The sequence below is a fragment of the Plantactinospora sp. B6F1 genome (genome assembly GCF_040120695.1).
Taxonomy (GTDB): Bacteria; Actinomycetota; Actinomycetes; order Mycobacteriales; family Micromonosporaceae; genus Plantactinospora.
Window position 1 is genome coordinate 1 of sequence record NZ_JBEEAC010000042.1, and the last position, 52763, is coordinate 52763.

At 72.9% G+C, this 52763-nt stretch carries 48 protein-coding genes; 21 read left to right on the forward strand and 27 right to left on the reverse strand.

Annotated features, from left to right (window positions below):
• Window positions 1-188: 188 nt before the first annotated feature.
• The 3 genes from ABNF97_RS30630 to msrB all read right to left on the reverse strand — a co-directional run bounded on the left by ABNF97_RS30630 (window position 189) and on the right by msrB (window position 1493).
• Complete coding sequence (locus tag ABNF97_RS30630) at window positions 189-671, reverse strand: GNAT family N-acetyltransferase (RefSeq protein ID WP_349340648.1); 483 nt, start codon at window positions 669-671, stop codon at window positions 189-191.
• A 93-nt stretch (window positions 672-764) separates the two neighbouring features.
• Window positions 765-1028, reverse strand: coding sequence for a metallothionein (locus ABNF97_RS30635; protein WP_130464118.1), 264 nt, complete (start codon window positions 1026-1028; stop codon window positions 765-767).
• Window positions 1029-1064: 36 nt separating this feature from the next.
• A complete protein-coding gene (gene msrB / locus ABNF97_RS30640; protein WP_349340649.1) occupies window positions 1065-1493 on the reverse strand; it encodes a peptide-methionine (R)-S-oxide reductase MsrB in 429 nt (142 codons plus the stop codon).
• Window positions 1494-1624: 131 nt separating this feature from the next.
• Here msrB and ABNF97_RS30645 point away from each other — a divergent pair, with 131 nt between their 5' ends.
• Both ABNF97_RS30645 and ligD read left to right on the forward strand, forming a co-directional pair.
• Entirely contained in the window at window positions 1625-2158 is a 534-nt protein-coding gene (locus ABNF97_RS30645) for a hypothetical protein (RefSeq protein ID WP_349340650.1), read from the forward strand.
• A gap of 68 nt (window positions 2159-2226) precedes the next feature.
• Complete coding sequence (gene ligD, locus ABNF97_RS30650) at window positions 2227-3258, forward strand: non-homologous end-joining DNA ligase (protein ID WP_130464115.1); 1032 nt, start codon at window positions 2227-2229, stop codon at window positions 3256-3258.
• 264 nt (window positions 3259-3522) lie between these two features.
• On the opposite strand, the gene ABNF97_RS30655 is transcribed toward ligD, so the two are convergent.
• From ABNF97_RS30655 to ABNF97_RS30665, 3 genes are all read right to left on the reverse strand, one after another.
• Entirely contained in the window at window positions 3523-3990 is a 468-nt protein-coding gene (locus ABNF97_RS30655; protein WP_130464113.1) for a GNAT family N-acetyltransferase, read from the reverse strand.
• 112 nt (window positions 3991-4102) lie between these two features.
• Window positions 4103-5671: an alpha/beta hydrolase gene (locus ABNF97_RS30660; RefSeq protein ID WP_349340651.1), complete on the reverse strand. Its 1569-nt coding sequence runs from the start codon at window positions 5669-5671 to the stop codon at window positions 4103-4105.
• A gap of 31 nt (window positions 5672-5702) precedes the next feature.
• Window positions 5703-6797, reverse strand: a complete 1095-nt coding sequence (locus ABNF97_RS30665) for an ATP-dependent DNA ligase (RefSeq protein ID WP_130464112.1) — start codon at window positions 6795-6797, stop codon at window positions 5703-5705.
• Between the two features lie 140 nt (window positions 6798-6937).
• On the opposite strand from ABNF97_RS30665, the gene ABNF97_RS30670 reads away from it, so the two are divergent.
• Entirely contained in the window at window positions 6938-7162 is a 225-nt protein-coding gene (locus tag ABNF97_RS30670; RefSeq protein ID WP_130464111.1) for a hypothetical protein, read from the forward strand.
• 32 nt (window positions 7163-7194) lie between these two features.
• Here the strand turns inward: ABNF97_RS30670 and ABNF97_RS30675 are convergent, their stop codons facing one another.
• Complete coding sequence (locus tag ABNF97_RS30675; protein WP_130464110.1) at window positions 7195-7398, reverse strand: hypothetical protein; 204 nt, start codon at window positions 7396-7398, stop codon at window positions 7195-7197.
• Window positions 7399-7589: 191 nt separating this feature from the next.
• On the reverse strand, window positions 7590-8771 hold the full coding sequence (locus ABNF97_RS30680) for an FAD-dependent oxidoreductase (RefSeq protein ID WP_349340652.1): 1182 nt from the start codon (window positions 8769-8771) through the stop codon (window positions 7590-7592).
• A gap of 81 nt (window positions 8772-8852) precedes the next feature.
• Here ABNF97_RS30680 and ABNF97_RS30685 point away from each other — a divergent pair, with 81 nt between their 5' ends.
• Window positions 8853-9539 (forward strand): TetR/AcrR family transcriptional regulator, encoded by a 687-nt coding sequence (locus ABNF97_RS30685; RefSeq protein ID WP_130464109.1) that lies wholly within the window; start codon window positions 8853-8855, stop codon window positions 9537-9539.
• 136 nt (window positions 9540-9675) lie between these two features.
• Here ABNF97_RS30685 and ABNF97_RS30690 read toward each other — a convergent pair whose 3' ends face one another.
• A complete protein-coding gene (locus ABNF97_RS30690; protein ID WP_130464108.1) occupies window positions 9676-10719 on the reverse strand; it encodes a glutathione S-transferase C-terminal domain-containing protein in 1044 nt (347 codons plus the stop codon).
• A 90-nt stretch (window positions 10720-10809) separates the two neighbouring features.
• Window positions 10810-11628 carry an isocitrate lyase/phosphoenolpyruvate mutase family protein gene (locus ABNF97_RS30695; RefSeq protein WP_130464107.1) on the reverse strand — a complete coding sequence of 273 codons (819 nt, stop codon included), beginning with the start codon at window positions 11626-11628 and terminating at the stop codon, window positions 10810-10812.
• 69 nt (window positions 11629-11697) lie between these two features.
• Between ABNF97_RS30695 and ABNF97_RS30700 the strand changes: the two genes are divergently transcribed.
• Both ABNF97_RS30700 and ABNF97_RS30705 read left to right on the forward strand, forming a co-directional pair.
• Window positions 11698-12717 carry a winged helix-turn-helix domain-containing protein gene (locus tag ABNF97_RS30700; protein WP_349340653.1) on the forward strand — a complete coding sequence of 340 codons (1020 nt, stop codon included), beginning with the start codon at window positions 11698-11700 and terminating at the stop codon, window positions 12715-12717.
• A 208-nt stretch (window positions 12718-12925) separates the two neighbouring features.
• Window positions 12926-13426, forward strand: coding sequence for a DUF1990 domain-containing protein (locus ABNF97_RS30705; protein WP_349340654.1), 501 nt, complete (start codon window positions 12926-12928; stop codon window positions 13424-13426).
• A 40-nt stretch (window positions 13427-13466) separates the two neighbouring features.
• Here the strand turns inward: ABNF97_RS30705 and ABNF97_RS30710 are convergent, their stop codons facing one another.
• From ABNF97_RS30710 to ABNF97_RS30755, 10 genes are all read right to left on the reverse strand, one after another.
• Window positions 13467-14387, reverse strand: a complete 921-nt coding sequence (locus ABNF97_RS30710; protein ID WP_130464104.1) for a DNA glycosylase family protein — start codon at window positions 14385-14387, stop codon at window positions 13467-13469.
• Window positions 14388-14738: 351 nt separating this feature from the next.
• Window positions 14739-15725, reverse strand: a complete 987-nt coding sequence (locus tag ABNF97_RS30715) for a Pecanex-like protein 1 (RefSeq protein ID WP_349340655.1) — start codon at window positions 15723-15725, stop codon at window positions 14739-14741.
• 17 nt (window positions 15726-15742) lie between these two features.
• Complete coding sequence (locus ABNF97_RS30720; RefSeq protein ID WP_349340656.1) at window positions 15743-15982, reverse strand: hypothetical protein; 240 nt, start codon at window positions 15980-15982, stop codon at window positions 15743-15745.
• Window positions 15983-16894: 912 nt separating this feature from the next.
• The gene (locus tag ABNF97_RS30725) at window positions 16895-17647 is read right to left on the reverse strand and encodes a zf-HC2 domain-containing protein (RefSeq protein ID WP_130464102.1); all 753 of its coding nucleotides are present in this window, start codon (window positions 17645-17647) and stop codon (window positions 16895-16897) included.
• Window positions 17644-18336 (reverse strand): sigma-70 family RNA polymerase sigma factor, encoded by a 693-nt coding sequence (locus ABNF97_RS30730; RefSeq protein ID WP_130464101.1) that lies wholly within the window; start codon window positions 18334-18336, stop codon window positions 17644-17646. The genes ABNF97_RS30725 and ABNF97_RS30730 overlap by 4 nt, the downstream gene beginning before the upstream one ends.
• A gap of 187 nt (window positions 18337-18523) precedes the next feature.
• On the reverse strand, window positions 18524-19381 hold the full coding sequence (locus ABNF97_RS30735; protein WP_130464100.1) for a fused MFS/spermidine synthase: 858 nt from the start codon (window positions 19379-19381) through the stop codon (window positions 18524-18526).
• Window positions 19382-19495: 114 nt separating this feature from the next.
• Window positions 19496-20467, reverse strand: a complete 972-nt coding sequence (locus tag ABNF97_RS30740) for a hypothetical protein (protein ID WP_349340657.1) — start codon at window positions 20465-20467, stop codon at window positions 19496-19498.
• Complete coding sequence (locus ABNF97_RS30745; protein ID WP_130464098.1) at window positions 20464-22947, reverse strand: AAA family ATPase; 2484 nt, start codon at window positions 22945-22947, stop codon at window positions 20464-20466. The genes ABNF97_RS30740 and ABNF97_RS30745 overlap by 4 nt, the downstream gene beginning before the upstream one ends.
• Window positions 22947-24092: an exonuclease SbcCD subunit D C-terminal domain-containing protein gene (locus tag ABNF97_RS30750; RefSeq protein ID WP_130464097.1), complete on the reverse strand. Its 1146-nt coding sequence runs from the start codon at window positions 24090-24092 to the stop codon at window positions 22947-22949. Before ABNF97_RS30750 ends, ABNF97_RS30745 begins: the two co-directional genes overlap by 1 nt.
• A gap of 78 nt (window positions 24093-24170) precedes the next feature.
• Complete coding sequence (locus ABNF97_RS30755) at window positions 24171-25997, reverse strand: ATP-binding protein (protein ID WP_502930574.1); 1827 nt, start codon at window positions 25995-25997, stop codon at window positions 24171-24173.
• A gap of 302 nt (window positions 25998-26299) precedes the next feature.
• On the opposite strand from ABNF97_RS30755, the gene ABNF97_RS30760 reads away from it, so the two are divergent.
• Window positions 26300-27691 (forward strand): glycerophosphodiester phosphodiesterase, encoded by a 1392-nt coding sequence (locus ABNF97_RS30760; RefSeq protein ID WP_349340658.1) that lies wholly within the window; start codon window positions 26300-26302, stop codon window positions 27689-27691.
• A 47-nt stretch (window positions 27692-27738) separates the two neighbouring features.
• Here ABNF97_RS30760 and ABNF97_RS30765 read toward each other — a convergent pair whose 3' ends face one another.
• Window positions 27739-28482: a pyrimidine reductase family protein gene (locus ABNF97_RS30765; RefSeq protein ID WP_349340659.1), complete on the reverse strand. Its 744-nt coding sequence runs from the start codon at window positions 28480-28482 to the stop codon at window positions 27739-27741.
• Window positions 28483-28631: 149 nt separating this feature from the next.
• Between ABNF97_RS30765 and ABNF97_RS30770 the strand changes: the two genes are divergently transcribed.
• The 6 genes from ABNF97_RS30770 to ABNF97_RS30795 all read left to right on the forward strand — a co-directional run bounded on the left by ABNF97_RS30770 (window position 28632) and on the right by ABNF97_RS30795 (window position 35539).
• Window positions 28632-29177: an IS1096 element passenger TnpR family protein gene (locus ABNF97_RS30770; RefSeq protein WP_130464095.1), complete on the forward strand. Its 546-nt coding sequence runs from the start codon at window positions 28632-28634 to the stop codon at window positions 29175-29177.
• Between the two features lie 395 nt (window positions 29178-29572).
• Window positions 29573-30883, forward strand: a complete 1311-nt coding sequence (locus tag ABNF97_RS30775) for an extracellular solute-binding protein (protein WP_349340660.1) — start codon at window positions 29573-29575, stop codon at window positions 30881-30883.
• Between the two features lie 127 nt (window positions 30884-31010).
• Window positions 31011-31994 carry an ABC transporter permease subunit gene (locus ABNF97_RS30780; RefSeq protein WP_130464093.1) on the forward strand — a complete coding sequence of 328 codons (984 nt, stop codon included), beginning with the start codon at window positions 31011-31013 and terminating at the stop codon, window positions 31992-31994.
• A gap of 62 nt (window positions 31995-32056) precedes the next feature.
• Window positions 32057-32890 (forward strand): ABC transporter permease subunit, encoded by an 834-nt coding sequence (locus ABNF97_RS30785; protein ID WP_130466182.1) that lies wholly within the window; start codon window positions 32057-32059, stop codon window positions 32888-32890.
• On the forward strand, window positions 32887-34320 hold the full coding sequence (locus ABNF97_RS30790; protein WP_130464092.1) for a GH1 family beta-glucosidase: 1434 nt from the start codon (window positions 32887-32889) through the stop codon (window positions 34318-34320). Before ABNF97_RS30785 ends, ABNF97_RS30790 begins: the two co-directional genes overlap by 4 nt.
• Window positions 34321-34495: 175 nt before the next feature.
• A complete protein-coding gene (locus ABNF97_RS30795) occupies window positions 34496-35539 on the forward strand; it encodes a substrate-binding domain-containing protein (RefSeq protein WP_130464091.1) in 1044 nt (347 codons plus the stop codon).
• Window positions 35540-35608: 69 nt separating this feature from the next.
• On the opposite strand, the gene ABNF97_RS30800 is transcribed toward ABNF97_RS30795, so the two are convergent.
• On the reverse strand, window positions 35609-36886 hold the full coding sequence (locus ABNF97_RS30800; protein ID WP_130464090.1) for an acyl-CoA dehydrogenase family protein: 1278 nt from the start codon (window positions 36884-36886) through the stop codon (window positions 35609-35611).
• A gap of 76 nt (window positions 36887-36962) precedes the next feature.
• Entirely contained in the window at window positions 36963-38072 is a 1110-nt protein-coding gene (locus ABNF97_RS30805; protein ID WP_130464089.1) for a phosphotransferase, read from the reverse strand.
• A gap of 211 nt (window positions 38073-38283) precedes the next feature.
• Between ABNF97_RS30805 and ABNF97_RS30810 the strand changes: the two genes are divergently transcribed.
• From ABNF97_RS30810 to ABNF97_RS30820, 3 genes are all read left to right on the forward strand, one after another.
• Entirely contained in the window at window positions 38284-39084 is an 801-nt protein-coding gene (locus tag ABNF97_RS30810) for an ACT domain-containing protein (RefSeq protein ID WP_349340661.1), read from the forward strand.
• 70 nt (window positions 39085-39154) lie between these two features.
• A complete protein-coding gene (locus ABNF97_RS30815) occupies window positions 39155-40243 on the forward strand; it encodes a GNAT family N-acetyltransferase (RefSeq protein WP_349340662.1) in 1089 nt (362 codons plus the stop codon).
• Between the two features lie 522 nt (window positions 40244-40765).
• Window positions 40766-43621 carry a glycoside hydrolase family 9 protein gene (locus ABNF97_RS30820; protein WP_486484965.1) on the forward strand — a complete coding sequence of 952 codons (2856 nt, stop codon included), beginning with the start codon at window positions 40766-40768 and terminating at the stop codon, window positions 43619-43621.
• Between the two features lie 214 nt (window positions 43622-43835).
• Here ABNF97_RS30820 and ABNF97_RS30825 read toward each other — a convergent pair whose 3' ends face one another.
• Both ABNF97_RS30825 and ABNF97_RS30830 read right to left on the reverse strand, forming a co-directional pair.
• Window positions 43836-44141, reverse strand: a complete 306-nt coding sequence (locus ABNF97_RS30825; RefSeq protein WP_130464087.1) for a hypothetical protein — start codon at window positions 44139-44141, stop codon at window positions 43836-43838.
• 94 nt (window positions 44142-44235) lie between these two features.
• A complete protein-coding gene (locus ABNF97_RS30830; RefSeq protein WP_349340664.1) occupies window positions 44236-46242 on the reverse strand; it encodes a glycoside hydrolase family 3 protein in 2007 nt (668 codons plus the stop codon).
• Window positions 46243-46607: 365 nt separating this feature from the next.
• Between ABNF97_RS30830 and ABNF97_RS30835 the strand changes: the two genes are divergently transcribed.
• The 3 genes from ABNF97_RS30835 to ABNF97_RS30845 all read left to right on the forward strand — a co-directional run bounded on the left by ABNF97_RS30835 (window position 46608) and on the right by ABNF97_RS30845 (window position 49153).
• A complete protein-coding gene (locus tag ABNF97_RS30835; protein ID WP_349340665.1) occupies window positions 46608-47000 on the forward strand; it encodes an integrase in 393 nt (130 codons plus the stop codon).
• A gap of 111 nt (window positions 47001-47111) precedes the next feature.
• The gene (locus tag ABNF97_RS30840) at window positions 47112-47675 is read left to right on the forward strand and encodes a SigE family RNA polymerase sigma factor (protein WP_349340667.1); all 564 of its coding nucleotides are present in this window, start codon (window positions 47112-47114) and stop codon (window positions 47673-47675) included.
• Window positions 47672-49153 carry a WD40 repeat domain-containing protein gene (locus ABNF97_RS30845; RefSeq protein ID WP_130464084.1) on the forward strand — a complete coding sequence of 494 codons (1482 nt, stop codon included), beginning with the start codon at window positions 47672-47674 and terminating at the stop codon, window positions 49151-49153. Before ABNF97_RS30840 ends, ABNF97_RS30845 begins: the two co-directional genes overlap by 4 nt.
• Before the next feature lie 73 nt (window positions 49154-49226).
• Here ABNF97_RS30845 and bsaP read toward each other — a convergent pair whose 3' ends face one another.
• A complete protein-coding gene (gene bsaP, locus ABNF97_RS30850) occupies window positions 49227-49427 on the reverse strand; it encodes a biotin synthase auxiliary protein BsaP (protein WP_130464083.1) in 201 nt (66 codons plus the stop codon).
• A gap of 2 nt (window positions 49428-49429) precedes the next feature.
• Window positions 49430-50425, reverse strand: coding sequence for a biotin synthase BioB (gene bioB / locus ABNF97_RS30855; RefSeq protein ID WP_130464082.1), 996 nt, complete (start codon window positions 50423-50425; stop codon window positions 49430-49432).
• 298 nt (window positions 50426-50723) lie between these two features.
• Between bioB and ABNF97_RS30860 the strand changes: the two genes are divergently transcribed.
• Together ABNF97_RS30860 and bioD are read left to right on the forward strand one after the other, a co-directional pair.
• Window positions 50724-51860 (forward strand): aminotransferase class I/II-fold pyridoxal phosphate-dependent enzyme, encoded by a 1137-nt coding sequence (locus ABNF97_RS30860; RefSeq protein WP_130464081.1) that lies wholly within the window; start codon window positions 50724-50726, stop codon window positions 51858-51860.
• 46 nt (window positions 51861-51906) lie between these two features.
• Entirely contained in the window at window positions 51907-52611 is a 705-nt protein-coding gene (bioD, locus tag ABNF97_RS30865) for a dethiobiotin synthase (protein WP_349340668.1), read from the forward strand.
• The last annotated feature ends 152 nt before the right edge of the window (window positions 52612-52763 follow it).

Genomic DNA, 52763 nt, shown 5'->3' on the forward strand with positions numbered 1-52763 from the left:
GGCCACGAGGTCTCCGTGCAGATGGTTGTCTTGGTCGATAACCCATCTACCGGAGACCTCGCCACATCTCGATCACCAACACGCCCGGCCCGTCAAACCGGATCAGCCACTTATGACACACGGCCTAATGGCGGCATCGCGCGGTGGCCAGGCGTCGGGCAGAGTCCAGCAATCGGATGCCGGCGCGGCTACACCGGGTCGCGGCGCATCGGCACGTGTGCGATGCCGTCCTCGACGTACTCCGGGCCGCTCACCGTGAAGCCGTAACGGGTGTAGAAGTCGACCAGGTACGCCTGGGCGTCGAGTACGCAGGGCCGGGAGCCGACCAGGGCCAGCGCCTCGCTCATCAGCCGCCCGGCGTGTCCGCCGCCCCGGGCCCGGGGGGCCACCACCACCCGGCCGATCCGCTGCACCCCGCCCGGCTCGGCGAGCAGCCGCAGGTACGCGATCGGCACGTCATCGCTGGCCAGCCAGAGGTGCCGGGTGCCCGGCTCGACGTCCCGGCCGTCGAGTTCGGGATAGGCGCACTCCTGCTCGACCACGAACACGTCGGACCGCAGCTTCAGCAGGTCGTGCAGGGTCCGGGCGGTGAGGTCGGCGAACGACGCGATCCGGAGCTCGATCCGGTCCTGGGAGTCCGACTGGAGCGGTGGCGTCTGCGACGGGTGCATCCCGTGATGCTAGGCCGCGGCCCGTACCGCTGAGGTGTCAGGAGGGGGCGCTGCCAGAGCAGAATCCGGTGATGAGGGCCCCTTCCTTGCAGGTCAGGCTGGGCGGGCGCCGACGGCGTCGCGGATCTCCGCACCACGCTCGCCCTCGACCGCCCGGGCGCAGTGCCCGCAGCAGAAGAAGCGGCCGGAGACCTCCACGCCGTGCCCGATGATCCGGATGCCGCAGTGCTCGCAGACCGGGGCGAGCTTGTGCGCCGCGCACTCGAACGAATCGAAGGTGTGCACGTCCCCGCTCGTCGTGCGCACCTCGAACGTCAGCCAGTAGTCGTTGCCGCAGACCTCGCAGGTCGTCGCCATGTCGAATCCCCCCGTATCACCGCATCTGCGGCCATACTACGTGGTCGACGGGTCCAGGCGCATCGAGATCGAGTTGATGCAGTACCGGGCGTTCGCCGGGGTGAGGCCCTCGCCGTCGAAGCGGTGCCCGAGGTGCGAGTCGCAGTTGGCGCAGCGCACCTCGATCCGGACCATGCCGAGCGAGCGGTCCTCCAGGTAACGGATGGCGCCGGGCAGGGCCCGGTCGAAGCTCGGCCAGCCGCAGTGCGAGTCGAACTTGGTGTCGCTGGAGAAGAGTTCCGCCCCGCAGGCCCGGCAGCGGTAGGTACCCGAGGTCTTGGTGTCCACATACTCGCCGGTCCACGGGCGCTCCGTGCCCGCCTGGCGGAGCACCTTGAATTCCTCGGGCGTGAGCCGGACCCGCCACTCCTCCTCGGTGCGGGGCAGGTTGTCTCCCCGGTTGTCCCGGACACTGTTGTCAGCCATGCCCCAACGGTACGGCGGAGATCGTGCGGCGGCTAAGCGCCGGAGGTTCGCCCCAAGCGCCCGTCGATCGACTGAAAACAACGAGAAACACCTGATTAATCACCGGGCGGTCACCGGGTCGTTGACAGGACATGCGAGCGGCCACCAGGCCGGGCGGGCAGAGACGGCGACGCGAGCACCGGCTGGTGCTGGCCGAGTTCCGGCTGACCTGGCGGCAGGCGGTGGTCCGGGGACTGCGCTGGGGTGGCCTGGGCAGCGGTGCCGTGATCGTGATCGCCGGTGCGCTGCCCGGGCAGCGGGAACTGACCGGGTGGGTCTGGGTGGCCGTGCTGGCTCCGCTGCCACTCGGGGTGCTCTGCGGCGGCGTCGACCGGCTTCGGGCCCGGAGCCGGCTGGAGGAGGCGGGGCTGCGGGGCCGGGCGTACGGGGCGTACGCCTTCGTTGCCTGGCACCGGGTGGTCGACGTCCGGGCGGAGCGCCGTCGGGGCCGTACCGTCGTCGCCGTCTACCTCGGCGACGACCGGCCGATGCGGCTCTACGCCCCGTACGACGGTGGGCTGCTCGACCGGGACCCGCGGTTCGAGCAGAAGCTCGTGCTCATCTGCCAGGTCTGGGAGGCGCACCGGCACGGCAGCCGGACGCCGGAGGTGCGCTCCCGGCCGTGAGGCCGGGCCGACGGTCGGCGTCTCCGTGTCCGGCCACCGACGTCGGACCGGTGGCATAGGGTCGGCGCATGGCTGGTGGCAGCGCGAAGGCGAAGCCCGTCGAGGTCGAGGTGGCCGGGCACACGGTACGGCTGAGCAGCCCGGACCGGGTCTACTTCCCCCGTCGCGGGTTCACCAAGAAGGACATGTTCGACTACTACCTCGCGGTCGGTGACGGGATCATGCGTGCGCTGCGTAACCGCCCGACGGCGCTGCAGCGCTTCCCCGAGGGCATCGAGGGGGAGATGTTCTACCAGAAGCGGGTGCCGGCCCGGGGCGTACCGCCGTGGATCCGGACCGCGAAGATCCAGTTTCCGAGCGGCCGGAGCGCCGACGAGCTATGCCCGGCCGACCTGGCGCACGTGGCCTGGGCGGCCCAGATGGGGACCGTCGTCTTCCACCCGTGGCCGGTCCGGGGCGGCGACGTCGACCGCCCCGACGAGTTGCGCATCGACCTCGACCCGCAGCCGGGCACCGACTTCGCCGACGCGGTGGAGGCGGCCGGCGAGGTGCGCGGACTGCTGGACGAACTCGGCGCGACCGGCTGGCCGAAGACCTCCGGCGGCCGGGGCGTGCACGTCTACCTGCGGATCGAGCCGCGCTGGACCTTCACCGAGGTACGCCGGGCGGTGATCGCGTTTGCCCGCGAGGTGGAGCGGCGTCGCCCCGACCTGGTCACCACCGCCTGGTGGAAGGAGCAGCGCGGCGAGAAGGTCTTCATCGACTACAACCAGATGGCCCGGGACCGGACGATCGCCTGCGCCTACTCGCTGCGGGCCAACGCCCGGGCCACCGTCTCCACCCCGGTCACCTGGGACGAACTGCCGGACGTGGAACCGGACGACTTCGACCTCAGGACCGTGCCGGAGCGGGTGGCGAAGATCGGTGACCCGCACGCCGGCATCGACGACGCCCCGTGGGACATCAGCCCGCTACTGGAGTGGGCCGACCGGGACGACCGGGACGGCTCCGGCGACCTGCCCTATCCGCCGGACCACCCGAAGATGCCGGGCGAGCCGAAGCGGGTCCAGCCGTCCCGGGACCGCGACCGCAAGGAGTGAGCGGCCCCCGGGACGTCGGGCGCTACGGTCGGCCCCTGGAAGGCCTCTGCGGGACTGCTCCATCCGGGAGATCGTTGGCGGAACCCTCCCGGTGGTTCAGGGACTGACGACCTTCGTCACGAAGGCTCGCCACGAGTCGGGCGCGAAGGTCAGGATGGCCCCTGCCGGTGGTCGCCCATGATCGAGCAAGGCGGGGCGTTGCTATCTTCCTCACGATCCGCTATGCAATGGCGGCGATGTCGCCGTCATCGACGATGGATGGCGTCACAACGACAGTTTCATGCCTTCGTGGCTGGCCCGGAAGCCCAGTGCGGCATAGAACCGGTGTGCGTCCGTACGCTGCTTGTCGGTGGTCAGCTGGACCAGCCGGCAGCCGCGTTCCCGGGCCTGATCCACCGCCCAGTCCATCATTCGCCGACCGATTCCCTCGCCGCGCAGGTCGCGTCGGACCCGGACCGCCTCGATCTGCATCCGTTCGGCGCCGCGCCGGCTCACCCCGGGGATGAAGGTGAGCTGCATCGTGCCGACCGGTTCGCCGTCGAGTTCGACGACGATCAGCTCGTTGCGCGGGTCGGCGTCGACCGCCTCGAAGCCGGCCCAGTAGGCGGCGTCGATGTCCTCGCCGGTCGGCTCCGCCGGCTCCCGGCTCGCGGCCACCTCGTCGTCGAGCAGCATCGCGACGATCGCCGGTACGTCGTCCCGGCTGGCGGTCCGGAAGATCAGCTCACGCATGCCCTCAGCCTGGCACATCGACTCTGCTCGACGCGGTCGACTCGGCAGCCGGTCGGCCGCGACGGCCGGCCGGCCCTCCCGGCCCGAGCCCCGGTCGGAGACCGCAGGGGCGTCAGCGGGCCGGGCAGGTGGTGCCGGCGCTCGGCGGCTTCAGGTCGATCAGGTAGTCGTCGACCGCGTTGGTGATGCAGCGGGTCTGCGGGTAGGCGGTGTGCCCCTCGCCCTGCCAGGTCAGCACCACGCCGACGTCGAGCATCTCGGCCAGCTTCGGCGTCTGCTCGTAGGGCGTGGCCGGGTCGCCGGTGGTGCCGACGACGACGATCGGCGGGGCGCCGGTCGCCGGGCCGGTCGGGTACGGGTCCCGCTGGCCGGGCCAGAACTCGCAGCTCAGCATCCCCACCGCCAACGGGGCGCCGAACAGCGGGTACTTCTCGCGCCACTGCGACTGCAACGACCGGATCCGATCGACGCCGACCCGGTCCTCCTCGTCGGCGCAGTTCACCGAGAGGTTGGCGTCGAAGAGGTTCGTGTAGCTGCCGTCCTCGCTCCGTTCGGCGTACGAGTCGGCGAGTGCGAAGACCTCCTTCGGGTCGCCGTCGGCGAGCGAGTCGATCGCGGCGGCGAGCTTCTGCCAGCCGGCCTCGGTGTAGAGCGAGGAGATCACCGCGTAGAAGACCCAGCCGGCGGTGGCCTCCCGGCCGCCCTCGCCGCGTACCGGAGAGACCCGGGCCTTCTCCAGCGCGTCCGTCACCGCGCCCCGGGCGTCCGGGGCGATCGGGCACCGGCCCGGAGTGTCCCGGCACCAGTTGGTGAAGTTGGTGAAGGCCCGCTCGAAGCCCTTGGCCTGGCTCTCCGAGCCGGCCACGATGTCCTGCTCCGGGTCGACCGCGCCGTCGAGCACCAGCGCCCGGACGTTACGCGGGAAGAGCTGGGCGTACGTCGCGCCGAGCAGGGTGCCGTAGGAGTACCCGAGGTAGCTCAGCTTCTCGTCGCCGACCGCGGCCCGGATCGCGTCCATGTCGTGCGCGGCCTGCTCCGTGGAGTAGAGCCGCAGCCGCTCGCCGTACCTGGCGCCGCAGGTGTCGCCGATCCGCCGGTTCAGCGCCACCAACTCGTCGAACTCCGCCTGGCTCGCCGGGTCCGGCTCGAAGCCGAAGCTGCGGTCCAGGTCGGCGTCGGAGACGCACTTGACGGGGGAGGAGCGGGCCACGCCCCGAGGGTCGAAGCCGATGATGTCGAAGCGCCGGGTCACCTCGTCCGGCAGCCCGCCGAAGCTGGCTCCGAACGACAGGTAGACCGCCGAGTCGACGCCGGACCCACCGGGGCCGCCCGGGTTGATCAGCAGCGAACCGATCCGGTCCTGCTGCTTGGCCGACCGGATCCGCAGCAGCGAGATCTCCAGCTTGTCGGTGCCGGCACCGCCGGCCGCGTTCCAGTCCGCGGGTACGGAGATGGTGGCGCAGTCGTACCGCATGTTGGGCGCGCCCCGGCCGACGAGCTTGCGCGGCACCTCCGGACAGGATTTCCACTTCGCGGTACCGGTGCCGCTCGGCCCGGCCGCCGAGCCGGCGCGCTCCTTCTCGTCGTCGGGCCGGAACATCGGGATGGTGCAGCCGGCGACGAGCAACACGACGGCCAGGAGACCGGCCAGGGGCAGCCGGCGAGGGTACGAGCGGGCCAAGAGATCCTCCGTGATCGTTGCGACCGTCAGGCTACGCGCCTGGGGCGAGCGGGTCGCCGCGGAGCACCTGGTCGACGTCGAACCGGATCGGACGGTCGAGTTGGTCGTACCCGCAGGAGGCCGGCTCCCGGTCGGGCCGCCAGCGGACGAACTGGGCGGTGTGCCGGAACCGGTCCCCCTCCATCGCGTCGTAGCCGACCTCGGCCACCAGTTCCGGCCGGAGCGGCTCCCATTCCAGGCTCTTGGTGCCGGACCACCGACTGGGGCCGCCGGGGATGCGCTGCCCGCTGGTGTGGTCGCCGTGCACCCACGGGTGCTCCTCGACGCCCTCGCGGTACGGCGCCAGCTCGTCGAGGAGCTCGGCGCGGCGGGCGGCGCTGAACGACGCCGACACGCCGACGTGGTGCAGGGTGCCCCCCTCGTCGTGCAGGCCGAGCAGCAGGGAACCGACCACCGGGCCGGACTTGTGCCAGCGGAACCCGGCGACCACCACGTCGGCGGTACGGGTGTGCTTGACCTTGAACATCAGCCGCTTGCCCGGCTGGTAGGGGATGTCGGCAGGCTTGGCGACCAGCCCGTCCAGCCCGGCCCCCTCGAAGATCTCGAACCACCGGGCCGCCGTCTCCGGGTCGGTGGTGGTCTGGGTGACGTGCACCGGCGGTACGACCCCGCGCAGCTCCTGGACGAGCCGGCCGCGGCGCCGCTCGTAGGGCTGGTCGACCAGCGACTCGTCACCGATGGCGAGCAGGTCGAAGGCGACCAGGTCGGCCGGGGTGGTCTCGGCCAGCATGTTGACCCGGGACGCCGCCGGATGGATGCGCTGGCTGAGCAGCTCGAAGTCGAGTCTGGGAGCGCCGTCCGGGCCGTCCCGGCGGATGACGATCAGCTCGCCGTCGACCGCGCAGCGGGTCGGCAGCTGGGCCCGGGCCTGCGCCACCACCTCCGGGAAGTAGCGGGTCATCGTCTTGCCGCCCCGGCTGGCCAGCTCGACCTCGTCACCGTCGCGGAAGACGATGCACCGGAAGCCGTCCCACTTCGGCTCGTAACTCATCCCCGGGCCGGTGGGGATCTTCGGCACGCTCTTCGCCAGCATCGGCTCGACCGGCGGGTTGATCGGCAGTTCCACCCGGCCAAGTCAACCAGATGGGCGACGGGCCGGGGTCCCCCTGGCCGTACCGGTCGTCCCATCGGCACCACCGGGCGCAGGAGTTTCGCGTCGGCCACCGCGCGTGACGTGTTTACGCAGCTCAGAGCTATCTTCGCCGGATGCGGGGCTGGGTGTGCGTCTGCTGCGGCCGGTGGCAGGTGAGTGTCGAGCGGATCGCCGGGAGGTACCTCTACCGGCTGGCGTACCGCTATCACCCGGAGGTGGGCGGGGTTGACGTACTCGGGGAGGTGGGGTCGGTGGCGGCGCTGGAGCGACTGCTGCGGATCCGTACCCCGGTGACCCTGGCCGACCTCCGTGAACGTCCGGCCGGCAGGGCCTCGTAACCGAGCTGCGTGTGTCGGCTCGTCGCGCGTTACTACAGCGCCTTCGCGATCTCGGCCAGCACGTCGGCCGGGACCTCGACCGCGGTCTCGTGCGCCGGGATGTCGAGCTGGGCCAGTGCCTCCGGGTCGGAGACGCGCCAGCCCTGCACGATGAAGGTGTCACGGTCCGTGCGGTACAGCGACGGGCAGTTGTTGATCTGGGACTGCGCGGTCTTGCGAATGAAAGTGAGCTTCACGATCGGGCCTTTCACTCCTTTTATGCCGCTTCGGGCCGGATGCCCTAGCGGTCTGTGTTGCATTATGCGGCCAATCAGGACGTTCGGGCACGGATCACAGCAACGTGGTGGCGTGAATGTAGGTGAATGGCCGATTCATCTCGCGCCTGACCCGCGGGGATTTCTGGTAAGGGCCGCGCATCGGCGCAGGTTCAGGCGCGGGGCTCGGCCGGGGGGTGCCAGTCCGCGTACCGGGCCATCGAGCGGAGTGCGACCCGGGGCGGGGTCAGGCGCATCATCACGTTCCGTAATCCGACCGCCAGCGGGTTGCGCAGCTGCTGGCCGAACCGGCCAATCTGGTACGAGGCCCGGGCGACCCGCTGGCTGCGCGGGCGGCGCTCCGCGTCGTACCGGGCCAGGCCGGCCGGCACCCCGACCCCCTCGGGGAGGCACGAGCCGAGCACCACCGCGTCCTCGATTGCCTGGGCCGCGCCCTGGCCCAGATTCGGGGTCATCGCGTGCGCGGCGTCGCCGAGCAGCGCGACGGCGCCCCTGACGTAGCTGCCCAGCGGGGTGCCGAGATGGTAGAGGTCGTTTCGGAGCACCCCGGACGGGCTGGTCGCGTCCAGCAATCGCGGGATCGGCGGGTGCCACGACCCGAAGCGCTCCCGCACCGCCGCCAGCTCGTCGGCGTCGCGCTGCCCCTCCGGGGCGGTGACCGCGCCGAACCAGTAGACCCGGCCGTCGCCGAGCGGCACCATCCCGAACTCGGCGCCCGGCGCCCAGGTGATCGCCACCAGCAGTTCGCCGGTCCAGGGTCGGTCCGTCACGCCCCGCCAGGCGGTGCTGCCGACGTACGCCGGGGCCGGGGTCTCCGGCCACAACCGCCGGCGTACGACGCTGCGCAGCCCGTCGGCCCCGACCACCAGCTCGGCCCGGAGCGTCCGCCGGGCGCCCTCGCAGACGTAGCTGACCTCGGCCGGCGGGCCGGCGACCACCTCGACCACCTCCGCCCCGGTGACCACGGTCGTGCCCTCGGGCAGCGCGGCGTGCAGGATCTCGTGCAGCCTCGCCCGGTGGATGCCCAGCGACTCCGTGCCGAGCTGGTCGACCAGGTCGGCGGCGGCCATCCGGGCCAGCCAGCGGCCGTCCGCGGTACGGCTGCCACCGGCCGCCTCCACCCGACCGGCCGCCCGGATCCGCTCCCCGAGGCCGAGCGCCGCCAGCCCGGCCAGCGCGTTCGACATCAGCGTGATCCCGGCGCCGGCCGTGCCGAACGCGGGCGCCCGTTCCAGCACCGTCACCCGCCAGCCCTGCCGACGCAGCGCCAGGGCGGCGCAGAGGCCGCCGATGCCGGCGCCGACCACCACCGCGCTCCGATCCAACGTGCCCAACGTGCACCTCCGGTAAGCGGTCCTTCTACGCCTGTAGAAAGGCATACTACAGGCGTAGAAGAGCGGGTGGAGGGAGTACGGGTGACCGCTCGGCGGGACCGGTTCGCCGTCATCACCGACGCCGCGATCGAACTGGTGGCGGAGCTGGGCATGCGCGGGCTGACCCACCGGGCCGTGGACGGCCGCGCCGGCCTGCCGCTCGGCTCCACCTCGGCGTACTTCCGGACCCGGAAGGCGCTCATCGAGGCGGTCGTACGCCGCCTCGCCGACCTCGACCGTGCCGACCTCGAAGCCACCGACCTGCCCGTCGAGGCGGCCACCGGACCGGCGGTCCCGCCCGGTGGGAGCGGGCCACTCGGACCCCGGGAACTCGACCAGCTCGCCAACCGGATAGCCGGCCTGCTCGACCGCTGGCTGACCGCAGGACGTATCCGGACACTGGCCCGGTACGCCTGCCTGCTGGAGGCCACCCACCACCCCGAGCTACGGGAGATTCTGTCGTACGGCATCGCCTCCCGGACCCAGGCCCGTGCGCTACTCGGGCAGGCCGGAGCGGCAGATCCCGAGCGGAGCGGCAAGCACCTCGTCGCCTGCCTGGACGGGCTGCTCTTCGACCGTCTCGTCGGCGCCGGCTCGCTCGACGCGCCGGTTCCGGGGAGCGAACAGAGCCGGCAGGACCTCTACCAGGCCGTCCGGACCGTACTCTTCGCGATGGCCGCCACCGGCTCCCCGGCGCCCGGCGGCCCGGATACCGGCGACAACGCCTGACCGGTCGCAGGGCCGACCGGTCGCAGGGCCGCTTCCGGTCCGGCTGGCGCTCCGCAGTGGCCGCCCGCTCAGCCCGGCCACCGTCGCCCGCCGCCTCTCCGCGCTGATGACGCCGACAGCGGCCCTGCGTCGACGGTCAGCCCGCCAGCGGGATGTGCCCGGCCGGCACGGTCTCGTCGGCGCGTGGCGGTGGCGGCGGGGTGCCGTCCCCGAACGGGCGGCCGCCGAGCGCCTCCCGGCCGTGCGGCTCCAGCCAGTTCCGCAGGTCCGGTCCGAGCGGCACGATCCCGGTCGGGTTGATGTCCCGGTGCACCTCGTAGTAGTGCCGCTTGATGTGGTCGAAGTCGACGGTGTCACCGAACCCGGGCGTACCGAACAGGTCCCGGGCGTACGCCCACAGCACCGGCTGCTCGGTCAGCTTCTGCCGGTTGCACTTGAAGTGCCCGTGGTAGACCGCGTCGAACCGGACCAGGGTGGTGAAGAGCCGCACGTCGGCCTCGGTGATGCTCTCCCCGACCAGGTAGCGTCGCCCCTCCAGCCGGGCCGACAGCCAGTCCAGTCGGTCGAAGAGCCGCCGGTACGCCTTCTCGTACGCCTCCTGGCTGCCGGCGAACCCGCACCGGTACACCCCGTTGTTGACATCGGCGAAGACGACCGCGTTCACCTCGTCGATCTCGTCCCGCAGCGGCTCCGGATAGAGGTCGGGCGCACCGGATCGGTGGTACGCCCGCCACTGCGTCGACAGGTCGATGGTCATCTGGGCGAAGTCGTTCGTCACCACCTGCCCGGTCGGGACGTCCACGATCGCCGGCACCGTGATCCCGCGCTCGTATCCCGGGAACCGGGCGAAGAACGCCTCCTGGAGCCGCTCGATGCCGAGCACCGGGTCCCGGCCGCCGGGGTCGAGGTCGAACGTCCAGCTCCGGGCGTCGTGGGTCGGCCCGGCGACCCCCATCGACAGCACGTCCTCCAGCCCGAGCAGCCGGCGGACGATGATCACCCGGTTGGCCCACGGACAGGCCCGGCTCACCACCAGCCGGTACCGGCCCGGCTCCACCGGATAGCCGTCCCGCCCGTCGGCGGTGATCCGGGTGGCGATGTAGCGCTGGTCCCGGGTGAACTCCTCGCCCGGGTTGACGTAGCTGCCCTCGGTGCTGTTGCCCTCTGTGGTGTTCGCCATTGCGCTATCGTTCCCCAAACTTCCGCCGGAACCACCGCCGGGCGGTCCGAATCCGGGTCGGGCCCGGCACACCGGGCGTCGGCGCGGCAGTCAGCGACGCATCAGCTCGTTGACCGCCCCGTAGTCCAGGGCGCCGGCGAGGGCGTCGTAACCGCCCGACCCGTACACCTCCTCGGCGGCCCGCCGGACCACCGCGTACGCCGCCGTGGCCACCGACGAGCCGAGGCTGACCCGGGCCACCCCGAGCCGGGCCAGCTCGGGTACGGCCGGCGCGCCGGGACCGGCGAGGATGTTCAGCGGTGCCGGGATGCCGGCGACCAGTGCCGCCACCGTCTCCGGGTCGACCACCCCGGGCACGAAGATCCCGTCGGCGCCGGCCAGGAGATAGTGGGCCGCCCGGTCGAGGGTCTCCGGCACCCCGCCGGTACCCCGCAGGAAGGTGTCGATCCGCGCGTTGACGTACAGCGGAATCCCGACCGCGTCCGCGACGGCCCGGGTGGCGGCCAGCCGGGCCGACTGGTCGGCGACGTCGCGCAGCCCCGGCCCGCCGTCCGGTGCCGCGTCCTCCAGGTTCACCCCTACCGCACCGGCGGCCAGCACCGCGCGGACGGTCTCGCCGACCTGATCCGGGGTCGCCCCGAAACCCGTCTCGATGTCGGCGCTCACCGGCACCGAGACCGCCGCCGCGACCCGCCCGACGAGTTCGGTGGCCGGCTCCCGGCCGAGGACGTCGCCGTCCGGGGCACCGAGGCTCCACGCCACCCCGGCGCTGGTCGTCGCGACGGCCCGCGCGCCGGCCGCCGCCACGATCCGGGCACTCGCCGCGTCCCAGGCGTTGACCAGGACGACCGGGTCGGCGGGGACGTGCAGGGAACGGAACAGCTCGGCGCGAAGACGTTGCTCACTCATGGTCGGTAGTCTCCGCCGCCCGCGCGGCAGGCCGTATTCTTTCAGCTCTGCCTAAAACGAGAGGTCGACGTGGTCTCCATCGGTCTGCCGGGCGGCGCCGTCGCCCGGATCCGGTTCGCGGTCTCCTGCCTGTGGGAGGTCGCGACCAGCGTCCGGGTGCTGCGCGACGCCGGCGACCACGCCGTGCACCTGCCCTGGGCGACCCGGGTACGCCCCCGGCTCGTCGACGCCGGCCTGATCCCCGCCCGGACCGCGCCCCTCGGACCGGCTGGTGCCGGGACGGCCCGGGGCGGGCTGCTCTGGCAGCTGATCCCGGCCCGGCCGCACTACCTGCCCGACTTCCTCACCCCGGCACCCGAGGGACTCACCCCGGACCTCGACACCGAACTCGCGACGCTGCTGGCCACCCCGGCCGAAGCGGTCCGGGCGGACCTCGACGACTATCCCGGCCGGGACGCCCCGGAAGTGCGCCACCTGTACGCCGACCCGGCCGACGGGCTGCGCCGGCTCGCCGACGAGATCGTCCGGTACTGGCGGATCGCGCTCGCACCGGACTGGGCCCGGATCCGGCTGCTGCTCGACGCGGAGGTGCACCACCGGGCCCGGCGGCTCGCCGCCGACGGCGCCGCCGGACTCCTCAACGACCTGCACCGGCAGGTCCGCTGGGAGGGGGAGACGCTGGCCATCGCCCAGCAGCACTGCACCGCCGCCGACCTGCCGGACGGGAACGGCCTGGTGCTGATCCCGTCGGTCTTCGTCTGGCCGTCGGTGGCGAGCGTCCCGGCCCGCCCGGCGCCACAGCTCGCGTACCCGGCCCGGGGCATCGCCACGCTCTGGGAGACGCCCCGGCAGGCACCCGGCAGCCTGGCCGCGGTACTCGGCAGGGGCCGGGCCCGGGTACTCGCCGAGATGCGGTCACCGGTCTCCACCACCGAGCTGGCCCGGCGTACCGGGCTCTCGGCCGGGGGCGTCTCGCAGCACCTCGCCGTGCTCCGGGCCGCCGGGCTGGTGGCCACGCACCGGACCGGCCGGACCGTGCTGAACAGCCGCACCACCGTCGCCGAGGCACTGCTCTCGGTGGCCGGCTGAGGTCGCCCGCCGCCACGCCGCGGGCCGCTCAGCCCTCCGGGCAGGTGCGGTACCCGGATCTGCCTAGCGCTGCGCCTCGGGGGCAAGCAGGTCCGTCCCGGTCCCGGCCGCACCGGACGACGGCTGTCCCAGCGGTTAGGCTGCCGACGGAATCGACGCCGTGGCCGTGCCCACCCCGGCGGGTAGCTCTGCGAGGAGGCGCCAGGCGATGCCCGGACTGACCTATCCGGAGGTCGGCGCGACCCGCACCGGCCGGCTGCCGCCCGGATACCGGCACCTGCGCTACCGGGCCGCCCTGCCTCCGGGCGCGTTCGATCTGGCCGGCGAGGCGGTGCTCACCTGGCGGATGCACCGGGCCATGGGGGTGCGGATCGACGCCAGCGCGCCCCGGGCCGAGCCGGGCTGCACGGTCACCGCCGGGCTCGGGCTGGGCCGGCTGCGGCTGGCCGCCCCCTGCGAGGTGGTCTGGGCGGTACGCGACGAGCACCGGGCCGGCTTCGGCTACGGCACCCTGCCCGGGCATCCGGTCCGCGGCGAGGAGGCGTTCCTGGTGCAGCGCCTCGACGACGGCGAGGTCCGGTTCACCGTCACCGCGTTCAGCCGGCCGGCCGGTCCGCTGGCCCGGGCCGCCGGGCCGCTGCTGCCGCTCTTCCAGCGCGGGTACGCCTGGCGCTGCGCGTCGGTGCTCCGCCGGCTCGCCGCCGGCTGAACCGCAGCCGGGCGGGGCCAGCGGCGGCGAAACGTCGCGATCAGAACCGGGCGAAGGAGCGGATCGGCATCCGGGGACCGAACCGGGGCGCGTGGTGGCCACCGGCCTCCAACAGCCGGCAGACCCGACCACGGTGGCCCCGGAACGGCTCCAGCAGGGCCAGCATCCGAGCGTCGTCGCCGCGCGCCTCGCCGGCAAGCGCCCAGGCGACCATGTTCGGGAAGTGGTAGTCGCCGACGCTCACCGCGTCCGGGTCCCCGAAGGCGATCCGGACCACCTCGGCGGCCGTCCACGGTCCGATCCCGACGATGGCGGTGAGCCGGCGGGTCGCCTCGACCGGGTCGGCACAGCGTTCCAGCCGGTCCGCCCCGGCCGCCGCCCGGCGCAGCGTCTCCGCCCGCCGCCGCTCCACCCCGAACGGGTGGAACACCCAGTACGGCGCTCCGGCGATCACCGCCGGCTCCGGCGGGACCCAGAGCCGGGGCAGCGGGCCGGGGGCGGGTACCCCGAACCGGCGCACCGTCGCCGAGTACGCCCGGAACGCCTCCCTGCCGGTGACCTTCTGCTCCAGGATCGCCCGCAGCAGCCGGGGGAAGATCTGCCCGGTGGCCGGCAGCCGCAGCCCTCGGTGGGTGCTGGCCAGTCGCGCCACCAGCGGGTGTGCGGCGGCGAGCCGGTCGAAGCCGGTCAGGTCGTCGCGGAACCCGGCCACGGCGTCGGCCCGGTCCACCACCCAGCCGCCGCCCGGCCCGTAGCCGTCGGCGACCAGGTCACCGCCGACCCGGCGCAGCGCCAGCGTCCCCGGCCCGTCCGGGGTACGGGTGGCCCACCAGAACGTGCCGTCGACGAACCGGGCGCAGGGGTCGTGCGTCCCCATCGCCAGCGACCCGACCGAGCCGGCGAGGTGGTAGCACTCCGGCGGCCGCAGCAGCCGGCTCGCGGTCGGCCCGGTGTCGGTCACCCGGACACTCTGCCACGAGGGACCGGGCCACGACGGGACGGCACCGGAACGGGTCCACGACGGGACGGCACCGGAACGGGTCCACGACGGGACGGCACCGGAACGGGCCCACGACGGGACGGCACCGGAACGGGCCCACGACGGGACGGCACCGGAACGCCCGTGCGCGTTCCGGTGCCGTCCGGCCTCAAGCGGTGTCAGGTGGGTCCGATCCGGTCCTCCTCCTCTCGGTCTCTCGTCATCGGACTTTCCTGGTGGCGGCGGGGTTGGGGACCGGTCACCGCCGGTGGTGCGGGATGTGGCGGGAGCGTTTCACCGCTGCGGCCGCCGGCCGGCCCGAGCCGGCCGGAATCACCTGACGGTGATCCGCACTACGTCGAAGGCCGGCACCTGGTTGGCGCGGGTCATCATCGGGACCCGGTGCGAGCCGTCACCGGCCCACACCGCGCACTGCGCGGTACCCCGCTGGGTGAGCCCCGGCACGGTCACCGTGACGGTGTCCGGCCGGGCACCGCCCTGACCGTCCTCGGTCGCCACGAAGAACGCCGGTACCGGCGCCGGGTCCGGCGCGGTGCGGCTGCTGGTCAGCATCCGGCAGGCGGAGTGGAAGTGGCCACGGACCAGGCCCTCCTCGGTGAGGAAGGAGCTCTCCTTGTAGTAGCCGCCCTGCCCGGCCGCGAGGAACCGGTCCCGGACCAGGTTGCGGGTGCTGACCTGGAGCGTGAACTGCTGGTTGACCCGGACCGAGTTCGGCGCCCGGGTGATCAGCAGGGACGGGTTCTGCTCGGGGGCGCCGACCTCACCGAACGCGGTTCCCACGCAGCGCGGGCCGTTCTGGAAGCCGTCGTGCGTCTGGAGGTCGCTGTCCGCACAGTCCGCGCCCAGCGGCTCGAGCGCGGCCGGGTTGCCCGGCGCGGGGGTGCCGCCGGTGCCCGAGCTGGGCGTGCAGTTGGCGTCGCCGCGGCCGGGCCGACCACGCTGGGCCAGGGTGCCCGGCTCCTGCCCGTCACCGGGGTGCTGGATGGCGCCATGGTCGTGGTACGACCGGGTCTGCGGCTGCGCCGCCGTGCCCGGGCCCTCGGCGACCGCCGAGGAGGACGGGGCCGGCGTGCCCGGGGCGCTGGTCGACGGCGCGGAGGTCGCCGGCGCCGGAGCGGTCGGGCAGGGCTTGGCCGCCGGCGGCCGACCCCACCGGTTCCACGTGCCGGCGTTCGAGACCTGGGTCACCGTGACGATCGCGCCGAACACGCCCAGTGTGGCCAGTACGGCGATCAGGCGCTTGTTGCGTGGTGGTCGGTTCGAGCGCCGCCGTGAGGAGCGGACGGGGGTGTTCTTCACGTGGTGCCACCTCTTCCTTAGAGGGTTCGGTCAGCGAGGTCGGAGTTCAGCGGGACCAGGCTGGTGGTGCCGACGGCCAGGAGGCCGTCGGCCGAGTGCGGGATGCTGGGCGGGCCGTCGACGAGGCGGACCCGGAATCTGGCGATCGGCGCGCTGTCGACCCGGCGGGGGTCACCGGGCGCGGCGCTGGCCACGGAGATCGGCGAAGCGAAGGACGATCGGCGGTCGCCGGGTGGCAACCCGTATATCGCCTCCATCTTCCCGCCTTTCCGAAATATTCAGCCGGTAACGGTGCGAAAAAACCGTACGGAATGCGCTGGCTGAGAGTCAAACCGTGGTAGAGAAGATAGGGATCTCTTGAGGTCCACTTAAAAGGAACTTATGTTTCGGTGGGCGAACCATCGGCAGCCCCGTCGGGGGTCGTCGCCCGCGGTCGGCGGGGACTGGCCGCAGTGGCCGGTCGAAAGCGGTCCCGGACGGGCCGCGACGCCGGCCCGTCCGGGCCGGCGTCGCAGCCGGACATCGGCGGTTGCCGCGCGCCGCGTCCGGGATCGTGGCGGCGACCGACCGCGCCTACCCTGGCAACGGTCGGCCGCCGGGTCCGTGAGGCCGTACCGATGGTTCAACAGCCGCCGTTCTCCTCCGGCCGTGCCGGCGGCGGGGTGGCCGGCTTCGGGGCCGCAGGCTCGGCGACCACCTTCGCCGCCGGCCACGCGTGGCAGCGGGGTCGGTGTCCGGAGTGGTTCCCGCCGGTGCGCAGTCCGTCGACGCCGCGGGCGCCACGTCGGCCAGGACGGCGCCAGCCGGTACCGCGTCGGTCCGCTTCGTCGGTGCCACGTCCCCTCCTCCGCTGGACCGGTTGCCGGAAGGTACGGCCGTTCCGGCCGCCCGGATGAGCTATTCGCCGTGGACAATTTCACAGTGAAAGGTTGAACTCTTGCCCGGTGCGGTACGTACAAATCAAGCACCGCTGGTGCGTGCTTTCCGGCTGCTCGGCGAACTTGGGACGGCCGGCGATCCGATTCTGGGTGCGCAATTATCCGGGGAGTGGTGTCGCCGGGACGATGCGTGTATCGCCGTCACGTCGAGGGCCGCGAACGCCGTTTCCGGACCTGCGCGCCGGAAACCGCCGCCCGCACCTGCGACGGGCGGGGAGTGGACCGGTCCGGTCAGGTCGGCACGGTCACCAGCGGGGCCATCGACCCGTCGTCCCCGAGCACCTGCACCTGGAACCCGTCGATGTCGTCCGAGCCGCTGGAGGTGGCGGCCTCCAGCATGAGTGGGTTGGGCTGGGCCTTCGTCCCGTAGCCGGCGGCCGGCACCTTCCAGCTTGAGAGCGCCTCGGTCTTCCCGCTCCGGTGGATCAGCACCAGCCGGCACTCCTTCGGGCCGGAGAGCCCGCGCAGCGAGTAGGAGATCCGGGTGCCCCAGGGCGTCGAACCCAGGACCACCTCCATGGTCACCCCGCTGTCCGGGTCGGTGGCGGTGAACCGCTTTCCGGTCGGCGCGGGCCGTCCGGTGGCGCCCGGACCGCCGGTGGCCGTGCCGGTTCCGGGCGGCTGCGCGGTCGTCCCGGGATCGGCGATCCGGGTCCCGGTGAACAGCGCCAGACCGGTCAGCATCGCCACCAGGACCACACCGGCCGCCAGGCTGTAGAACCGCCGGCTCCGGGCCCGCCGCCGGTCCGCGCCGACCGCCGCCACGACCCGGTCGAAGAGCTGACCGTCGGAATCGGCGCGCTCGGCCACCATCAGGTCGTGCCCGTCGACATCGCCCAGCAGGTCCACCACCGGCAGCAGCGACTCCAACTCCCGCCCGCACTGCGCGCAGCTCGCCAGGTGCTCCTCGAAGCGCAGGGTGTCGCGCTCGTCCAGGACACCGAGCGCGTACGACGCGACGTCCCGGTGGATCTCGGCGTTCACTCGGTCACCCCCCGCTCCAGCAGGGCCGCCCGGAGTGCCCGCAGCGCGTAGTAGACCCGCGACTTCGCGGTGCCGAGCGGCAGCCCCAACTCCTCGGCCGCCTCCGGCACGGTGCGCCCCCGGAAGTACGTCGCCACCAGCACCTCCCGGTGCGGCTGGCTCAGGGTGCGCAGGGCGTCCGTGATCGTCATCATCCGGAGCACCCGGTCCGTGTCGTCCGATTCGGAGAACCCCTCGAGATCCCGGTCGTAGGTCTCGGCGGGGCGGGCCTGCTCGCTGCGGTGGTCGTCGATCACGATCCGCCGGGCGACGGTGACCAGCCAGGGGCGTAGCGACGACTGGCCGTGGGTGCCGAGCCGGTGCGCGTTGCGCCAGGCACGTAACAGCGTCTCCTGCACCACGTCCTCGGCGCGCTGGCGGTCGCCACCGGTCAGCCGCAGGACGAACATCAGCAGTGGTTTGGCGTGTTCCTCGTAGAGCACTCGAACGAGCTCGTCGGAGTGCCTCGTCTCGGCGGGGGTCGAGTTGTGGCGGCCGGCAGCCGGTCGCGATGTCACCGGCCCATCATTCCGTCCGGTTGGCGGCGCGTCGAGACCTTTCCGGTGCCGAATTGCCCGGCGTTGCGAGGTGGCGCACATTCGCCCCGGCATGACCGTGTCGGCATACCATCCACCGGCTACCGCCTGCATCCCACCCATACCTCCGCGTCGAAGGCGCGCGAGCCGGGCCCCGCCGTGGGGCCGGTCGATCCGCCGCGCCCGGGGTCCGGTCGATTCGCCGCCGGGAAGTACGGATCCCGGCCCGGGCCGGATCAATCGACGTCGAAGAAGTTGCGCCGGACCTGCGCCCCGGCGGCCGTCTGTCCGATGTGTCCGGCTAGCGGGTGATGGTGAAACTGCCCGGCGGAGGTGCCATGGAGGGTCGGGCGGCGGTGTCGGCGACCACCCGGGCGCCGTCGGTGAAGCGATCCAGCTCGGCGCCGGCCAGCACCCGGCCGGGAAACCAGTCTCCGGCGGCGCGCCGGACCAGTTCGGGCACCGGCAGTGCGACCCGGCTGCCGGCCAGCACCAGGTTGCCATACCGGCGGCCGCGCAGTACCGCCGAGTCGGCGATCAGGCAGGCCTCCGGGAGCACGGCCCGGACGGTGGCGACCTGGGCGCGGGCGTACCGCAGCGGCGGGCCGTCGGCGACGTTGACCAGGTGCACGCCGCCGGGGCGCAACACCCGGGCCGCCTCGGCCGCGAACTCCACCGAGGAGAGGTGCGCCGGGGTGCGGGCACCGGCGAAGACGTCGGCCACCACCACGTCGTAGCTGCCGTCCCGGACGGTACCGAGCACCTCCCGGGCGTCGCCCACCCGGACCCGCAGCCGGGGATCGGTCGGCCAGGGCAGCTTCTCGCGGACCAGGTCGACCAGGGCCGGGTCGATCTCGACGACCCGCTGCGTCGAGCCGGGCCGGGTGGTCGAGAGGTACCGGGGCAGGGTCAGCGCCCCACCGCCCAGGTGCAGTACCCGCAGCGGCTCGCCGGCCGGCGCGACGAGGTCGAGCACGATGGCGATCCGGCGGACGTACTCGAACTCCAGGTGGGTCGGGTCGGCGAGGTCGACGTGCGACTGCGGTGCCCCGTCGACCAGCAGGGTGTACGAGCCTGACCGGTCCGGGTCCGGGCGCAGCTCCGCCAGGCCGCTCGCCACCCTCACCGCGACCGCGTCGGCCCGCCGTTTCCGCCCCACGGGTGAAGTATCGCCGGCCGGCTCACCGGTCCCGGCGGGGGCCGCCGGAAGGAGCCCTTCGGCACACCGCGCCCGGTCGGCGGATCGGGCGCTGGTAGGGGCCGGCGGTCCGGCTCAGCGGGTGTGTGCGGCCCCGGCGGCCCGGGTGGTGGCCAGGGTCAGGGCGCGGTGCAGCAGCCGGCCGTCGCCGAGCCGGGCCCGCAGCCGGCGTTCCAGCCCGGCGATCGGGATCAGGTTCTGCGGCGCCCGGGGGTCCTTGTACGGCGTGGAGGCGAACTTCGGCAGCGTGACCAGGGAGAGGTTCGCCAACTCGACCGCCTGCTGCTCGGCCAGCTCGGCCGAGCACTCGACCCGGACGATCCCGGCCCAGGGGCCGCGCCCCGAGCCGGGCAGCCGCAGATACCACGAGTAGCCGCCCCAGGCAGTACCGAGCCGGAAGACCGGGGAGCGTTCCCGGGCGGCCAGCCCGGTGACCAGCGCGGTGTGCCGAGCGTCCAGGTATTGGCTGTGCTGCGTCTTGATGTAGCCGAGGGTGCGCGGCAGCTGCCGCCGACTGCGCAGCGGGCCGTCCACCACCAGCAGGTCGCCATCGTCCCGGACCGCGCCGGAGACCTTCACCTCAAGCGCGGTCAGCGGCGCCTGGACCGCCGCCGGCAGCTTGCTCAGCTCCCCGGTCCCGCTGAGCCGGTGTACGGCGTACCGGATCTGCCCGGCGACCACGTCCTGGGCCGACGGGCTGGCGGTGAAGAGTCCCCGCTCCACCTCCGCACCGGCCAGCTCGGCGGCGCCCCGGCGCAGGTCGCACCGGACCACCCCGGCGGCGTACGAGGCGGCCAGCCCGGGGAAGGAACTGCCGTCCGGCTCCTCGGTCCAGACGCTGGCGTCGATCCGGCGTACCCCGTCGACCAGCAGCACCACGTCCGGCGGCGCGATCGTGTCCGGGGCGGCGAGCGGGCGCCACTCGTCGGCGGGCAGCTCGACGTCGGTCTGCACCTGGGCGCTGCTCGGCGCCGCCGGGCCGCCGGCCGCTTCGAACGACGCACCGTAGGCCGGGTCCCAGGCGTCGACGAAGAGCCGGGTGCTCACCGGCCAGTCCGTTCCACCCGGGAACTGCGGGCGTCCTTGCGTACCTCGAACCGGACCGGAATCCGTTCCGCCAGCGCCGGTACGTGGGTGACCACCCCGACCATCCGGTCGCCCCGGGCGGCCAGATTCTCCAGGGTGGCGGCGACGGTCTCCAGGGTGGCCGCGTCCAGGGTGCCGAAGCCCTCGTCGAGCACGATCGACTCCAGGCTGGCGGTGGTGGTCGAGAGCCCGGCGAGCTGCTCGGCCAGCGCCAGTGCCAGCGCCAGCGAGGCCTGGAAGGTCTCGCCGCCGGAGAGGGTCCGGACCGCCCGGCGCAGCCCGGCGTCGTGGTGGTCGAGGACGAAGAACTCGCCCTTGTCGTGTGTCAGGTCGTACTGCCCGTCGGTGAGTTCACGCAGGATCCGGGAGGCCCCGTCGACCAGCATGTCGAGCGCCTCGGCCAGCAGCCAGCGTTCGAAGTTGTTGGCCCGCAGGTGCCCGGCGAGCGCCTTGGCGACCCGGGACTCCCGCTCGTGCCCGGCCCGCTGTTCGGTCAGCTCCCGGGCCTGTTCCCGGCGCTCGACCAGCCGGCGGTGCTCGGCCTCGGCCCGTTCGAGCGCCACCACCGCCAGCCGGACCGGGTCGGCGTCGGCTGCCGGCCGGTCCAGCCCGACGGCGGTGAAGAGCGCGGCGATCCGTTCGACCACCGCGTCGACGCCGTCGTGCGCCTCGGTCACCGCCGAGGCGGCGTCGGCCCGCCGGGCCCGCCGCTCCGCACCGGCCCGGGTCGCCCAGTCGGCGAGCCCGGCCCAGGCGGCGGTCACGTCCGCCCGGTCGGCGGCCGGCGGGCCGAGCCGGGCCACCCCGTCCCGCACCGTGTCGAAGGCGTGCCAGGCACCCCGCAGCCGCTCCTCGGCCGCCTCCACCCCGGCCCGGGCCCGCCGGGCCGCCTCCCGGGCCGCGCGTACCGCGCCGCCGGCCGCCTCCAGGTCCCGCCGGAGCCCGGCGAGCAGGTCGAGCCGCTCGCGCAGCGCGGCCGGGCCGGGGGAGTCGACCAGCCGGGCGTCCAGGTCGGCCAGCCGGGCGGTGAGCTGTTCGTGCCGGGCCCGTGCCTGGTCGAGGGTGCGCTCCAGGTCCCGGGCGGCCCGATCCCGCTCGGCGACCAGCCGGTCGGCGGCATCCGCGGCGGCCCGGGCGGCCTCGCCGGCCTTTTTCGCGGTGGCGACCGCCGAGCCCGCCGGCAGTGGTGGCACCTGGGTCACCGGCTGGGTGCAGACCGGGCAGGGCGCCCCGGCGTGCAGGTGGGCCCGGAGCGCCGCCGCCCGGTCGGCGGTCTGCGCCTCCTGGTAGGCCACCCGGGCCGCCTCCAGCTCGGCGGAGGCCCGCTCCGCACCGGCCCGGGCCGCCGCCAGCGCGGCCACCGCCGCGTCGTGGTCGTCGCCGGCCGCCGCCAGCGCGCCGGCCAGCGTCGCCGCCTCGCCGGCCACCTGCTCGCGTTCGGTGTGCGCCTGTTGGAGCAGCCGCAGCGCCGCCGGGTCGCCGGCACCGGCCAGCTCGCCGCGGAGCTTCTCCTCGCGTTCCTCGGCCACGGTTACCGCCGCCGACGCCTCGGTCACCGTTTCCCGGGCCGCCGCGACCGCCTCGGCGACCACCGCGAGGTCCCGGGGCGGCCGGACCCGATCCAGCTCGGCGAGTTCGGCGTCGAGTGCGGCGAGCGCGCGCTCCGCCTCGGTCGCGGCGGTACGGGCGACCCGCAGCTCGGGTACGGCGGCGTCGACCCCGTCGGCCAGCTCCCGCATCGCCTCCACCCGGCCGGCGGCGGTCGCCAGCGCCTCGTCGTCGATCCCGGTGAGCCCGTCGAGCATCCGGTCGACGGCCTCCAGCGCGGCGTCGGCCCGGGTCGCCCGCGCGGTCGCCCGCTTCTGCACCTCCTCGTAGACGCCGAGGCCGAGCAGGTTGACCAGGATCTGCTGCCGGGTCGCCGGCTTGGCGTGCAGGAAGTCGGCGAACTGCCCCTGCGGCAGCAGCACGCAGCTGGTGAACTGCTCGTACGGCAGCCCGACCGCCTCCAGCACCGCGGCGTCCATCTCGGCCGGGGTGCCGGCGATCACCTCGCCGAGGTCGTCCGGGCTCAGCCCGGTGTCGAACTTCGTCACGTCGAAGCCGGGCGGCATCAGTTGCAGCCCGGCGTTGCCGGTCTTCACGTTGCCCCGGCCGTCCCGCCGGACCACCCGGGTCGCGACGTAGCGCGCGCCGGCCGACTCGAAGACCAGCCGGACCCGGGCCTCGTTCGCCGACGGCGCCAGCGCGTTCGCGATGCCCCGGGCGCCGCCCCAGCGCGGCACCGTGCCGTAGAGCGCGAAACAGATCGCGTCGAGCACGCTGGACTTGCCCGAACCGGTCGGTCCGACCAGGGCGAAGAAGTCCGCGTCGGTGAAGTCGACGGTGGTGGCGTCCCGGAAGGCGGTGAAGCCGGCCAGGTCGAGCCGGAGCGGACGCACTAGCTGGTCGCCTCCTCGTAGAGTTCGTCGAAGAGTTCGCGCACCCCGTCGTCGGCCTGGCCCCGGCTGGCCAGGTAGTCGCCGAACAGCTCTCGCGGGGAGCGCCCGGCGCGCCGCGCGGCCCGGGTCGCGCCGGCGGCCGGCAGCATCTCCGGGTCGATCCGCACCTCCAGAGCCCGGGGGAGCAGCTCCTGCACCTCCTCGCGCAGCCCGGCCCGGGGTGCCTCCCGGACGTAGACCCGCAGCCACGCCGTACGGTCGTCGACCTTGGCGAGCTCGGCGAGGGTGCCGCGTACGGTGCGCAGCGGCGCCGCCGCGGTGATCGGCACTTCCCGGACCCGGGCGGCGGTGCGGGTGCTCACCTCGACGATGCTGACCGAGGGGCGGTTCTCCTCCTCGCCGAAGTCGATCGCCAACGGGCTGCCGCTGTAGCGGATGTGGCAGGGCCCGAGCACCTGCTGTGCCCGGTGCAGGTGGCCCAGGGCCACGTAGTGCGCACCGCTCGGGAAGACCGAGGCCGGTACGGCGTAGTTGAGCACGGTGTGCGCCTCCCGCTCGCCGCCGCCGGCCCGGGCGCCAACCACGGTCAGGTGACCGGTGACCAGGTGCACCCGGTCGGGGGAGTCGAAGCTCTCGGTCAGCCGTCCGAGCACCCGCCCGATGTGGTCGGCGTACGTCTGCACCGCCTCGGCGGCGGTCAGCTCGTACATCTCGACGGCCCGGACCGCGTACCGCTGGGAGAGGAACGGCAGCGCGACCAACCGCCACGCCTCGCCGCCGCCGGTGGTGCCGTCGATGACATGCTCGGCCGGGTTGTCCCGGACGCTGCCCCGCAGCGCCACCCCGGCGGCCTCGGCCCACGGGCGCAGCGCGTCCAGGGCCGGGCCGTTGTCGTGGTTGCCGCCGATCGCGACGACCTGGGCCCCGGTCCTGCGCAGCGCGGAGAGCGCCCGGGTGACCAGCCGGGTCGCCTCCGGGGTCGGCGCGGCGGTGTCGTAGAGGTCTCCGGCGACGATCACCAGGTCGGGGGACTCGGCCCGGGCGACCTCGACCAGTTGGGCGAGGGCGTCCCGGTGCTCGCCGATCCGGGACTGTCCCTTGAGGACCTTTCCGACGTGCCAGTCGGAGGTGTGCAGGATCTTCACGGTCGCCCAACCTCGTTGCCGTTCGTTCGCGACTGCGGGGCTCGCAAAACCGGCTCACTCCTCGCGCTCACGGGAAACCTAGAAGGGGATGTCGTCGTCGGAGAGCACGCCCGACCGGGAGCCGACGACCGCGAACGGGTCGGCGGCCTGGGTGATCGAGCGCAGTGTCCCGGTCGGCGCGGTGCCGGCCTCGGAGACCCGGGTCGCCCAGGCGGGGAAGGGGAAGTCCAGGCAGAGCGGCACCGGGATGTCCGGCTGGTTGACGAACATCGTGCCCGGCTTGGCCAGCAGCGCCCGCTGCCGCTGTGCGGCGGGGAGGAAGCCGTACTCCGGGCGGGATGCCTCGGCCGGGTCGAGCCGGCCGACCACCCGGATCGCCGAGTTGGTGACGATCCGCCGCTCCACCTCGCTGGCGGTCTGCTGGGCGCCGATCAGGATCACCCCGAGCGACCGGCCGCGCTCCGCGATGTCCAGCAGCACCTCCTTGATCGGCGAGGAGCCCTCCCGCGGGGCGTACTTGTTCAGCTCGTCGAGGACGACGAAGAGCAGCGGCTTGGCGGTGCCGGCCTTCTCCTTGCGCTCGAACTCGGTCTTCAGGGTCACCCCGACCACGAACCGCTGCGCCCGGTCCGGCAGGTTGTGCAGGTCGACGACGGTCACCTGGGCGCTCTCGGCGGTGTTCACGCTGTGCGGGCGGCGGGTGGCCAGGTCACCCCGGATCAACCGGGCCAGGTCCTTCTTGCTGCCGATCAGCCGCCGGGCGAAGGCGTTGACCGTGCCCATGTTGACCGCGCTGCCGGCCCACTCCGAGCGGGTCTCGTCATCGGTGAGCTGCTCGACGATGTGGTCGACCAGGTCGGGGTAGGAGTTGATCCGTACCCCGTCGACGCTGACCCCGCCGTCGGCGGGCTGGGCGTACCGGTGCAGGTGGGCGGCGACGGAGTGCACGACCATGGTGTATTGCTGACGCTCGTCGTCGGCGTCGGCGAAGACGTACGGCAGGAGGCGGTCGGCACAGAACTCGGTCAACGTCCAGTAGAAGCTGTCCACCCCGGCGAGCCGGCTGCTCACGTCCGGGGTGCCGGAGGAGTCGCCGGCCCGGGGCGGGGCGTAGACCCGCACGTCCGGGAACGCCCCGGCCGAAAGCCCCAGCTTCGCGTAGGTCTCGGTGGTGGCCGCGTCGAGCCGGCTGTTGGGGTGGTCGAGGAAGAGCAGGTCCTCACCCTTGACGTTGAAGATCAGTGCCTTGGCGTTCACCGCGTCGCCGCCGAGCACCCCGGAGCGGAACACCGAGTAGAGCAGGAAGGTGGCGAAGCTGGTCTTGGTGGCCACCCCGGAGATGCCGGAGATCGAGACGTGGGCGCCCCGGCTGCCGTCCAGGAAGTCGGCGTTGAGGAAGACCGGCACGCCGTCCCGGCCGATCCCCATCGGCACCCGGCGTTCCATCCGGTCGAAGTGCAGCGCCGCCGACCGGGCCTCGCCCTCGGCCCGGTAGACCACCGCGCCGGGCGACGGCGGCACGTAGAACTCCGGGTCGACCCGGGTGGTGGTGATCTCGGCCGCCTCCTGCACCATCGCCGGCAGGGTGCCGTCGGCGATGGCGAAGACGTCGGAGTCGAACTGCGCCCCCTCGTGCCGGGCCCGGACCTGGGTGACCACCCCGGCGATGGTGACCGGCTCCCGGTCGGGCAGCTCGCGCCGGGTCACCACCACGTCGTCGAGTTGGAGGTAGCTGCCCGGGGTGACGGCCGTCCAGAACTGCAACGGGGTGGCGTCGGCGGTGCCCAGCACCCGGCCGACCGCCGCGCCCGGTCCCTCCGGCGGGCTCTCGGTCACGGCGCCACTCCGGTGGGTGTCGTCCCGGTGGGTGCCGACCCGGCCGGTGTCGATGCGGCCGGTGTCCATCCGGCCGGTGTCGCCCGGGTCGGGGTGGGGATCTGGTCAAGACACACGAGTCGCATCCTGCCTCACTGGTACGACACCGTGCCACGCGGCGCGGCGACGACGGCCGGCGCTCCGCCGAGTTCGTCCCGAACTCGACTGGACACGGCTGGTTTGCGGCACCTTAATCAGATCTTGACGTTCCGTTCCCCGCCGTCCCGCTAACCTCATGCGCCATGATGACCCTCAATCCGTCACCGGACCGGAACAACACGCCGGTTCCGGCGGGACGCGGAACCCATCGGAGCCGGCGTGTCCCGGCGCTCGTGACCGCCCTGCTGCTGGCCGCCACCGTCGGCGCCGGAGCCGCCGCCACCACCGACCCGGTACCGGCCGCCGCCGAACCGGGCCGGGTGCACGTGTCGGAGAACTTCGACGCCGGCACGCTGCCGACCGGCTGGCGTGCGATCGACGGCAACTGGCGGGTACAGAACGGCCGGCTCTACGGCACCTCGACCGGTTCCACCCAGAACAACAAGATCACCTTTGGTGCGTACCTGGCGCACTTCCGGTTCGAGGCGACCGTACGCTTCGAGTCGGTGAACGCGAGCACCCGGTGGGCCGCGTTCGGCCTCGACGTACCGGCGAGCGGGGCCACCCCGTGGTGGATCGCCACCATGCGCAGCGGCACCACCGCGGCCAACGGGCTGGAGTTCGCCGAGCGCACCACCGCTCCCTCGTGGAACGTGACGGAGACCGCCGCCGCGCCGACCGCCGCCGGCACCGGCCGGGACGTCCGGGTCGCCATCGAGGTGCACGGCAGCCAGGCCCGGTGGTCCTTCGAGGGTCGGGAGCTGCTCCGGACCAGCAGCCTGCGCCGGTCCGGTACGGCCGGACAGGCGCTCTTCGTCAACGGCTCCACGGTCTCCTTCGACGACGTCCGGATCACCGAGCTGGCGCCGAGCGCCCTGCTCCGCTCGCCGGGCAGCCCGGTCGCGGTGATCGCGCACCGGGGTGCCTCGGCCGCGGCACCGGAGAACACCCTGGTGGCCCAGGAGGTCGCCCGGCGGGGCGGCGCGGACTGGATCGAGAACGACGTGCAGCCGAGCAGCGACGGCGTGCCGTTCGTGTTGCACGACTCGACCGTGGACCGCACCACCGACGGCACCGGGGCGATCCGCTCGCTGACCAGCACCCGGCTCAAGACGCTGGACGCGGGCTCCTGGTTCGCCCCGCACTACGCCGGGGTGCCGATACCGACCCTGGCCGAGCAGTTGGCGGACCTGCGCACCCGGGGCGGTCGGCTGGTGCTGGAGATCAAGGGGGCGCACAGCCGGGCCGAGGTCTCCCGGATCGTCGCGCTGGTTCGCGAGCAGCAGATGGCCGACCGGGTACTGGTGCAGAGCTTCGATGTCGACGTGCTGCGGTACACCCGCGAGCTGGCCCCGGAGCTGCCACTCGGGCTGCTCCGCAGCACCCTGGACGCCGATCCGGTGGCGATCTCCACCGAACTCGGGCTGGCCACCTACAACCCCTCCTCGGCGGCGCTGCTCACCCGGCCGGCGATCATCGGTGACCTGCACCGGGCCGGAGTCGCGGTGATGGTCTGGACGGTGGACGCCCCGGCCGGCTGGCGGCAGGTGGACGACCTGGGCGTGGACGGAATCATCACCAACCGCCCGGCCGAACTCGTCGGTTGGAACTCCGCGCAGGAGTAGTGGCGCACCGGCGGTGCCCCGAGGTCCGGGGCACCGCCTCCGGCGGCTCAGTCGCGGGCGTACCGCAGCAGCAGCTCGTCCCCGGCGGCGAGGACGTGTCGCAGCGACATCCCGCGCGGTGCGGTGGTCGGCCCGGCGGTGATCCGTCCGGCGCCCGGACCGGCCAGCATCGGCGCCACCGTCAGGCAGACCTCGTCGACCAGACCGGCGGCGGTGAGCGAGCCGAACAGGTGCGGTCCGCCCTCGCAGAGCACCTGGCCGTGCCCACGGTGGTGCAGTTCGGCGAGGCCGGCGGCCAGGTCGACCTGCTCCTCGCCGTGCCGCAGCAGCTCGGCGACGTCGGCGAGCCCGGCCGGCGCCTCGGCCCGCTCGGTGGTGAGCACCACCGGCCGGACCGGTGCGTCCGCGAAGGCCGCCGACTCGGGGTCGAGGTTCAGTGCCCGGGAGACCACCACCAGGGTCGGGTACTCGGCCAGCCCGTGCTCCCGGCGCCAGGCCCGCCGCCGCTCGTCCAGCCGGAGCGAGTGGTACGCCTCGTGCCGCAGCGTGCCGGCGCCGACCAGCAGCCCGTCGCAGGCCATCCGCAGCAGCCCGAAGACCCGCTTGTCCGGCGCACTGGAGAGCCCGGCGGAGTGCCCGTCCAGCTCCACCGCGCCGTCGACGCTGGCGACGAAGTTCACCCGCAGGTGTGGCCGGGCGAGGCGCGGATAGAGCGCGATCAGTGCCGGCTCGTCCAGCGGCGTCGCCGCCGGGTCAGGCCACAACCTGGTTATTCCGACATTACCGGTCATTCGGTGACCGGACCGGTGACCGGAGGGACGGGTGCGGGGGTACGGTGCTGGCAGTCGCACCAGTTGCGACCGCGGCAGTCGACGTGCCTGTTGTCACGGCAGGCTCGGCAGATCATGCCGGTAAGCCTATGCCCGGAGGGTGGGAGACGATGCGCCGTCAGATCTTCCAGCTCAAGGTGTCGCTCGCCGACGTCACGCCGTCGGTCTGGCGGCGGGTGCTGGTGCCGGGCGGCTACACCCTGGACCGGGTGCACCGGGTGTTCCAGTCCGTACTCGGCTGGCAGAACTGCCACCTGCACTCGTTCGACATCGACGGGGTGCAGTACGGGGTGCCGGACCCGGAGGGGGAGTTGACGCTCCGCGACGAGCTGGACACCCGGCTGGACGCGGTGGCGACGAAAGGCGGCCGCTTCCTCTACACCTACGACTTCGGCGACTGGTGGGAACACGACGTGACCGTCGAGGACGTCTTCGGTGCCGACCCCGACGAGCGGTACCCGGTCTGCTCCGCCGGCGCCGGGGCCTGCCCGCCGGAGGATGTCGGCGGCCCGTACGGCTACCGGCGGTTCCTCGCCGCGATGGCCGATCCGGCCCATCCGGAGCACGAGGCGCTGCGGGAGTGGCTCGGCCGCCCCTTTGCCCCGTCGACCTTCGACCCGGGCCGGGCGACCACCCTGGCGCGCTGGCTCAGCTAGGGATTCGGTTACCCACCGGTTGGTCCATACCGCCGGCCGGGGCGTCACCTCGGGGATGCCGGGGCGTTACCTCGGGGATAACGCCCGCTTTGCGGGTGAGTGACCCGGCGCCGTCGGTAACGAAATGGGAACGCTCCCAGATGCCCATTGACACCCCAGAAGCGCGCCGGCAATCTCATGGGAGCGCTCCCGGGGTCTGTGGTCAACGCCACACAACCACCGGCGACGCGTCGCACCGAAATCCCACCGCGCGGCTCCGGGCCTCCGTCCGGCGGTTGCGTCGGCGGGCGGACACGCACCTCGGCACCACCGGGAAAGCACGGCACCAGCAGCGGGACACACACGAATCTCCGCCACCACCACTACACGAGTTACCCACCTGAGAGGGGTCAGGGATGAGCGTCATCAGGCGCCGGCTCCGCACGGCCGCGGTCGCCGCGCTCGCCGCGGGCGTGGCTCTCGGCAGCACCGCGTGCAGCAAGAGCGACAACGACGGGTCCAGCGGCGAAGGGGGGCAGGTCAAGCTGGTCCTGCAGACCTTCCAGAACTTCGGTTACGACCAGGCGATCAAGGACTTCGAGGCAGCCAACCCCAACATCAAGGTCGAGCACCAGAAGATGGGCGAGCTGCGCGACTTCCAGCCGAAGCTGGTGCAGTGGCTCGCCGCGGGCAGCGGCGCCGGCGACGTGGTCGGGCTCGAAGAGGGCGTACTGCTGGGCTACGTACAGAACCACGACAAGTTCGCCAACCTGCTCGACCTCGGTGCCGGCGAGCTGAAGTCCACCTTCCCGGAGTGGAAGTGGAACAACGCCCTGACCCCGGACGGCAAGAAGCTGATCGGGCTCGGCACCGACGTCGGCGGCCTGGCCATGTGCTACCGCCGGGACCTCTTCGAGCAGGCCGGTCTGCCGACCGACCGGGAAGAGGTGTCGAAGCGGATCACCACCTGGGACGACTACATCGCGCTGGGCAAGGAGTTCAAGGCCAGCGGCAAGGTCAAGGCTGCCTGGCTGGACAGCGGGACCAGCCTGATGCAGCCGTACATCATGCAGAACTCCGAGACGTTCTTCTTCGACAAGGACAACAAGTTCATCGGTGACACCAACCCGATCATCAAGCAGACCTGGGACATGGGCCTGCAGATGGCGGCCGACGGGCTCACCGCCAAGGCGCAGCGCTGGAGCGCCGACTGGGACGCCGCCTTCAAGAACTCCGCCTTCGCCACCCTGCCCTGCCCGGCCTGGATGACCGAGGGCGTCATCAAGCCGCGCTCCGGCCCGGCGAACGCCGGCAAGTGGGACATCGCGACGATCCCGGGCGGCGGCGGCAACTGGGGCGGCTCCTACCTCGGCATCCCGGAGCAGAGCAAGCACAAGGAGGAGGCCTACAAGCTGGCCAAGTACCTGACCAGCAAGGAAGGCCACCTGGCGGCGTTCAAGGAGGCCGGCGCCATGCCGTCCGACATCGCCGGCATCGAGGACCCGGCCTTCAAGGACCAGAAGAGCGAGTACTTCAACAACGCCCCCACCGGCGAGATCTTCGGTGCGAGCGTGAAGAACATGCAGCCGGTCTTCCTCGGCGCCAAGCACCAGCAGATCTGGGAGACGGTGGTCGAGCCGCAGATGCAGGCGGCCGAGCGCGGTCAGCTCAGTTCGGACGCCGCCTGGAAGAAGGCGATGGACGAGGCCAAGAAGCTGACCAGCTAGGTCGACCGATGACCTGCCGCGCCCACGGGTGACCCGTGCCCGTGGGCCGGCGCTGGTGCCCACACCCGCGGAGGGTGTGGGCACCAGCGCGAGGTCACGGCGGCCCACCTCCCCGGAAGGACCCGCAATGAGCTCTGCTGTCGGCGCGGCACCACCACGGCACGCTGCCACGCCACCCACTCCGGAACCGGCGCACCGTCAGCGGTCGTACCGCCTGGGCCGCTGGGACATCAAGTACTCCCCGTACCTCTACATCGCACCCTTCTTCATCCTCTTCGGGATTTTCGGCCTCTTCCCGGTCCTCTACACGGTCTACGTCTCGCTCTTCGAGTACGACCTGCTCAGCGACACCAAGGAGTTCATCGGCCTGGAGAACTACCGCGTCGTCCTGGCCGACACGCAGTTCTGGAACGCCGCTTACAACACCGTCGGCATGTTCGTGGTCAGCACCGTGCCGCAGCTCGTGGTGGCGCTCATGATCGCCAACCTGCTGAACCGGCAGATGCGGGGCCGCACCCTGTTCCGGATGGGCATCGTCATTCCCAACATCACCTCGGTGGCGGCGGTCGGCATCATCTTCGCGCTGATCTTCGCCGACCGGTACGGGCTGGTGAACTGGCTGCTCGGCACCGTGGGGATCGACCCGATCGCCTGGCGGGACAATCGCTACGCCTCCTGGTTCGCCATCGCCTTCATGGTCGACTGGCGGTGGACCGGTTACAACGCGCTGATCTACCTGGGCGCGATGCAGGCGATCCCCAAGGACCTGTACGAGTCGGCGGCCCTGGACGGTGCCTCCACCTGGCGGCAGTTCTGGAAGATCACCGTGCCGCTGATCCGGCCGACCATTCTCTTCACGATCATCATCTCCACCATCGGCGGTCTCCAACTCTTCACCGAGCCCCTGATGTACGGCTACGGGCTGATCCGCGGTGGTGCCCAGAACGAGTTCCAGACGCTGGCGATGTACATCTACGAGCGGACCTTCACCGGAAACTTCGAGTACGGCTCCGGAGCCGCGATGTCCTGGCTGCTCTTCCTAATGATCATCATCTTCGCGGTGATCAACTTCGTGCTGGTACGTCGCTCGGTCAAGGGGGAGCAGAAGTGACCACCATCCAGACCCTGCCCCGCTCGGTCGCCCCGCAGCCGCCCCGCCGCCGGCGCCGAACCATGCCCGGAGCACGGCTCTGGGAGGCCAGCCCTCTGACCTACCTGGCCCTGGTCGCCGGCTCGATACTCTCGATCTTCCCGATCGTCTGGTCGTTCATCATCGCCTCCCGGGACAACGGCGCGGTGTACGAGATGCCGCCCACCCCCGGCGGCAAGCTCTTCGAGAACATCGACCGGATGCTGGCCAACGAGGACGCCGCGTTCCTCTACGGCCTGGCCAACTCGTTCGTCGTGTCGACCGTGGTGACCGTCTCGGTGATCTTCTTCTCCACGCTGGCCGGCTTCGCCTTCGCCAAGCTCAGGTTCCGGGGAAGCAACGCCCTGCTGCTGTTGATCATCCTGACCATGATGGTGCCGACCCAGCTCGGCATCATCCCGCTCTACCTGATGATGGTGGAACTGGGCTGGACCGGCACCCTCCAGGCGGTCATCGTGCCGTTCCTGGTCCAGGGCTTCGGGGTCTTCATGATGCGCCAGTACGCGACGTCCGCGATCAGTGACGAGCTGATCGAGGCAGCCCGGCTCGACGGCTGCTCCACCTGGCGGGTCTACTGGAACGTGGTGCTGCCCGCACTGCGGCCGGCCGCGGCAGTGCTCGGCCTGCTCATCTTCATGCAGACCTGGAACGACTTCCTCTGGCCGTTCGTCGTGCTCACCCCCGACACGCCGACCGTGCAGTACTCGTTGAAGATCCTTTCCTCGGGCCCGTACCAGACGGATTATGTAGCTCTGTTCGCCGGTACCGCGTTGGCGACCCTGCCGCTGTTGATCGTGTTCATCATCTTCGGCCGCCAGATCATCGGCGGCATCATGGAAGGCGCCGTCAAGTCGTGAGCAACACCGCGAGCCCAGAGTCCACGCAACTGCTCGAAAAGGGTGTGGGCGCCACGTTTCCGCCCGGTTTCGTCTGGGGCACCGCCACCGCGGCGTACCAGATCGAGGGCGCGGTGCGTGAGGGCGGTCGAAGCGCATCGATCTGGGACACCTTCAGCCACACCCCGGGCCGGGTCCTGCACGGCCACACCGGTGACGTCGCCTGCGACCACTACCACCGGTACCGCGACGACGTGGCGCTGATGGCCGAGCTGGGGCTGAAGGCGTACCGGCTCTCGGTGGCCTGGCCCCGGATCCAGCCGGACGGGCACGGCCCGGGCAACCAGGCCGGGCTGGACTTCTACCGGCGGTTGACCGACGAGTTGCTGGAGCACGGCATCGAGCCGTGGATCACGCTCTACCACTGGGACCTGCCGCAGGCGATCGAGGACGCCGGCGGCTGGCCGAACCGCGACACCGCCGCCCGGTTCGCCGAGTACGCCGAGCTGACCGTCGCGGCCCTCGGCGACCGGGTCCGGCACTGGATCACCCTCAACGAGCCGTGGTGCTCGGCGTTCCTCGGCTACGGCTCCGGGGTGCACGCGCCGGGGCGTACCAATCCGGGTGAGGCGGTCCGGGCGGTGCACCACCTGATGCTCGGGCACGGCCTGGCCACCCGGGCGATCCGGGCGGCCCGGCCGGACGCCGAGGTCGGGGTGACCCTCAACCTGTACGCGGTCTCCCCGCAGACCTCCTCCGACGGCGACGCGGACGCGGCCCGCCGGATCGACGGGCTGGCCAACCGGATCTTCCTGGACCCGGTGCTGCGCGGCAGCTACCCGGCGGACGTGGTGGCCGACCTGGCCACGGTGACCGATTTCGGTCACGTCCAGGAGGGTGACCTGGAGACCATCTCCACCCCGATGTCGTTCCTCGGCATCAACTACTACAGCCGGCACGTGGTGGCGGCCCCGGTCGAGGGCGTCGAGCCGGAGCCGTACTGGCGGGCCCAGTCGAGCTGGCCCGGCAGCGAGCAGGTCCGGTTCGTCACCCGGGGCGTGCCGGTGACCGACATGAACTGGGAGATCGACGCCCCCGGGCTGGTCGAGACCCTGGAGCGGGTGCACCGGGATTACCCGGAGCTGCCGCTCTACATCACCGAGAACGGCTCCGCCTTCGTCGACGAGGTGGTGGACGGCCGGATCGACGACGTCGACCGGCTCGACTACTTCGACGCACACCTGCGGGCCTGCCACTCCGCGATCACCGCCGGAGTGCCGCTGCGGGGCTATTTCGCCTGGTCACTGCTTGACAACTACGAGTGGGCGTGGGGGTACACCAAGCGCTTCGGCATGGTCTACGTCGACTACGACAGCCAACGCCGGATTCCCAAGTCGAGCGCCAGGTGGTACGCCGAGGTGATCCGACGTAACGGTCTGGCCGCACAATGAACCTTCGTCAACCCCGCTGCGCGGTCCGTCGTGACCACAGGTGAAAGTCGGGACGCCGGCACCGTGCCGTCCAGGTTGAAGAAGGTTCAATAGGCGTGGTCAGCCAGTATTGGGGGTGCCCGGCACCGGCCCGCACGGGGCCGGTGCCGGACATCCGACGTCGGAGGGACAGACGATGACAACCCAGCGCACCCGCTCGCTCGGGCGGCCCACCCTGGATGCGGTCGCCGCCCGCGCCGGAGTGGGGCGGGGCACCGTGTCCCGCGTCGTCAACGGATCACCACAGGTGAGCCCGGAGGCCCGGGCGGCGGTGCAGCGGGCCATCGCCGAGCTGGGCTACGTGCCCAACCGGGCGGCTCGGGCCCTGGTCACCCAGCGGACCGACTCGGTGGCCCTGGTGGTCTCCGAGTCGGAGGAGCGGGTCTTCGGCGAACCGTTCTTCGCCGGCATCGTGCGCGGGATCAGCTCCGCACTGCTGGAAACCCCGATGCAGCTCTGGCTGGCGATGGCACAGTCCCCGGCCGAGCGGGAGCGGGTCGAGCACCACCTGACCAACCAGCACGTGGACGGGGTACTCCTGCTCTCGCTGCACGACGCGGATCCGCTGCCCACCCTGCTGGAGCAGCGCGGGCTGCCGACCGTGCTCGGTGGCCGGCCGGCCCGGATGCTCGGCGACCCGTCCGGGGCGTACTTCGTCGACGTGGACAACGCCGGCGGCGCCCGACAGGCGGTCGAGCACCTGGTCGGGCAGGGCCGCAAGCGGGTGGCGACCATCGCCGGCCCGCAGGACATGGGCGTCGGCGTGGCCCGGCTCGCCGGCTACCAGGACGCGGTACGCACCAGCGGCGGGCTGATCAGCGAGGCCATGATCGCGTACGGCGACTTCAGCGAGACCAGTGGCGCGGCGGCGATGCGCCGGCTGCTGGACAGCTGCCCCGAACTCGACGCGGTCTTCGTCGCCTCCGACCTGATGGCCTGCGGGGCGTTGCGGGCGCTGCGCGAGTCCGGCCGCCGGGTGCCGGAGGACGTCGCGGTGGTGGGCTTCGAGGACGCCCCGATCGCCCGGCAGACCGAGCCGCCGCTGACCACCATCTTCCAGCCGATGGAGGAGATGGGGCGGCAGATGGCCCGGCTGCTCGTCTCGCGGATCAAGCGGGAGGAGCGCGAGGTGCCGTACGTGCTGCTCGACACCCACCTGGTGCACCGCGCCTCCGCCTAACCCCTCCGCCTGCCTCCCGGAAGGCCGCGCCACAGGCGGACGGCTCGGTGCGGCTCAGTCGCCCGTGGCTCAGTCGCCCGTCCAGCGCCGCAGTTCACGGCGGGCCAGCCCGGCCCGGTGCACCTCGTCCGGGCCGTCGGCCAACCGCAGCGTCCGCGCGTGGGTCCAGAACTCGGCCAGCGGGGTGTCCTGGCTGACCCCGGCCCCGCCGTGCGCCTGGATCGCCTTGTCGATCACCCACTCCGCCATCGCCGGAGTCACGATCTTGATCGCCTGGATCTCGGTGTGCGCGCCCTTGTTGCCGACGGTGTCCATCAACCAGGCGGTCTTCAGCACCAGCAGCCGGGCCTGCTCGATCCGGACCCGGGACTCGGCGATCCACTCCTGCACCACGCCCTGCTCGGCCAGTGGCCGGCCGAACGCGACCCGTCCGGCCGCCCGCCGGCAGAGGAGTTCGAGGGCGCGCTCGGCCATCCCGATCAGGCGCATGCAGTGGTGGATCCGGCCCGGCCCGAGCCGTGCCTGGGCGATCGCGAAGCCGTCCCCGGGCCCGCCGATCAGATGGTCCGCGGGCACGCGTACGCCGTCGAAGTCCACCTCGGCGTGCCCGCCGTGCGCGCCGTCGGAGTAGCCGAAGACGGTCAGGCCGCGCCGCACCGTCACGCCCGGGGTGTCCCGGGGTACCAGCACCATGCCGTGCTGCCGGTGCCGGGGGGCCGCCGGATCGGTCCTGCCCAGCACGACGAAGAACGCGCAGCGCGGGTCCATCGCCCCGGTCGACCACCACTTCCGCCCGGTGACCACGTACTCGTCGCCGTCCCGTTCGATCCGGGTGGCGATGTTGGTCGCGTCCGAGGAGGCCACCTCGGGCTCGGTCATGCAGAACGCCGAGCGCAGTTCGCCGTCGAGCAGCGGGCGCAGCCAGCGCTCCCGTTGTGCCGGACTGCCGTACTCGACCAGCAGCTCGATGTTGCCGGTGTCCGGGGCGGCGCAGTTGAGCGCCTCCGGGGCCAGGTGCGGGCTGCGGCCGGTCAGCTCGGCCAGCGGGGCGTACTGGAGGTTGCTGAGCCCGGCGCCGTACTCCGGGTCCGGAAGGAAGAGATTCCACAGGCCCCGGCGCCGGGCCTCCGCCTTGAGTTCCTCGACGATCGGCGGCCGGCGCCACGGTCCCGCCGAGGTCGGTCCGGCCGCCCCCGGGTCGGTCGCGGTGGGATGGGCCGCCCCGGGGGCGGCCGCCGCGGCGACCTGCTCGGCGTAGACCGGCTCGGCCGGCAGGATCCGGTCGGTCAGGAAGTCGTGCAGCGCCTCGTGCAGTTCGGCGGTGCGTGCGTCGAATCCGAAGTCCATCGAATCTCCTCGGCAGGTCAGCTCGTGGGTGGTTTCCGGTGTGCGCTCCCGTTGGTCTGTGCGGCGGGGGCCGGGGTCAGCCCCGACGGAACGCGGTCAGCCCGTACTCGACCAGCGGATCGACGAGGTCGCCGATCCGGTCGAAGCCCTCGCCGACGGTCTGCCCCAGGGTGTGCCGATAGTGGATGCCCTCGCAGATGACGGCGAGCTTGAAGCAGCCCAGCGCCACGTGCCAGTCCAGCGGGCCGACGTCGACGTCGCTGCCGGCCGCGTACCGCTCGATCAGCTCGGCGCCGGACGGGAAGCCGGCGCGCGGGCCGAGCCCGTCGGCGACCGGGTTGTTCTCGGCCGCGTCGGAGTCGCCGAGCACCTCCCAGTAGGTCAGCAGCAGACCGAGGTCGGCGAGCGGGTCGCCGAGGGTGGCCATCTCCCAGTCGAGTACCGCCCGGATCGTCACCGTCGCGGTCTCCGGCGGATCGCCACCGGCCGGCCCGCAGTCGGCGATCAGGTTGTCGAGGCGGTAGTCGCCGTGCACGATCCGCCCGGCGTTCCAGCCGTCCGGTGCGGTCGCGGTCAGCCGACGGCGCAGCTCGTCGATGCCGGGCAGCGGCCGGCTGCGGGACCGGTCGAGCTGCCCACCCCAGCGGCGCACCTGCCGGGCCAGGAAGCCCTCCGGCCGGCCGAAGTCGGCCAGCCCGACATCGGCCGGGTCGACGCCGTGCAGCGTCGCCAGCACGTCCATCATGCCGAGCGCGAGCGCCCGGCGCTGGGCCGGCGTCAGCGGGTCGGTCTGGCTCCGGCTCCGGTACACCACCCCGGGCACCCGCTCCATCAGGTAGAACGGCGCGCCGAGCACCGCCTCGTCGGCGCAGTGCAGCAGGGTGGCCGGCACCGGCACCCCGGTCGGGGCGAGCGCCGAGATCACCCGGAACTCCCGGGCCATGTCGTGCGCGGTGGCCAGCACGTGCCCGAGCGGCGGCCGGCGGAGCACGAACTCGCGCCCGCCGGTCCGGACCAGGTAGGTGAGGTTCGACCGGCCGCCGGCGATGAGTTCCGCCCGGAGCGGACCGGCCAGCAGGTCGGGGCGGTGCGCCGCGAGATGCCCGGCCAGGCGGTCGAGGTCGAGCCCGGACGGCGACCCGGCGGGTGGCTCCGGCCGGACGGCGGTGGCCGGCGGATCAGTCATCCGAAAAGTTGATGGCATCCCGGCCGTCGAGTCAAGCCCGGGCCGCTGCCGGCCCACCCACCGGGGGCGGCACCCCGGCGTCCTCCGGACGGACCCGGGATGTCGCTGCCGGGACATGCAGCGGCAACAGGGGCGAAATGCTCATCGGGCAGCCTGGTTGACAGCTCGCCGGCGGCACGCGCGCCGGTCCGCCGACGGAGGGGGACGGAACATGTTGCTGAGGGTTCGGGTGACCCTGCCGGATCGCCCCGGAACGCTCGGTCAGGTCGCTCGCACGCTGGGGGTCGCCGGTGCCGACATCGTCGCGGTGGTGGTCCTGGAACGGCTGGGCGGCCGGGCCGTCGACGACTTCACGGTGGTCTGGCCCGGTGCCTCCCGGGTCGACCGGCTCTGTGCCGGGCTCGGCGCCATCCCCGGGGTACGGGTCGACGGCATGTGGCGGGCGATCGGCGCGTCGAGCGGGGGCGGACAGGACGCCGAGCTGCTCGCCCAGATCGCCGCGAACCCGGCCGACGGGCTCGCCACCCTCGTCGACGCGGTACCCGGCCTGCTGGCCGCCGACTGGGCCGCCGCGGCCGTGGTACCGGCGGACTGGGCGGCGCGGACCGGTCCGGGCGCCGGGACGGTCCGGGGCGGCGGGGCACCCGCCGTGGCGTACGCGAGCTGGCGGGCACCGGCCCCGCTGGAGTTGCCCGAGGTGACCCCGCTGCGGGCCCGGGCGCTGGACGGGCCGGCGGGCACGCACTTCGCGGTCGCCCCGTTCGGCCGGGCGGGGCTGGTGCTGGTGCTGGCCCGGGTGGACGGCGACGGCCTGTCGGCGGCCGGTTTCCACGGAACCGAGGTGGACCGGATCGCCCACCTGGTGCGGGCCGCCGCGACGATCCTCGGCGACCGACTCGACCTGGTCAGCGCGCCACCGCCACCGACCAGCCCGGCCGGCGCGGGGCCGTCCAGGTCCGTCGGCGCGGGCCCGTCGCCGGGCCGCCGGTCGGGCGGCTGCCGGCGATCGTGACCCGGCCGGGCTGAGCCACGACAGGCGGGTGACAGCGGGGGCGGGCAGGCGGGACCGGGAAGGATCGCAGATGGCACTGTGGCAGCTCAGGGCGACCGTGGCCGACCGGCCGGGATTTCTCTCCGTACTCACCGCGAGCCTGGCACTGCGCGGGGTGAACATCCTGACCGTCCAGGTACACACCACCGAGGCGGGGGCGGTCGACGACTTCCTGGTGGACGCGCCGGCCGAGTTGACTGCGGACGACCTGGTCGCGGCGGTGCAGCGCGGGCGCGGCCGGGACTGCTGGGTGGCCCGCTGCGAGGCGCAGGGGCTGGCCGATCAGCCGACCCGGGCACTCGGCCTGGCCAGCCGGCTGGTACGCGACCCGGGCGCCCTCGATGAGTCGCTGCGCAGCCTGCTCGGCGCGGACTCGGTCACCTGGCGGCCGGTGGTGGCCGGCCCGACCGGTGCGGAGCGGGGCTCCGGGGCGATGCGACTGCCCGACCCGTACGGCGGCTCGTTCGAGGTGCACCGGGCGGCCCCGAGCTTCACCCCGGCCGAGTACGCCCGGGCCCGGGCACTGGTGGAACTGGCCGGTGCGGTGGCCAGGCGGGCCGTCGATCCGGTGACCCTGGTGCTGTCGGACGGTGCCGAGCTGACCGTACGTCCCGCTCTCCCCGAGGACCTACCGGCGGTGCTCGCTATGCACCGGCGCTGTTCGGCGCGGAGCCTGCGCCTGCGCTATCCGGCCAGCGGTGCGGCGACGCCGGGACGGCTGCGCCGGCTGCTCTCCCCGGCGCGCGGGGTCGCCCTGCTGGCCTGCGCGGGTGGCGCGGACGGCCAGCCCGAGCGGGTGGTGGCGATGGCGAACCTGGCGGCCGAGGGGATGCTCGCCGAACTCGCCCTGCTGGTCGAGGAGGGCTGGCAGCGGCGTGGTCTCGGTGGCGCCCTGTCTCGCCGCCTGGTCGGGTACGGCACCCGGGCCGGCTACGCCGCGCTGCTCGCACACACCCCGGCGGGAAACGTCGGGATGCTGCGCATCCTGGACCGGCTGTCCCTCCCGAGCACGGTGGACCGGGACGGCGAGCTGCTGACCGTCACGGTGTCACTGCACGACCGGCCCGCCGTGGCGCCCCCCGTGCCCGCGCCTCCGCCCGTCGAGCTCCCGACCCCCTGAGATCCCCACCGCCGCCAAGGGGAGTCCTTCTGCTCGTAGTGCCCTCCGGCGCCCAGCGAAGGCACTATTTCCCTGAAACAGTACGATCCTGCGCTCGTCGCGGACGAGGGGTCGGCGGTTTGGGTGCTTCACAAACCGGCAATGGCGCGGTTACATTGTTGGCTATCCATGGGAGCGCTCCCGGGCTTCGATGGACCAAGATCCAACCCCCTCGCACCGGCATCACCGCAGCACGGTTTTCCCAGGCCCAGCACCCGCGTCGTGCACCGCGCAGGGAGAGGGGCGGATGCGCCCACATCCGCCCCTCGTGTCCTCCGCTACGCGTCGCCGCGCGCGGCTCCACGGACAGGAGCAATTCTAGTGCGCGACCGCATCGCCCCGGCCCGGCCGAACGGGCAACGTCCCCGGCCCGGTCCCCGGCCCAAACCAGGCGCCCGGCAACGCCTCGACGGTCGGCAGCGACCCGACGGCCGGCAGCGACCCGACCGCGGCCAGCGGCCGGGCCGCTGGTACCTCCGCGCGGTGGCCGCCGGCACCACCGCGCTGGCCGCCGCCGCGGCGCTGGTCCTCACCGGGGTCGCCCCGGCCGCCGCCGCACCGTCACCGGACGGCCCGACCGCCGGAGCGGGAGCGGCCGCGGCCGCCGCGCCGGCCTTCAACTACGCCGAGGCGCTACAGAAGTCGCTCTACTTCTACGAGGCGCAGCAGTCCGGCGAGCTGCCCGACTGGAACCGGGTCTCCTGGCGCGGCGACTCGGCGCTGACCGACGGCTCCGACGTCCGGCTCGACCTCACCGGCGGCTGGTACGACGCCGGTGACCACGTCAAGTTCGGCTTCCCGATGGCGTTCAGCACCACCATGCTGGCCTGGGGCGCGGTCGAGTACCGCAGCGGCTACCAGGCCTCCGGCCAGCTTCCGCACCTGCTCAACAACCTGCGCTTCGTCAACGACTACTTCATCAGGGCACACCCGTCCGCGAACGTCCTCTACGGACAGGTCGGCAAGGGCGACGACGACCACAAGTGGTGGGGTCCGGCCGAGGTGCTGCCGATGGCGCGGCCGGCGTACAAGATCGATGCCAGCTGTGGCGGCTCGGACCTGGCCGGCGAGACGGCGGCGGCGATGGCCGCCTCCTCGATGGTGTTCCGCCCCACCGACCCGGCCTACGCGGACCGGCTGGTCACGCACGCCCGCCAGCTCTACAGCTTCGCCGACACCGTGCGCCGGGCCTACCACGAGTGCATCACGGACGTGACGAACTTCTACCGATCCTGGAGCGGCTACCAGGACGAACTCGTCTGGGGCGCGATCTGGCTCTACCGGGCCACCGGGGACGCCAGCTACCTGACCAAGGCGGAGACCGAGTACGACCGGCTCGGCACCGAGCAGCAGTCGAGTACCCGGATGTACAAGTGGACGGTGGCCTGGGACAACAAGCAGTTCGGCGCGTACGTGCTGCTGGCCAACCTGACCGGCAAGCAGAAGTACGTCGACGACGCCAACCGCTGGCTCGACTACTGGACCGTCGGAGTGAACGGGGAGAAGGTGCGCACCTCCCCGGGCGGGATGGCGGTGCTGGACACCTGGGGCGCGCTGCGGTACGCCGCCAACACCGCGTTCGCGGCGCTGGTCTACGCCGACAAGACCACCGACGCGACCCGGAAGACCCGGTATCACGACTTCGCGGTCCGGCAGATCAACTACGCCCTCGGCGACAACCCGCGCAACTCCAGTTACATGATCGGCTTCGGCGCCAACCCGCCGAAGAACCCGCACCACCGCACCGCGCACGGCTCCTGGTGGGACAGCATGCAGGTGCCGGAGGCGACCCGGCACACCCTCTACGGCGCCCTGGTCGGCGGCCCGTCCTCGCCGAACGACGCGTACACCGACAACCGGAGCGACTACGTGATGAACGAGGTCGCCACCGACTACAACGCCGGGCTGACCTCCGCGCTGGCCCGGCTCGTCTCCGAGTACGGCGGCACGGCGCTGGCGAACTTCCCGCCGACCGAGACGCCGGACATCGACGAGATCACCGTGGAGACCACGGTGATGCAGGCCGAGCCGAGGGCGACCGGGATCAAGGCGATCGTCTACAACAAGTCCGCCTTCCCGGCCCGGGCGCTGACCGACTCCTCGTTCCGGTACTACTTCCGGCCGGAGGGCGACAGCGCGATCCAGGTGACCAGCGGCTACACCCAGGGCTGCCCGGCACCGACGGCCGCCCGGCAACTCTCCGGCGACATCTGGTACGTCGAGGTCGACTGCTCCGACTACACCATCGCCCCGGCGGGACAGTCGGCGCACCGGATGGAGGTGCAGTTCAAGATCGGCGTACCCGAGGGCGGCACCTGGGATCCGAGCAACGACCCGTCGTACCAGGCCGCCGCCGGGCCGAACCCGAAGGTGGCCCTCTACGAGGGCGGCTCGCTGATCTGGGGCAGCGAACCGGCACCGTCGGCCCCGGACACCACCGCGCCGAGCCGGCCGGGCACCCCGAGCGCCGCCGGGGTCACCGCCACCGGTGCCACCCTGAGCTGGGCCGCCGCCACCGACGACGTCGGGGTCACCGGCTACGACGTGTACCGGGAGAACGGCGCCACCGACGTCCTGCTGGGCTCGGTGCCGACCCCGACGTTCGCGGTGACCGGGCTGGCGGCCGAGACGACGTACCAGTTCTACGTGGTGGCCAAGGACGCCGCCGGCAACCGCTCGACGGCGTCCGCGCCGGTCTCGGTGACCACCAGTCCGGCCGGGACCGGCGACACCACCCCGCCCGGTACGCCCGGCGGGCTGACCGTCTCGGCGGTGACGACCAGCGGGGCGACCCTGGGCTGGACCGCATCCACCGACGACGTCGGGGTCACCGGTTACCGGGTCTACCGGGAGGCCGGCGCCACGGACGTGCTGCTCGGCACGGTGACCGGCACGACGTACCCGGTCACCGGGTTGACGGCCGGCACCACGTACCAGTTCTACGTGGTCGCGTTCGACGCGGCCGGCAACGTCTCGGCGGCGTCGGCGCCGGTCTCGGTGACCACCACCGCCGAGCCGGCCAGCGGCTGCCGGATCGGCTGGACCAGCAACGACTGGGGTACCGGGTTCAGCGGCACCGTGACCGTCACCAACACCGGGACGAGCACGATCCAGGGCTGGACGCTGGAGTTCGCTTTCACCGCCGGCCAGCGGATCACCCAGGCCTGGTCGGCCACCGTCACCCAGTCCGGAACGGCGGTGACCGCCACCAACCTCTCCTACAACGGCACGCTCGCCCCGGGCGCCTCGACCAGCTTCGGCTTCAACGGCACACACACCGGCAGCAACCCCCGGCCGGCGTCGTTCACGCTCAACGGCGCGGCCTGCGCGACCGGCTGAACCGTCCCTGGCCGGTCCCCGCCGGGGCCGTCGGGTGGTACCAGCAGGCCACCTGACGGCCCCGGTCCGGCGGGCCGAGCCGTCCGTGCCCCGGCCCAGCTACCGCAGGAAGCCGCGGTGATGCGCCGGCAGCCGCACGCCGGGATCCCTTGGTCCGACGCCCGGGCACCCCACCGACCGGTCCAGCGCGCCCGGATGCACGGGCCCGGTCCGGTCAGTGGCCGTGCCGTTCCGCGATCCGGTCGACCGCCTGCTTCGCCTCCCGCAGCCCCACGCCGGTGGCGTCCCGGTACGCCTTGATCGCCGCGATCCGCTGTCCCTTCTCGAGGTACGCCGACACCTCGGGCAGGACCGGCTCGGCATCGGTCAGGCCGAGATGCTCCATCACCAGGTCGAGCTTGCGTTCGACCCGGCGCAGCCGGGCGATGCCGTCCCGGTGGCGTCGCGCGGCCGACGACGACTCCGTCCAGAGCAGCACGAGCAGGGGGAGTACGACGGCGAGGAGGAGCCAGGAATCCATTCAAGCACGGTACGGCGGGAAGCCGTCCTGCGGACGTCGCCGCCGCCGGCTTCCGGATCACCGGGCCGGCGGCGGCGCCTCGTCGACCCTGGCCTCAGCGGGTCCGCAGCCCGTACCCGTACGGGAAGAGCGGGCGGTAGTTCCGGTCACCGACGTTGATCGGCACCTGCGCCTCGCTGCGCGGCCAGCTCACCGAGAGCCGGCCGGTGAACGGCCGCCGGCCGAAGAGCACGTCGGCCACGCCGGCCCCCTCGCTACCGGGCAGCCAGGAGGCGACCAGCGCGTCCATCTGGCCGAGCTGGTCGGTGACCACCTGCGGCCGTCCGGAGACGACGAGCACCACGCAGGTGTCGATCGCGCCGCAGACCCGCTCGATGACCGCCCTGTCGCCGGCCTGGAGGGAGAGCGACTTCTCCTCCTGCTGCGGCGTCGTGCACCAGGCGCACTCCGGGCCGCCCACGTCACCGAACCCCTCGGCGTACGGCGTCTCGCCGACCACCACGACGGCGACGTCCGAGCCGGCGGTCGGCGCGGAGCCGTCCGCGCTGTAGGTGACCCGGGCGCGCGGCGCCACCTCGCGGATGCCCTCCAGGATCGTGGTACCCGGGATGATGTCGCCGGAGGCGCCCTGCCAGGTGATGGTCCAGCCGCCGGCCTGGTTGCCGATGTCGTCGGCGTTGCGGCCGGCGACGTAGATCCTGGCGTCCCTGCGCAGCGGCAGCGCCCGGTTGCTGTTCTTCAGCAGCACCTGCGACTCGGCGACCGCCCGTCGGGCCAGCGCCCGGTGCGCGCGGCTGCCGACCTCGTCGACGTCGTCGGCGGAGGCGTACGGGCGCTCGAAGAGGCCGATCTCGAACTTGGCGCGCAGAATCCGGCGTACCGCGTCGTCGATCCGGGACTGGCTGACCCGGCCGGCCCGCACCTCGGCGAGGAGCAGGTCGATGAAGTGCTTCGCGTTGTTCGGCACCATGAACATGTCGATGCCGGCGTTCACCGATGTCCGTACCTTGTACGCGGTCAGCCCGGCCACGCCCGGCTCGTCCGGGTCGGGGATCTGGTGGATGCCCTCCCAGTCCGAGACGACGAAGCCCTTGAACCGCTGCGCACCCTTGAGCACATCGGTGAGCAGCTCCTTGTGCGCGTGCATCTTCACCGGGTTGCCGATCCCGTCCTCGATCCAGTCCACGCTGGAGAACGACGGCATCACGCTGTCCACGTCGTGCCGGCGCAGCGCGGTCCAGAACGGTGCGAGGTTGGTGCGGGCGAAGTCGGCCCGGGTGGTGACGGTGACGCCCTGGTCGATGACGTACCGCTGGGAGCCGGGCGGCAGGCTCTCGTTGGCGTCGGCGGCGGCCTGGTCGTACTCGGTGTCGCCGTCCCCGGCGTAGTGCTTGACGGTGGCCAGCACCCCGGCGTCGCGCAGCCCGTCGATGTAGCTGCTCAGCTCGCCGACGAGCCTCGGCTCCTCGCTGAACGCCTCGTACGCCCGGCCCCAGCGCTCGTCCCGGGACACGCAGAGGCACGGGGCGAAGTTCCACGGGATGCCGGTGGCCTTCACCTCCTCGCCGGTCGCCTTGCCGATCTGCCGGACGAGCGCCGGGTTGCGGGTCGCGCCGAGGCCGATGTTGTGCGGGAAGACGGTGGCACCGTAGACGTTGGCGTGCCCGTGCACCGCGTCGACGCCGTAGATGATCGGGATGCCCAGCCGGGTGCTCATGGCTTGCCGCTGGAAGTTGTTGATCATCGACACCCAGGCTTCCGGCGTGTTCGGGGTGGGGACGGAACCGCCGCCGGAGAGCAGCGAACCGAGGCCCCACTGGGCGACCAGCGTCGGGTCGGCGTCCACCGCCGCCCGCTCGGCCTGGGCCATCTGGCCGACCTTCTCGGCCAGGGTCATCCGGCGGAGCAGGTCGTCCACCCGCCGGTCGATGGGCAGCCTGGCGTTGCGGTAGTCGGGCTTGCCGCCGTGCCCGGCCGCGATGGCTCCGGTGGCGGTGCCCTCGGGTGCCGCCGCCGCGCTGCCGGCGGGTAGCAGCGAGGTGATCAGTACTCCGGTGAGCAGCGTTATCAGTGATGTCCGGGATCGCGAGTGTGGACGCATGTCGTGCCTCCAGAACGGATCGGGTGCGCGCCACGCCCGATCCTGCCGTCGGCGATAAGACAACGTCAATATCTGACTGTAAGGAGTCCTTCCTGAAAGCGCTCTTTGTGTAGCCTTCTGTTCGCTTTCATGGGGATTCATGGGGTGAACTTTGTCAGTGCCGCAGGACCGGGTGACGGCTTCGCCCCCGGCCCGGAACCGGCGGATCTGCCCCGCAGCTTCGCAGACCCGCCGGCCGACCGGCATCGGCGCGGACCCTCCCCGGTCCGTGGTCGCCGTACCCTCGGCAAGTGAAGCGGACCGGGGCATCCCGGGGCGGTAGCCGCGCCGCGTTGGCCCGAAATCGAGAAGGGGTGGACGTCGCCGTGAAGTCCAGACTGCGTCGGCTGTACGCCCAGGACCGAGAGTTCGCCTGGACGGCCCGGATCCACTACGTCCGGACCGGGCAGGGGGCGCGCCGGTGCGTCCGGGTACGCGTCTGGGGCGCCGGCAAGAACAGCCGGGCCCTCCAGGCGGACCTGCTCTCCACGCCGGACTCGGCGGGACAAGGCGACCGAGAGGTCATCGACGACGGGTATCCCGGGCCGAGGCACGTGCGGGCGGTGATCGACCACGCCCTCCGGCACGGCTGGCAACCGGAGGAGATCGGCGGCACCTTCGTGCTGACCGGCGCCGGGCACGCCGAGGCGCTGCTCCTGCCCGGGTTCGTCGTCACCGATCTGCTGCTGCTCGCCGAGCGGGCGACGCCCGGCGGATAAGCGCTGCCGGTTTCCCGTGGCCGGGCGGTCGTGGATCGGCAACCCGTGCCACCGCCGGGTCCACCCACCCGAGCGAACCATCCCGAGCGTGGTGATGGTCAGGAGGTGCGTGTGGATCCAGAGGAGTCGTTCCGGGAGTACGTCGCGGGCCGGGTGGCGGCGCTGTCCCGCACCGCGTATCTGCTGACCGGCGACCGGCACCTGGCCGAGGACCTGGTGCAGCTCACCCTGATCCGGGTGGCCCGACGCTGGGAGCGGCTGGTCTCCCGAGGCGACCCGGACGCGTACGTCCGGCGGACCCTCTACACCCAGCACGTCTCGATGTGGCGGCGCCGGTGGCGGGTGGTCGAGTTGCGCGCCGAACCGCCGGAGGTGACCGCTCCGGACAGCACGGAAGGGCTGGCCAGAGCCCTGGTGGTACGCGACGCGCTGCGCCGGCTCGCGCCACGGCAGCGCGCCGTGCTGGTGCTGCGCTACTTCGAGGATCTGACCGAGGTGGAGGCGGCCGCCGCACTCGGCTGCTCGGTCTCCACCGTCAAGAGCCAGACCCGGGACGCGTTGGCCCGGCTGCGGAGTCTCGCTCCCGAGCTGGCCGAGTTGATCGGCCCGGGCATGGCCGGCGGGCGACCCTCGACCGTGCACGTGTCGGCGGTGGACAGGGAGGGACGAGGATGAGCGACGGGCTGCGTACGGTCCTGGCCGAACTCGCCGACCGGATGCCGCCGGCATCCCCCGGCGACGTGTGGCGGGCCGGGCGGCGGATGCGCCGACGCGACCGGCTCCGGCTGGCCACCCGGCTGGCCGTGGTGCTGGCGGTGCTGGTCTGCCTGGTGCCTCAGGTGCTGCGCTACCGGCCGCTGGCGGAGCCGGCCGGCGGCCAGGCGGCGGTGCCGAACCGGGTCTGGACCCCGTGGATGTGGCAGGGCACGGTCGGGCAGGATCCAAACGGGCCGGCGACGCTGCTGTTCAGCGGCGACGGGCTCGGACTGCGCGGCACCGACCTCTTCGACCACGAGGGCAAGGTGGCGGTGGTCGGGCAGGACGGGTCGTACCGGATGCTGCTGTACGGCGGAGCGGAGACCGTCGCCGGGGAGGCGGTGCAGATCTCCCCCGACGGCAGGTACGTGGTGCAGGGGCATCTCGCCGGCGCCGAGCGGGGCTGGCTGGTCGTCACCGACCTGGTCGACGGGCGCAGCCGGACGGTCACCGGACCGGAGGGCCGGACCTGCTGCGCCACCCCGCTCGCCTGGGCCCCGGACGGCGGTGCGGTGCTCGCCATGGAGACCTCGGAGACGCCGGTCGGCGTCGATCCGGTCACCGGGTACGTGATCCAGCCGGCCAGGCTGGTGCTGCACGACCTGACCACCGGGACCAGCCGGGTGCTGGTGGACGAACTGGGCGACCGGTGGAAGCTGCGTACCGCGTCCCTGGTCGCCTTCTCCCCGGACGGCCGCTGGATCGCGGTCAGCCAGGGCAGCCGGGTGAGCCTGGTCAGCCGGACCGGCGCGGTGGCCTGGAGCCGGGACCTCGGCCCCGGACGCCACCTGGCCGGAGTGGGTGCGTTCACCCCGGACGGCCGGCGGATCGCCACGGTGACCCTGGACGGCTGCCGGGACGAGTGCGACAGTGTCGCGCTGGCCGCCCGGACCTGGCGGTTCGGCTACCTCGACGCGCGGACCGGTGCGGACGGCACCGGGGCGGCGTTCGGACCGGTCACCGCGATGGCGGTCCGGATGCTCGGCTGGCGGCTCGGCACCGACCCGGTCGTGTTGACCTACCGGCCCGAGGGTGGTGCCCGGAGCGGTCCGGGGTTCAACGACACCGGATGGTGGGAGGTCGGCGACGCCACCCTGGTCGCGCTGCGGCCCGGTGGCGGCTCGGAGGTGTTGGTCGACTCCCCGGGCGAGGTGCTGGCGATGGACGTACCCCGGAATCTGCTCGAAGCCGGCCGGTTCGGCGGACCCGCCCGGGCGCCGGCGCCCCTTCCGGCCCGGCCGGTCGCGCTGGTCCTGGCCGTCCCGCTCGGCCTGCTGCTGATCGTCGTCGGCGTCCCACTGGCCGTGCTGTTCGGGTCGTGGCGTCGACGGCGCAGCCGGGCGGACGGCCTCCGGCACCCCCGACCCGGGGCAGGTGCCGGCGGGATTCCGGCCTGACCGGCCCGGACGGGTGCGAACCACGCCGGGCCGGCGCCCTACCGGGCTCCCGGCGTGGCCCGGTATCCAGGGGTCAGCCGGCGGAGGTGGTCTCGCCGTGCGCGACGCAGACCGCCGACCAGCCGGAGGGAAGCACCTGGACCTTCATCCTGCGCCGGCAGGAGGCGCAGAAGCGCGGCGGCTCGAACTCGCGGGCGGCCCGGCAGGCGTCGTGGCTGCCGGTGGCGGCGGCCTCGCCGCACCGGTCGCACCAGTTGGCCGTCTCCGTCGACATCGTCACAGCGTCGCCGAGAGCGCCTTCACCGGCATCTTCAGCTCGTCCAGCAGCGCCAGGTCCTGGCCGGCCGGGCGGCCCAGGGTGGTCAGGTAGTTGCCCACGATCACCGCGTTGATCCCGCCGAGCAGGCCGTCCCGGGTGCCGAGGTCGCCGAGGGTGATCTCGCGGCCGCCGGCGTACCGGAGGATGGTCCGGGGCATCGCCAGCCGGAACGCGGCGATGGCCCGCAGCGCGTCGCGCGGCGCGACCACCGGCTGGTCGCCCAGCGGGGTGCCCGGCCGGGGGTTGAGAAAGTTCAGCGGCACCTCGTGCGGGTCCAGCTCGGCGAGCTGCGCGGCGAACTCGGCCCGCTGCTCGACGGTCTCGCCCAGCCCCAGGATGCCGCCGCAGCAGACCTCCATGCCCGAGGCGCGGACCATCCGCAGCGTCTCCCAGCGCTCCTCCCACGAGTGCGTGGTCACCACGTTCGGGAAGAAGGAGCGGCAGGTCTCCAGGTTGTGGTTGTAGCGGTGCACCCCCATCGCGACCAGCTCGTCGACCTGGTCCTGGGTGAGCATCCCGAGCGAGGCGGCGACCTGGATGTCCACCTCGGCCCGGATCGCGGCGACGCCCTCGCGCATCTGCTTCATCAGCCGCTCGTCCGGGCCCCGGACCGCCGCGACGATGCAGAACTCGGTGGCCCCGGTGGCGGCGGTCTGTTTCGCCGCCTCGACCAGGGACGGGATGTCGAGCCAGACCGACCGGACCGGCGAGGCGAACAGCCCGGACTGCGAGCAGAAGTGGCAGTCCTCCGGGCAGCCGCCGGTCTTCAGCGAGACGATCCCCTCGACCTCGACCTCCGGGCCGCACCAGCGGACCCGCACCTCGTGCGCGAGCTGGAGCGTCGCCGACAGGTGCTCGTCGGGCAGCCGCAACACGGCGAGCACACCGGCCTCGTCGAGACCGACACCACCATCGAGCACCTGGGTACGGGCCCGGTCGAGGATTTCTGGCATGGGTCGTACCCTACAAGCGGACCGCCGATCGATGTCGGCCCCACCCGCCGAGCTGCCCGGACGGCGCTGCGGACGTACCGGCCGGGGTCCGACCGGTACGGCGGACGACCAAAGACCGCGACGGGTGGTATTTTCGCCGGTCGGGGCCCGTCGCGCGGGCGACGCCACCGGCTCCAGGTCGCGCGACCCGCCGACCGGGCCCGACTTCCGCGCGGTCCGGCGGGCCGCAACTGCGGAACGTGCGGCGATCGGGTTTCCGACAGCGCCCGGGGGCGGACGCGGACCAGTGGGGGTGGCGGTGCCGAGCTGGCTGGAGGGTCTCGACCGGCGGGCGCGGCTGCGCGCCAAGGCCGGGCTGAGCCGCCGGCTGCGGCCGAGGAGCGCCGTCGAGGACACGGTCGACCTCGCCGGCAACGACTACCTGGGACTCTCCCGTCATCCGGCGGTGATCGCCGCCGCTGCGGAGGCCCTGGCCGGGTACGGCCTCGGCGCCACCGGGTCCCGGCTGGTACGCGGCTCCACCGAGGCACACCACGCGCTGGAGTCCACTCTCGCCGACTGGCTCGGCACCGGGCGGGCCCTGGTCTACTCCTCGGGCTACCTCGCCAACCTCGGCGCGGTCCGCGCCCTGGTGCAGCCCCGCACCCTGCTGATCTCCGACGCGCACAACCACGCCTCGCTGATCGACGGTTGCCGGCTCTCCGGCGCGGAGACCCGGGTCACCCCGCACCTGGACGTCGACGCGGTCGAGGCGGCCCTGGCCGGGGCACCGGGCCGGCCGGCGGTGGTGGTCACCGAGTCGGTCTTCTCGGTCGACGGCGACCTCGCCCCGCTCGGGCGGTTGCACGCGGTGGCCCGCAGGTACGGCGCCCTGCTGCTGGTCGACGACGCGCACGCGCTCGGGGTACTCGGTCCGGCCGGGGCGGGCGCGGTGGCCGGTGCCGGGCTGGCCGGTGAGCCCGACGTAGTGGTGACGGCGACCCTCTCCAAGGCGCTGGGCGGAGCCGGCGGGGTGGTGGCCGGGCCGGTCGAGCTGGTCCGGCACCTGATCGACACCGGCCGCACCTTCATCTACGACACCGCCCCGCCGCCGGCGGTGGTCGCCGGGGTGCGCGCCGCCGCCGGGCTGGCCCGGGTCGGCGACCCGCTCCGGGCCGAGCTGGCCGACCGGGCGGCCGCGGCGACCCGCCGGCTCGGAGCGGCCGGGCTGGAGGTCTCCGCACCGGCCGCCGGGGTGGTCTCGGTGACCGCGCCCGGCCCGGAAACCGCGGTGACCTGGGCGGCGGACTGCCGGGACCGGGGTGTCGCGGTCGGCTGCTTCCGGCCGCCGTCGACCCCGGACAACCGCTCCCGGCTGCGGTTGACCATCAACGTCGGCATCGACCGGGCCGACTTCGACCGGGCCCTCGGCGTGATCGTGGAGTGTGCCCCGTGACCGGGACCGGAGGTGTCTGGTGAGTAGCGTGGCGTGGCGGGGCCCGATCCTGGTCACCGGCACCGACACCGACGTGGGCAAGACGGTGGTCACCGCGGCGATCACCGCCGCCGCCCAGGCCGCCGGGCTGCGGGTCGCGGTCATCAAGCCCGGCCAGACCGGTACGGCGACCGGGGCGGAATCCGACGTCGACACGGTGAACCGGTTGGCCGCGCCGATGACCGCGCGCACCCTGGTCAGCTATCCCGATCCGCTGTCACCGCTGGCGGCGGCCCGGGTCGCCCAGGCCGAGCCCCTGGAGCTGTACGCGGTCGCCGACGAGATCAGGGCCGACGCGGAAAAGCACGACCTGGTACTCGTCGAGGGGGCCGGCGGGCTGCTGGTTCCGATGGGGCTGCGCCCGTCCGGCGAGGCGTGGACCCTCGCCGACCTGGCGGTGTCGATCGGCGCCCCGGCGGTGGTGGTCACCCGGGCCGGGCTCGGCACGCTGAACCACACCGCGCTCACCCTGGAGGCGCTGGACCGGCGCGCGGTGCCCTGCGGCGTGGTGCTCGGCGCCTGGCCGGCCGAGCCCGAGCTGGTGCACTGGGCCAACCTGCGGGAACTGGTCCCGAACACGATCGGCGGGCTGCCGGACGGGGCCGGCACCCTGGAGCCCGGGGTGTTCCGCCGCTCCGCGCCGGGCTGGCTCACCCCGGCCCTGTACGGCGTGCTCGACGACTGGCGGGCCTGGGCCGAGGAGGTCATGTAAGGAGCTCCGGTACTTGATCAGTCCGGGGTTCCAGGGTTGCATGAGCATCCCCGGTTGGTCCGGTGGGTGGCGACGAGTTGGGGTCTGAGGGAAAGCCTCGTACGACTGATTGCCACCGCTGGTCTGGCCACGGATGCCCCGGATGAGCCACC

Coding starts and splice junctions, on each gene's coding strand:
- ABNF97_RS30630 (WP_349340648.1), bottom strand. CDS start 671: ATGCACCCGTCGCAGACGCCACCGCTCCAGTCGGACTCCCAGGACCGG.
- ABNF97_RS30635 (WP_130464118.1), bottom strand. CDS start 1,028: ATGGCGACGACCTGCGAGGTCTGCGGCAACGACTACTGGCTGACGTTC.
- msrB (WP_349340649.1), bottom strand. CDS start 1,493: ATGGCTGACAACAGTGTCCGGGACAACCGGGGAGACAACCTGCCCCGC.
- ABNF97_RS30645 (WP_349340650.1), top strand. CDS start 1,625: ATGCGAGCGGCCACCAGGCCGGGCGGGCAGAGACGGCGACGCGAGCAC.
- ligD (WP_130464115.1), top strand. CDS start 2,227: ATGGCTGGTGGCAGCGCGAAGGCGAAGCCCGTCGAGGTCGAGGTGGCC.
- ABNF97_RS30655 (WP_130464113.1), bottom strand. CDS start 3,990: ATGCGTGAGCTGATCTTCCGGACCGCCAGCCGGGACGACGTACCGGCG.
- ABNF97_RS30670 (WP_130464111.1), top strand. CDS start 6,938: ATGCGGGGCTGGGTGTGCGTCTGCTGCGGCCGGTGGCAGGTGAGTGTC.
- ABNF97_RS30690 (WP_130464108.1), bottom strand. CDS start 10,719: ATGGCGAACACCACAGAGGGCAACAGCACCGAGGGCAGCTACGTCAAC.
- ABNF97_RS30695 (WP_130464107.1), bottom strand. CDS start 11,628: ATGAGTGAGCAACGTCTTCGCGCCGAGCTGTTCCGTTCCCTGCACGTC.
- ABNF97_RS30705 (WP_349340654.1), top strand. CDS start 12,926: ATGCCCGGACTGACCTATCCGGAGGTCGGCGCGACCCGCACCGGCCGG.
- ABNF97_RS30720 (WP_349340656.1), bottom strand. CDS start 15,982: ATGGAGGCGATATACGGGTTGCCACCCGGCGACCGCCGATCGTCCTTC.
- ABNF97_RS30730 (WP_130464101.1), bottom strand. CDS start 18,336: ATGCAGGCGGTAGCCGGTGGATGGTATGCCGACACGGTCATGCCGGGG.
- ABNF97_RS30755 (WP_502930574.1), bottom strand. CDS start 25,997: ATGGACACCGGCCGCATCGACACCGGCCGGGTCGGCACCCACCGGGAC.
- ABNF97_RS30765 (WP_349340659.1), bottom strand. CDS start 28,482: ATGACCGGTAATGTCGGAATAACCAGGTTGTGGCCTGACCCGGCGGCG.
- ABNF97_RS30770 (WP_130464095.1), top strand. CDS start 28,632: ATGCGCCGTCAGATCTTCCAGCTCAAGGTGTCGCTCGCCGACGTCACG.
- ABNF97_RS30775 (WP_349340660.1), top strand. CDS start 29,573: ATGAGCGTCATCAGGCGCCGGCTCCGCACGGCCGCGGTCGCCGCGCTC.
- ABNF97_RS30780 (WP_130464093.1), top strand. CDS start 31,011: ATGAGCTCTGCTGTCGGCGCGGCACCACCACGGCACGCTGCCACGCCA.
- ABNF97_RS30785 (WP_130466182.1), top strand. CDS start 32,057: ATGCCCGGAGCACGGCTCTGGGAGGCCAGCCCTCTGACCTACCTGGCC.
- ABNF97_RS30795 (WP_130464091.1), top strand. CDS start 34,496: ATGACAACCCAGCGCACCCGCTCGCTCGGGCGGCCCACCCTGGATGCG.
- ABNF97_RS30800 (WP_130464090.1), bottom strand. CDS start 36,886: ATGGACTTCGGATTCGACGCACGCACCGCCGAACTGCACGAGGCGCTG.
- ABNF97_RS30805 (WP_130464089.1), bottom strand. CDS start 38,072: ATGACTGATCCGCCGGCCACCGCCGTCCGGCCGGAGCCACCCGCCGGG.
- ABNF97_RS30810 (WP_349340661.1), top strand. CDS start 38,284: ATGTTGCTGAGGGTTCGGGTGACCCTGCCGGATCGCCCCGGAACGCTC.
- ABNF97_RS30815 (WP_349340662.1), top strand. CDS start 39,155: ATGGCACTGTGGCAGCTCAGGGCGACCGTGGCCGACCGGCCGGGATTT.
- ABNF97_RS30825 (WP_130464087.1), bottom strand. CDS start 44,141: ATGGATTCCTGGCTCCTCCTCGCCGTCGTACTCCCCCTGCTCGTGCTG.
- ABNF97_RS30830 (WP_349340664.1), bottom strand. CDS start 46,242: ATGCGTCCACACTCGCGATCCCGGACATCACTGATAACGCTGCTCACC.
- ABNF97_RS30845 (WP_130464084.1), top strand. CDS start 47,672: ATGAGCGACGGGCTGCGTACGGTCCTGGCCGAACTCGCCGACCGGATG.
- bsaP (WP_130464083.1), bottom strand. CDS start 49,427: ATGTCGACGGAGACGGCCAACTGGTGCGACCGGTGCGGCGAGGCCGCC.
- bioB (WP_130464082.1), bottom strand. CDS start 50,425: ATGCCAGAAATCCTCGACCGGGCCCGTACCCAGGTGCTCGATGGTGGT.